Here is a 57,671-nt window from a genome sequence, read left to right as displayed (position 1 = left end):
AGCATACTCAACCACGATGACTTAATTTTGGAATAAACTCCCTTACCATCAGCAACATTCTGGGTATCAACCGTATATTGCCGCTCCATATCATTGACTTCCTGTTCCAACTTCCTACTAGTGGCAAGTTCATTGTGAGTAAGCTCATAACTCTCATCAATATGGCGCAATTTTGCTACTAGTTTTTTTGATTCAACTTGTTCGTGAGCAAGCAGACGCTGGATTTTATCTTGATTTTCTTCTACAAATGGTCTCGCTTTGTACTCTTTAGCTAAAATATCATAAAGAGCAGAAATTTCTTTTTGGATTTCCGCATTTTTTGCTTTGAGATCGGACACTTTAAGTTCTTTGAGCAAATTATTTGCATCGGCTACTTGTCCTCTGATTTTTTTAATCTCAGCTAAAACGTCTACCTGAGTTATGTAATATTTAGAAGACATCATCTTCTTGTAACTGTCGGACAATTCACTCAACTGATCTTGAAAAACTTTATTGAGTTGGTGACGAGCATTCCTAATTTCGGGTAGGATAGAACTAATGTTAGTCAAAGCAGCTTTAATTTTTGACAAAATACGTTTTGCTTCAACTTGATCTCCTTGAGCAGTCAAACTCTTGGCTTCTGAAAAGTCATTTTCAATATTTGTCAATTCGTTTTCAATCTGATCCAGAGCAGCACCATAATCATATGAATTTGCCAGAATGTCTTTACGCATTTCTTTAAAGCCATTGAACAAGTCATTATATTTTTTTTGATTCTCACGGTTTGATTCAAGTAATTCTGTGAATACTTCCTTAGTGTTCTTGGCATCTTTATAAGTTGGATCCATGATTTCACGGGCTTGTTTAATATTTTTATGAGCTTTAAATAAGTGATAGTGTGTATTTTGCTCAGCAGCCTGTTCAAGAAAGTTCTGCGCTGCAGGAATCTTTTTAGCCAATGCCTGCTCGTAGTTTTTACGCCAAGTAGTTAATGTTGTCAAACTTTCACCGGCTAAATCCATTTTATCCAGATTGACAATATCTGTTTCTAAATGCATTTTATCAATTTTGGTAATCAAATCGTCTAATTCAAGAATTTGCCTTAATTGGCGGCGATTGATTATTAACATAGCGGCTATAATTATAATGATGATTAAAATTGCAATGATTACAACTATGGATTGAGTTGGTGACATAATTTTCCTCCAAAACTACCCCAATTATACCAAACTTCTACATTATTGTGGTCAAGAGTTTTTTCAAGCCAATAAAATTCGTTATTTAAATAAAATCGTGCGATCAGATATTTATAAATATCTCTTTAATTAAAAGCAGTATACTAGTATTAACAAGTTGCTACCACCTTTTTATTTTTTCTAGTTAAATTATTAAATATTAAAGCAATTGCTATTTTCCTTGCTTTAATAAGGTAATACAACTATAATATAGAACGTGTAAAATATTTGCAGCTATAAGTGGCAAGAACGTCAACATCTTAATACGTTTTAGTGAACGAGTAACCGACGCTGCAATAGGCGAAAATGAAAATTAAGATGCACGAATGTTAAACTTATACGTAATTATTTTACTCCAAAAACTGTTATCAGATTTTATTGGAGGATTTTATGTCAAGATATACAGGTCCAAGTTGGAAACGTTCCAGAAGATTAGGAATTTCACTTTCAGGTACTGGCAAGGAGCTTAGTCGTAGAAACTACGCCCCTGGTCAACACGGCCCTAATTCACGTGGTCGTTTATCAGAATATGGCGAACAATTGCATGAAAAGCAAAAGTTACGTTGGATGTACGGTTTAAATGAGCGTCAATTTAGAACTTTGTTCAAACGTGCCGGTAAGATCCGTGAAGGTGAACACGGTACTAACTTTATGGTTCTGCTTGAATGCCGTTTAGACAGTATTGTTTACCGTTTAGGTTTGGCTACTACTAGAGAGCAAGCTAGACAATTAGTTAACCACGGTCACATCACTGTTGACGGCAAGCGTGTTGATATTCCTTCCTATGAAGTCAAGGTTGGTCAAACCATTGGTCTTAAGGAAAAGTCAAAGAACCTGCAACAAGTTAAGGATGCACTTGAAGCAGTTGTATCCCGCCCATCCTTTGTTTCATTCGATGACAACAAGGTAGAAGGTTCACTTGTTCGCCTTCCAGAACGTGATGAAATGGAACCAGAAATTAACGAAGCTCTAGTTGTTGAATACTACAACAAGTTACTTTAATTTCCATGTTTTTACAAACCCCTTTCCTTCTTGGAGAGGGGTTTTTGTTACCCGAAAGGAGTACCAATCAATGACGGAGGATTTAAATACCAGAGTTTCAAATGCTGCTCAAGGCATCACACCCCAAACAAAGCCGGATGAACGCAGAAGATTTTTAGGGTCTCTTCGCGAGCGGGTATTAGTTAGAATGACCAATGCTGAAGTGCAAGATCCTAAATTAACCAACCTATTTTTACGCCATTTTAAAGATTATATTGGTTACAATATCCTGATTAATGGCAATTTACACGATAAGTTTGTTGATCAAGTGGAAACTAGTTGTGGCAAATACGAAATTTCTTTTACTATCGTTAACAATGAAACGGCAAAAACGGGTCCGAATGACTCGGCAATCTTAGTAGTAGCTGCAAATGCAATTAACAAAATGCGCATTGAAATAAGTCAAGTGTATCCACCCGAAATGCCTCAAGAATTGCTTACTAGTGGCAAAACTAAAAAAGCTGGTTTCTGGCAGCGACTTTTTCATGGAGACAATTAAATGAAACCATTAGCTTACAGAATGAGACCAAAAACGTTAGATGAGGTAGTCGGTCAGGAGCATTTAATTGGCCCTGGAAAAATTATTCGCCGGATGGTTGAAGCCAAAATGTTGTCCTCGATGATTCTTTACGGTCCTCCGGGAATAGGTAAAACAAGTATTGCCAGTGCCATAGCTGGTTCCACCAAATACGCTTTTCGCCAGCTTAACGCTGCAACAGACAGTAAAAAACAGCTGGAGCAAGTAGCCGCGGAAGGAAAATTGAGTGGTACGGTGATATTGCTCCTAGACGAAATTCACCGCTTGGATAAAACCAAGCAGGACTTTTTATTACCTCTTTTAGAATCCGGACAAATTATTTTGATCGGTGCGACAACTGAAAATCCGTATATAGCAATTTCCCCCGCTATTCGTTCCCGCTGCCAGATTTTTGAATTAAAGCCTTTGGCAAAAAATGATGTCAATAAAGCAATTGACCGGGCGCTTAAAGATTGTGAACTTGGTTTGGGTAAGTACAACGTTAAATTGACTTCAAGCGCCAGAGAATTATTAGTGCAAAAAGGCAACGGTGACTTACGTTCGACACTGAACGGACTCGAACTTGCAGTCCGCTCAACGAAACAGGAAATGATAGCTGCCGGTAAAAATGATGAAACTGAATTAATCATTGATCAAGATGAAATGGCCAATTCTATCCAGCTGCGTAATCAAAACTTTGATGCTAAGGGCAATGGGCATTATGATCTGGTTTCTGCTTTTCAAAAATCAATTCGTGGTTCTGATACAGATGCAGCCTTGCATTATTTAGCTCGACTAATTGAGTCTGGTGATTTAATAGCAATTTGTAGGCGTTTAAGTGTAATTGCCTATGAAGACATCGGCCTTGCAAATCCCGCAGCCGTTCAGCATGCTCAAATAGCTATTCAGTCTGCTAAGAGTCTGGGTTTCCCTGAAGCGCGGATACCTTTAGCTAACGCGGTGATTGAACTGGCTTTATCACCTAAAAGTAACAGTGCTATCAGTGCTATTGATCAGGCTTTAGCTGATGTAAAAAATAAGGACTATGGCAATATCCCTTCTACTTTAAAAGATGCACACTATAGTGGTGCAGCAAAATTAGGTCACGGTAAAGGTTATATTTATCCTCATTCTTATGTGAATGATTGGGTACCACAGCAATATTTACCAGATAAACTCGTTGGCACGCGATATTTTCAGCCTAAAGGCAATTCTAAAATAGAAAAAGGGTTTAAAAAGCAATACGAAACTTTGCATGAATTGCAAAAACAGGGTCTAAAATAATTAGTTTTGCATAGAAGGAAAATATTTTAGTAGATGCTGGCCGAAGATTTATTTTGAAATCAGCCCTTTTATTTTGGTCATGCACAAAATAAGCCGGTATATTGATAACCTTAGTTCGTTCAGGAGCTTAAAAGCTATCCTAAAAAGTACCCTCTAATTTTTCTGCCTTGACAAAACTCGTGATGCTTAGTAGTATAATAGTTGATCTGAGTTGATCGACTAGCTCAATTGTATAAGGTTGACCGGTCAAACATAAGACATGCGAGATAGTAAATAACTTTCGAATCGGAAAACTATCTTCAAAGATAGGATCCATATTCGTTGCGATACATCTCATTTTTTGAACACTGCGGGTTCAACAAGCATTGTTTTGCTATGTTTCGACGACTCGGATTTCTTGAGAAATTTAGAAAGCGGTCTGCGGACCGTTTTTTGTTTGGAGAATTTATGGCTATTAAAATTGTTATTCTAATTTACCTGGCAGTATTGCTATTGACTGCCTTTTACTTATGGCATAATCGGCACCGTCATTTCCTAATATACAACAGTAAAAATATTTCTAATTTTAGTTCTCTAATGTCTTGGACAGCTATTATTTTAATTATAGAGACCATTTTGGGTTTATTTTTAGTTTTCCAGAAGAATAAATACTTAAATCTTATTACTTTAATTCTCAGCAGCATTACTATCCTAATTTTTAGTCTTTTACTTAATCAAAAGGATGATTAACTGGACTAAAATTTGGTAAAATAATGGTAAGAGAGGTGTTTTAAATGATGAAACAATATCACCGTATTCAAGTCGCAGTTGATGGCTCAAAAGAAGCTGATTTAGCTTTTAAAAAAGCTGTAGCTGCGGCTAAGCGAAATGAAGCTGCTTTGGAAATTTTACATGTCATTGACACCAGATCCTTCCAAAATGTTTCTAGCTTTGATTCAGAAATGGTTGAACAAGTATCAAACGATGCTAAAGAAAAATTGCAAAATTACTACCAACAGGCTACAGAAGCTGGAGTAAGTGAGGTTCACTATTCAATTGAATTTGGGGCTCCTAAAGCAATTATCGCCCACCAATTCCCTAAAAAGCACCAGATTGATTTAATCGTATTAGGAGCTACAGGTCTCAACGCTGTTGAACGCATATTAATCGGCAGTGTTACCGAATATGTTACTAGAACTGCAGATTGTGACGTGCTAGTTTGTCGTTCTAACGAAAATTTGAGTAATTAAAAAAGAGCATTTCAGTTGAAATGCTCTTTTTTATGTATAGATAAATTAGAAATCTCCTGCTTGACTGAACATATAATCTTTATTATGAAATTTCATGGACAAAATCATACCAATACCAATCATATTACCAATTAAGGCTGATCCACCTTGAGAAATAAAAGGCAACGGGATACCGGTCAGAGGTAGCAGATCAATACTCATACCAATATTTTCAAATACATGGAAGAGTATCATCATGATAACGCCAGTAGAAACGTAAGAATAAAATGCGTTTTTGGTATCAAAAGTGATCCGTACCATTTGCACTATCAAGTATAAGTAAAGCAAAATGATTGCTACACTTCCAATAAAGCCAAATGATTCTCCTATCACTGAATAAACCATGTCTGACCCTCGGACCGGCACATAAACACTTAGTTTACCAAAGCCGTTGCCGAATATTTGACCAGAACCAATCGCTTGCATACTTTGCCATAATTGATACGCAGCTTTTGACGTGTCATTAGATGGATTCAACCATGACATAATGCGTCTAAATTGATAAGGCTGAAAGAAATGACTTAGAAATGATTGACCACTTGGTGTGGTAACCATATAAATAACTACGACCCCTAGCACAAAGACAGCGACAAACATTGGCGCAATTATTTTCCACGAAATACCAGATACTAGCACTACGCCACCAACAATTGCAATGAAGACCAGCATCGTACCAAAGTCATTTTGCAGTTTTAAAAGCACAGCAATCGGTAGCAGCCAAGCCAGCATTTTACCAATTAAAATCCAGTCGTTTTTAATTGTGTGAGCAAATTTATTGTTATGCTCACGCACAACCCGGGCCAGCATCAATATAAAGGCTGGTTTCATGACTTCTGATGGCTGAAAAGAAATTGGCCCCAGCTTAAACCAGCTTTTAGCGCCAGTATCTACAGCTATACTGCGATTATAAAAGAACAAAACCGCAACTAAAAGCACTATCCCCAGACCATATACATAAGGTGCAATGCGGTAGAGCTGTTCAGCATCAAATTGGATTACAAAAGCAACTGCGGCAATCGAGATAACATACCATAATCCTTGCATTGCCACTGCCCTAACTGGACTTCCCATATGACTGGGATCATCAATTGCGGCAAAATAAATGGAATAAAGGCCCACAGCTGCCAATATGAGCACAGGGACAACAATATTCCAGGCAATTCGATCAAACAGATTGGTTTTATTTTGTACTTTGACCATTAATTAATCACAACCTATTATTTTTCATGCAAAGCGAAGTATGAAAGCAAATCATTAATACTGCTTTCCAAACTTTTTGCATACAAGACGCTGTTGGTTTTGCCGGTTGTAGCCCGATAACGGCCAGCAATTTTTTCAATCACGCCAATAGATTTTTTCTGGGGAATTACTACTTCCCAGGTTGGGTTTTGCTTACCCTTAATTTCATTAATTTCCACATTAATATTTTCTGGTTTTTTTGACATAAATACTCCTATTTCGTATTAGGATGGAATTTCTTTGCAATAATCTCATCTTCATATCGTTCTGGATGAGGATTACGAAAAATTGTAAATTTATCTGGTACCGGATCAACACCACCACGCACAAAAGGATTGCAGCGTAATATACGTGATATTCCCATAATAAGTCCTAAAAGAGGACCAAATTTGGTCAATGCGTCAACCATATAGGTCGAACATGTTGGATAATAACGGCATGATTTTGGTAAAGCAGGAGAAATAAACTTCTGGTAGATTTTAACCAAATAAATCAAAATTTTACGCAAATCTAGCCTCCCAAGATTAGTGACGCTGATGTTTTTCAATATTCTTAAGTAAAATTCCCGTCCCAAGTGCCACAGCTTCAAGTGGATGATCGGCCGTTAATACTGGTACCTTAAGGTAATAAGAAATTAGCTTATCAATATTCTTAAGCAATGCTCCACCACCTGTCAGCATAATTCCACGGTCAATAATATCCGCAGAAAGCTCCGGTGGCGTTTTTTCCAAAACCTCTTTAGTAGCAGCAATAATAGTCATCAAGCCATCATGAAGAGCTTCTTGAATTTCAGGCGCAGTAACAGTAGCCTGTTTTGGCAGACCGTCAACCACATCGCGACCGCGAACAGTGATAGTTTCGTTCTTATCAGGTTCAAAAGCACTACCAATTTCGATTTTAATCTGTTCCGCAGTGCGTGAACCAATTAGCAAGTTATGTTTATTCTTAATGTAAGAAACAACAGCTTGGTTCATATGATCCCCAGCATAACGCAATGATTGACTTGTAACAATTTCACCCATTGATAAAACGGCAATATCAGTAGTACCACCACCAATATCAATTACGATGTTGCCTTGAGGTTTGAAAATATCAAGCCCTGCACCTACAGCAGCAACTTTAGGCTCAAAATCAAGGTAAACTTTGCCTCCACCCGATTTTTCCGCAGCCTGAATAATTGCCTTCTGTTCAATTGATGTTACTCCTGTCGGAGCACAAATTAAAATATTTGGCTTGGACATAAAGCCCTTAACGTTTAATTTTTCAATAAAGTAAGACAGCATTGCTTCTGTGATATCAAAATCAGCGATAACACCATTTTTTAAAGGACGGATTACACGGATGTTCCCCGGAGTCCTTCCTACCATCTTGTAGGCTTCTGTACCAACTGCTACTACTTTATTTGTACTTGTATTGACAGCAACAACAGAAGGCTCATTTAAGACAATTCCTTTACCAGAAACATTAATGAGCACATTTGCTGTTCCTAAATCTATTCCTATATCTCGTGCCACGATAATCCTCCATCATATTCAATGTATATTTTACCATAAAGATTTTAAGTTTGTCGGCGACTTTATCCGCTTTACCAAGTCTTAAAAGAAATTACTTAACTGCAATGAAGTATCAATTAATGTAATAAAGAAATTACCCACTAGAAAGCCTAAAGCAATTGCAGCAAAGATAAGTAGCAGTTGTGCTTCAAATATCCTGTTTTTACGAATTATCTTTTCAATACGAACACTTTTCATAATCTGAAAGGACAAACCAATCGTAATTAAATAAATTACTATACTAATTAAAGCATGAACGCCAAGTTGAAACATATTCTTTTCCACTTTTCCTAAGTTACAATAAAAGCGGACACACAAAAGCAGTGCATCCGCTTAAAACTTTAAATCTATTTGACTGAATTGTAAACACTTATTCGGTTAACGGCTCTTCTAAGTGCAACCTGTGCCCGCTCAAGTGATCGTTGATCATGGGCAGCCTGAGCCTTTTTCAGTGCATTTTGAGCACGTTCTCTAGCTGCTTTAGCCCGGGAAACGTCAATATTATTTGCCCGCTCAGCGCTGTCAGCAATAATGGTAGCCACATTATTTGAAAATTCAAAATAGCCACCACTAACAGCAATATGGTTGACAATATTGTTCATTTCCCGACTTCTTTTAACTTTAATCTCACCTATTGCTAGCGGAGTCAAAATCGGTAAGTGATTATACATCACTGAACGTTGACCATCAATTGCACGCATTTCAACAATACTAGAATGATGAGAAAATATTAGACCATCCGGAGTTACAACATTTACCATAAAAAGTTTTTCTGGATCTGCCACTTGACATCACCTTACTTTTCTAATAATGCTTTAGCTTCAGGATCACTCGGAGTTACACCCATTTGCTTTGCTTTTTTCAAAACATCTTCAATTGGGCCGACACTACGGAATGCATCTTCTGGAAGATCATCTAAATGACCATCTAAAATCATCTTAAAGCCCTTAATAGTTTCTTTAATTGGAACATAAGAACCAGGCACACCAGTAAACTGTTCAGCCACAAAGAAGTTTTGCGATAAGAAGAATTGAACTTTACGAGCACGGCTAACTATCACCTTTTCCTCGTCAGATAATTCATCCATTCCCAAAACAGAAATGATGTCTTGCAATTCATGGTATCTTTGCAATATATGCTGGACGCCAGTAGCGACTTCATAGTGCTCTTGGCCCACAATTTCAGGATCCAAAGCACTTGAAGTAGATTGCAGCGGGTCAACAGCCGGGTATATACCTTGCTCAACTAAACTACGTTCCAAATTGGTAGTAGCATCAAGGTGAGCAAAAGTAGTAGCTGGAGCCGGGTCAGTATAGTCATCAGCCGGAACATAGACCGCTTGAATTGAGGTAATAGAACCCTTCTTGGTAGAAGTAATTCTTTCCTGCAATTGGCCCATTTCTGTTGCCAAGGTTGGCTGATAACCAACGGCACTGGGCATGCGTCCTAACAGAGCGGAAACTTCGGAACCAGCTTGAGTAAACCGGAAAATGTTGTCGATAAAGAGCAGAACGTCTTGGCCTTCAACATCTCTAAAGTACTCAGCTAAGGTCAGTCCAGTTAATGCCACACGCATTCTGGCACCAGGCGGCTCATTCATTTGACCAAAGACCATGGCAGTTTTGCTTAAAACTCCAGATGCTTTCATCTCAAAGTAAAGGTCATTACCTTCACGTGTTCTTTCACCAACACCAGTAAAGACTGAAATACCACCATGCTCTTGGGCGATATTATGGATAAGTTCCTGAATAATAGTGGTTTTACCAACACCGGCACCACCAAACAGGCCGACTTTTCCTCCACGGACATAAGGTTCAAGTAAATCAATTACTTTAATACCAGTTTCAAGAATCTCCTGACTCGTTGTTAATTCATCATATTTAGGAGCATTCTTATGAATACTGTCACGAGCATGATCTTTTGCAAATTTAGGGCCGTTGTCAATAGGCTCACCTAAAACATTAAAAACACGTCCTAAAGTATCATTACCAACCGGTACTGAAATAGGGCCACCTGTGTCTTCAACCTTCATTCCGCGTCTAAGACCATTGGTAGATTCCATCGCAATTGTTCTTAAAACACCATCGCCAAGCTCTAGTGTAACCTCGAGAACAACAGATTCATCGTCCGACTTAACGACGCGCAAAGCATTGTCAATATCAGGCAGATTTTTGTCAAGCGGGAATTTGACATCGACAACTGGGCCGATTACTTGAACAACTTCACCTTCACTCAAAACATCTACCTCCTTTTCTTAATTATTTCAAAGCGTTAGCACCACTGACAATTTCAGTAATTTCAGTAGTGATTTCTGCTTGTCTTGCACGGTTTAATTTAGTAGTTAAACTCGAAACCAAATCGTCAACGTTGTCCGTAGCACTCTGCATGGCAGTCATTGAACTGGCATGTTCAGCAGTTTTGGCATCCAGAATAGCACCGTAAATAGTAGAACGGGCATATTGGGGAATTAGTGTGGTTAAAACAGCATTAACATCAGGTTCGATATCGTATTCCAAATCTTGATGGGCTTCAGCTTCCTTGACACCTATATCAATGTCAACGATTGGCAACATTTTTTCAACCCGAAATGCAGATGAAAGTGAGTTGATGTGGTGAGTATAACATACATATAATTCATCATAAACTCCGTTCAAATACATTTTGATTGCAGTTGAAACAATTGGTAAAACTTCATCAAAAGTAGGTACGTCACTAATACTGTCATTTTCATAAACAACGTTCAGCTTGTTTTTCTTAAAGAAATCAGCACCGACTGAGCCAACAGCCAAAACCTTAATATCTTTGTGTTCAGCCTTCGAATCCTCAAACAATCCCATCATGTTTTTGATGACAGCACTATTATAAGAACCAACAAGACCACGGTCACCGGTAATAACCAAATAACCAGTGGAATTGACCTTTTTGCGTGCTTGAACCATATCGGAAACAACACCCAAACCAAAGACATTTTCATAATCGATTTTGCTAATGCTGTCTTCATCAATTGCAACATGTGCCTTACGCAAATGGCTGACGACTTCAGCACTCATCAAGCGCGATAAAGTTTGCCGTATGTGATCATTGTAGATCGTGTAACCCTTATCCCGCTTTTCAGTTTGGTTTAACTTTGATGCCGAAACCATTCTCATGGCCTCAGTAATTTTACCAGTTTGCTTAACTGAAGCTATTTTCTTCTTCAACGCAAGTAAAGATGCAGGCATCTAACTACCTCCTATTTATTACTTGGTGAAAAACTATCCGCAAATTTAGAAATTGCTTCTTGTAATTTCTTCTCATCCGGCAATTCACCAGTCTTACGAATGTGCTCTAGCAAATCTGCATGATTAGTATCGAAATTGTCATATAACTCTTTTTCAAATCTGGCAATATCATCAACTGGAACGGAATCAAGATAGCCGTGAGTTAAGGCGTAAAGAATGATAACCTGTTTTTCAACCGGAATTGGTGTATGAAGTGGCTGCTTTAACACTTCAACAACCCTGCGTCCACGATTTAACTTTGCTTGAGTTGCTTGATCCAGATCACTACCAAATTGAGCAAAACTTTCAAGTTCATGGTAAGCTGCCAGGTCGGTACGAAGCGTACCAGCAACTTTTTTCATTGCCTTAATCTGGGCACTACCACCAACACGGGAAACTGAGTTACCGGCATCAATGGCAGGACGGGTTCCTGCAAAGAACAAGTCGCTTTGCAAGAAAATTTGTCCATCAGTAATTGAAATCACGTTAGTTGGAATATAAGCTGAAATATCTCCCGCTTCAGTTTGAATAAATGGAATGGCCGTCATTGAACCGCCACCAAGTTTATCACTCAACTTCGCACTACGTTCAAGTAAACGTGAATGCAAATAGAAGACATCACCAGGATACGCTTCACGACCAGGCGGACGACGGAGAAGTAAAGAAAGTTCACGATAAGCAACAGCTTGCTTTGATAGATCATCAAAGACTACCAAAACATCTTTGCCGTTATACATGAATTCTTCACCCATTGCCGTTCCGGCATATGGTGCTATATATAGCATTGGTGCGGGTTCACTTGGCCCAGCTTCGACAACAATTGTATAGTCCATTGCGCCAAAACGCTTTAAAGTTTCTACTTGTGCTCTGACAGTTGATTCCTTCTGACCAATAAAGACATAAATGCAAATTACGTCCTGACCTTTTTGGCTCAAAATAGTATCAATTGCCAAACTAGTTTTTCCAGTCTTACGGTCACCAATAATTAACTCACGCTGACCGCGACCAATTGGCACTAAGGCATCAATAGCCTTGATACCTGTTTGCAGCGGTTGATTAACTGACTGGCGTTCCATAACACCCGGTGCCGAAGCCTCGATTGGACGAGTCTTTGACGTTTTTATTTCGCCAAGTCCATCAACTGGCTGCCCCAATGGGTTTACCACGCGACCAATTAGTGCATCACCAACCGGCACACGCATAATCTCACCGGTTCTTTTGACTTGGTCACCTTCACGAATATCATCAAAATTGCCTAGAATAATGATACCAACATCATTTGATTCAAGGTTTTGTGCAATACCATAAGAACCATTGTCAAATTCCAATAGTTCGTTGGCCAAAACATTGTTCAATCCGTGAGCCCGGGCGATACCATCACCTATGTATGTTACAACTCCAACTTCATTAATGTCGAGTTTATCATCATAGTGTTCAAGCTGCTGCTTGATTAAAGAGCTAATCTCTTCTGCTTTTATGCTCAATGGTTTCACCTCTTTTAATTTTTATTAATTAACTGCGCACGAATCTTATTCAGTTTGTTCTTGACTGACCCATCGATTACGCAATCACCAACTTTTAAAATCACGCCGCCAATTATACTTTGATCAACCTCATTAGTGAGAATGACTTTTCGCAAATTAAATTTTCGAGCGTAACTAGTACCTAATTCCTGCAATTGTCTTTGATCAAGCGCTACTGCTGAAACAGCAACTCCCGTTTCAATTTTTTGATTTTTATTATACAAATCATTGAAACAGTTTATAATGTCCGGCAATTCCATAAAATGGTCATAATCCAGTAATAGGTTCAAAAAATTCTGAACTTCTTCTGACAGACCTTGCTCAATCACAGAAAGCGATTTCGCTTTTTCGGCACTATTAAAAATTGGGTCGCTAAAAACTTGCAAAATTTGCGGATAATTGGAAATAGCCTCAGCTAGTTCCTGCATATCTGCATGAACAGTATCCAAAGCAGCCATATCTTCGGCATAATCAAATAGTGCAGTACCATAACGTGCAGCAATTTCCGCTTTACTTAAGGCCATTATTTATTCAGCCCCTTAATAAATTGATCAACCAAATCTTTTTGGTCATCAGCAGATAAGTTCTTCGCAATTACTTTTTCTGCAATCGTGACAGAAATATCTGCAACTTGTGCACGAGCTTCATCTAAGGCATCCGCTTTAGCCTGAGCAGCATCGGCCTTTGCCTTCTCATGAATCGAAGCCGCATTATCATTAGCTTCTGCAACAATCTGGGTGCTGGTTTTTTCAGCATTCGCTTTTGCATCAGTAAGAATTTGCGTTGCTTCTTGTCTTGAGTTCTTCAAGGCAGCTTCACGCTCATTAGCCAAAACTTCGGCTTTTTTGCGATTGTCTGCAGCTGAATCAAGATCATTGATTACCTTTTGGCGTCTTTTTTCCATCATGTCGGAAACAGGTCCCCATGCATAATGTTTAACCAAAATAAGTAAAATTGCGAAAACAATTAAATACCAGATAGTATTACCCAGATAAATATGACCTGCCGAGGCTGCAAATAAAATTTGAAATGTCATTTACTGCCCTTCTCTCTTTTATCTAAATTGTTTTAAATAAAAAAATTAAACGAAGAGAATCAGGAAAGCAACAACAATCGCCAAAATAGGAACGGCTTCAATCAGACCAACACCGATAAACATTGTTGATCTTAAGTTACCAGCACTTTCAGGTTGACGAGCCATGCTCTCAACTGTCTTAGTGATAACTTTACCATTACCCCAAGAAGCTGCCAATGCAGCAATACCAGCTACAATCGCTGCTGAGATATATTTAAAAGCTTGTGACATATTTAAACCTCCAATAAATTATTCTTTTGTAACTTTTTTCCCAACATAAACCATGGATAAAGTTACGAAAACATATGCCTGGATAGAGCCAATGAAGACAGAGAATCCTTGCCAGATCATAGCAAGCGGTGCTGCTAACACCAAAGTGATAACACCAAAGCTAGGAGCAAAGCTATTACCTATTAAAGTTAATAACACTTCGCCAGCGTAAATATTACCATATAAACGCAAAGATAATGTCAAAAAGTTAGTGATTTCTTCAATCATATTGATTGGAAAAAGAAAACTAACAGGTTCGGCATAATTACGCCAGTAGCCACCAGTACCGAATTTCTGCATACCGAATGTGAATGAAAGAAGCAAGGTCATCATTGCAAACGACATTGTCGTTACCGGATCTGCTGTGGGAGATTTTACAAAAATGTTGTCTCCCGCCTTAACCTCTAAGAAGAGGCCCAACTGGTTCATAAACCAAATGTAAATAAAAAGGACAAAAGCATAAAGCGAAAGGTGCTTTCGTGCATCAACATCACTGACATTGTCTTTAACAATTCCATCAGTAAAGTCAATCAAATATTCCATGATATTTTGCTTTTTATTTGGTTTCATCTCAACTTTTCTTGATAACCAGATGCAGACAAACAATACGACAGCTGCCATTAAAGTTGAACCAATGATCCCAGAAAGATCAAATGTCAAACCCAGAAATTTAAAAACAAATGATTGCTCCAATTCTTCGTGACCTCCCTTCTCGTGCCCAAATTATCGAACACTCATACAATATTAACACCATTCAATAATTTTGTGAAAAATGTAAGCGTATTTTGCAATTAATTTACATAAAAAAGATTATTTGGTACCAAATAATCTATCGCCGGCATCTCCTAAGCCAGGTGTAATATAGCCGTTTGGCAACAATTTTTCATCTTCGGCGGCAGCATAAATATCGACATCCGGATTCTCTTCTTGAATAGCTTTGACACCCTCAGGAGCGGCTACAAGAACAGCCAGCTTAATCACTTTAACGCCCCGCTTTTTAAGCGCACCAATTGCCATATTAGCGGAGCCGCCAGTGGCAAGCATTGGGTCAACCACAAGACATTCACGCTCTGCAACGTCTTTAGGCATTTTGCAGAAATATTCGTGAGGCATAAGAGTTTCTTCATCCCGATACATACCAATTACTCCTACCTTGGCTGACGGAATCATTTCCATAACACCATTAAGCATACCGATACCTGCACGTAAAATTGGCACAATAGTCAATTTCTTGCCGGCAATCTCTTTTTGGGTTGTCTTGCCAATTGGTGTTTCAATTTCAACATCTTTCAGCGGCAAATCTCTGGTAATCTCGTAAGTCATCAGTCCCCCGATTTCACCAACTATTCTCCGAAACTCGTTAGAACTTGTCTCCTTACGCCTGATAATTGTTAACTTGTGTTGAATTAACGGATGATTCAAAACCGTAAATTTGCCCATCTTTTTCCTCCTATAAACATAATTACGTTTACGTGTATTTTAATAAAAAAAGCAGAGGGTTTAAAGTCCCTTGCTACTAAAATTTTTACTCTTTGACATAATGATGACCAGCGGCAGCTTTATTTAGCCTGTTCATATATGCCAAAGTATTCTCGCTGCCACTAAATCCCTGCACAAAAATTTGTTTGATCTCTGGTTTATCATCGAAGTAACGTAAACCGCCAAATAAATTATGGTCGGCCTCTAACAAGTTTTTACCTAAATTAAATTTATTTGCGGCTGGCAGCTTAATTTTTTCAAGCACATCTGTTAATGCCATTACTCCTGTTGCATTGGTTAAATCAATGTTTGCAAAGTCTTCTGGATCATCAACCACGACTACGGGTGCACTCGGAGCATAATGACGATATTTCATTCCTGGAGCTTTCGGAACATCTTTATCAGCAACTTTACCACTGTTAATTAAAACTTTTTCACCCAAAACCTGACTTAACTCTGCGGGAGTAACTGCACCAGGACGTAAAACAATGGGCGTAGCTACAGACAAGTCTATAATCGTTGATTCCAATCCAACTTCTGTAGGTCCACCATCAATAATTCCCGCTATTTTTCCCTTTAAATCATGATAAACATGCGCAGCTGTCGTTGGACTAGGCTTAGTCGAAGTGTTGGCGGAAGGTCCAACAATTGGGTAACCCAATTTACTGATCAACTGATGAGTTAAGTCATCATTAGGACAGCGAAAAGCCACAGTATCAAGACCACCAGTTACAGCTTTAGGCAGACTGTGAGGTTTAACATAAAGCAAAAGGGTTAAAGGACCTGGCCAAAATTTTTTAATTAACTTTTGAGCACGCTCTGGCACCTCTTTGGCATAATGAGACATCATTTGAGCATCAGAAACTGTTACGATTAATGGATTGTCACTAGGACGTCCCTTAGCCTTATAAACATTTTTTACAGCTTTTTCATTTGTGGCAATGGCACCCAAGCCATAGACTGTTTCTGTCGGAAAAGCAACCAATTCTCCCTGAGCGAGTAATTTTACTGCATCATCTATTTGATCCTGTGAAAAAATTTTAGTTTCCATTATTTATTCCACTTTCCTTTAACCATGCGTGGCTTTCCAGCTAAATCATTTTTGAATTCAATGGTAAAATCCGGCAGCTCCCGTCCAAATAAATCAACCAGCTGCTCTTTCTCACTGAAGCCAAATTCCAAGAAAAACTCTCCTCTGCTGTTTAAGTGATCACGTACTTGTTTGACAAACTTCTGGTAAAATTCTATACCATTTTTTCCACCAAAAAGTGCCTCCTGGGGTTCATTTTGCAATACGTTTTGGTCCATCACATCTTTTTCCGTTTCCTTTATATAGGGAGGATTAGAAATGATTTTATCGAACTTTTCAAGACCAATTAAAATGTTTGCTTTTCGAACGGTAACATCAACTTTATGAATCAAAAAATTTTCTTCGCTAGTTCTTAGTGCAGCATCAGTGACGTCAGAAGCATATAAATCAAGATCGGTAATCTGCTTTTTAGCAGCTTCTTTAGCTAGAGCTACTGTAATGCAGCCGGAGCCTGTTCCTAAATCAAGCACTTTATCACCACTGGTCAGATTTGCTAAAGCCCATTCCACTAACTCTTCAGTTTCAAAACGGGGAATTAAAACTCCGCGCTGCACTAAAATTTTATAACCAAAAAACCAGGAGTAACCCAAAATATACTGAGGAGATATCCCTTTAGCCAGCTTGCGCACATCCTTTTGTGCTTGCTTAATTTGGTCTGGTGATAATTCCATGTCCTGTTTTAATTGAAACTCACTAGGACTCAGCTGCAGTCTTTCAGCTAGCAAAAAAGCGATATCTTTTGGTCTTTGTTCTGGTGCAGTTTCAGCAGCCCAGATTCTCAAGCTTTTTAAAGTGTCAATTTTAGACATTCTGTTCGGCCAGCTCCTCTAGTTGCTTTGTTTGATTATATAAAATCAAAGCATCAATAATTTCATCAAGTTCCCCATTCATTACCCGGTCAAGCTTATTAAGAGTCAAACCGATACGATGGTCAGTTACCCGGTTTTGCGGGTAATTATAAGTTCTGATGCGCTCAGACCTGTCACCTGTACCAACAGCATTTTTTCTCTTAGCATCATACTTATCACGGTTTTGACTTTCGTAGTAATCGTAAACACGGGATTTCAGAATCTGCATGGCTTTCTCCCGGTTTTGCTGTTGACTACGCTGATCCTGCATTGCCACTACAATACCAGTAGGTAAGTGCGTCATGCGCACAGCACTGGAGGTTTTGTTAATATGCTGGCCTCCGGCACCACTTGAGCGATAAACATCAACTCTAATGTCTTTGGGATCCAGATCAAGGTCAACTTGCTCATATTCAGGCATGACTGCCACTGTAGCAGTTGAGGTATGAACACGGCCTTGAGATTCAGTTACAGGAACGCGTTGCACGCGGTGCGCTCCGTTTTCATATTTTAATTTAGAATAGACTTTATTACCGGTAATCATGATGGCAACTCGTTTATAGCCACCAACTTCAGTTGGCTCACTGTCAACGATAGAAACCTGCCAGTTTTGTCTTTCAGCGTATTTTTCATACATTCTGAGCAAGTCTCCGGCAAACAAGGAAGCTTCATCACCACCAGCTGCTCCTCTAATTTCCATAATAATGTCTTTATCATCATTAGGGTCTTTGGGCAACATTAATATTTTGATTTCATCTTCAAGCTTAGCAATATCCTGCTCTAAATCGTTATTTTCATCTTTGGCCATCTCAACCAAATCTGAATCACTTTCGTTTGCAATAATATCCTTATTGTCTGAAATTTCTTTTTTATCAGCCTTATATTTGCGATATTTTTCAACTACATCGCGTAAATCTGCTTCTTCCTTAGAAACTTCCATGTACCTTTTGGTATCATTGATAACTTCCGGGTCAGCCATCATTTCCTGTAATTCGTCATAATGAGCAACAAGACTTTCAAGCTGTGCCATAATTTTATCCATGTTGTTCTAATCCCTTCCTATCTTGTTTGATGCGGATGAAAATAATGAAACCGACAAACCGGGTAATAACTTTCATCCCCACCTATTTGAACCTGTTCACCCTCGTAAACTGGTTTACCATTGTGTATCCGTTGATTCATTGTAGCCTTTCTACCGCAGTAGTGGCAAATTGTTTTGATCTCTTTTATTTTATCAGCAAAAATCAACAAATTCTTGGTTCCTTCAAATAAATTATTTTGAAAGTCGTTTTTTAAGCCGAAAGTCATTACGGGAATGCATAAATCATCAACAATTTTGGCACATTCTACCACATGATGACGTTCCAAAAACTGGGCTTCATCGACAAAAACGCAGGCGATTGCGCCGTCACCTTGTGCTTTTTCCTGTTCGTTCAACTTTTTTATATAAGCAAAAATATCAAAATCATGGTCGATCGGAACTGCCTTTCGGTGGAGCCCAATTCTTGAAGCCACAGTTCCTACACCACTACGATTATCAATTTTACTGGTTAACAAAGCAATCTTGCGCCCCTGAGCCTCATAGTTATGAGCATCCTTCAGTATTTCTAAAGTTTTGCCGCTGCTCATCGTGCCGTACTCAAAAAATAATTGTGCCATTTTTGCTCCTTTGTTTCATTTAAATTCATCTAACTTATCTAGTATAATGTAAAAATAAAATATGTGTAGTTAAATGGTTATAAAAACTCGTTTTCGGTTTATGGCTATGCTATAGTTGATAATGATTTTAAAGCGAGGGAAAAATATGAGTTTTAAATCTGTAATAGCAAAAAGCGCGGGTAAATCAAGCTACTGGTTTTTACATAACGTTTTAAAAGGTGGCACTAGTTTTCCCGGCAAACTGGCAATGAATCTTGATCCGGAGATTTTAAAGACACTGGCTGACGGCTATGAAACGGTCATTGTTACAGGAACAAACGGTAAAACCATGACTACCGCATTGATTGTGGCGGCATTAAGAGAAAAATACGGTGACGTCTTAACCAATCCATCAGGTTCCAATATGCAACAAGGAATCGTGACGGCTTTTTTAGCCCATAAAAAGAAAAAATCATCCAGACCGATTGCAGTGTTAGAGGTTGACGAAGCTAATGTCAAAATGGTGACGGAATTGCTTCACCCCAGCGTGTTTGTTCTTACCAACATCTTTCGCGACCAAATGGATCGCTACGGGGAAATCTACACCACTTACGAAAAAATTGTAGATGGTATTAAATTAGCACCTGAAGCTACTATTATAGCCAATGGTGACGCCAGTATCTTTTCTTCAGTCGACTTGCCTAATCCTAAAATTTTTTATGGCTTTAAACTGCCAAATGATAATCCGCAAAATGATACCAAGGCTCCAGTTAATACTGACGGCATCTTATGTCCTGATTGTGATCATATCTTACATTATCATGAAAGGATTTACGCCAATCTGGGAGATTTTTTCTGCCCCAACTGCAACTATCGCAGACCTGAATTAACTTATTTTGTTAACAAGATTACTGAGCAGACGCCGAATAACCTTGAGTTTCAAATGGGCAGTAAAAACTATACTATCAACATTGGCGGCACTTACAATATTTATAATGCTCTAGCTGCCTATTCAGTGGCGCGCTATTTTGACCTCAGTGAAGAAGAAATTGCTCAGGCTTTTGCTAAAAACAAGCGCATTTTTGGCAGACAAGAATTAATTAAATATGAAGGAAAAGAAATTGATTTGATTTTAGTTAAAAATCCGGTGGGATTAGATGAAGTGCTGCACATGCTTAACACGGAAAAAGATGATTATTCCTTAGTTACATTGCTTAACGCTAACCACGCTGACGGCATCGACACTTCCTGGATTTGGGATGGTCAATTTGAAGACTTAAATCACGATCAAATTAAAAAAATTTTGGTTGGCGGAGAGCGTTGGCACGACATGGGCTTTCGTCTGGAAGTTGCCGGTTTTGATCCGGGTAAAATGGTTACATGCACAGATAATGAGGAAGTAATCGCTAATATTGCCAATTTGCCGACGAAAAAGGTTTACATTTTGTCTACCTATACCGCTATGCTCTCTTTACGTAAGACTATGGCTGAAAAGAAGATAATTAAGGCAGGGATGTAAAGCAACAATAATATTAATGAAAAACCTGTAAAATGTGCAATGAAACATTTTGCGGGTTATTTTTATTTTGTATTTTGCGCTAAGTTAAAAATCTTAACGTTATTTTCTTGCGCAATTTTTTCATTATAATTGTGCGCCACTTCAATAACAATTGAAGGCAGTTGGTAAATTAAGCGGTGAACTTCATCCGCATTTTGATGATCCAGGCTAGATGTAATTTCATCAAGTAAAAAGATCTTCTTATGACGTAAAAGTCCTCTGGCAATAGCCAGTCTTTGTGCTTGTCCACCCGAAAGATTGCTGCCTTGCTCTTTAATTTCAAAATCCAATGCTTTGCTACCGAGCTCTTTGTCTAAACCTACCTTATTTAAAGCAGCAACTAATTCTTGGTCTGTGAAATTTTGCAACAGAGAAAGATTTTCGCGAACTGTTCCTGCAAATAGCCAAATATTCTGTGAAATAAATACAAAATCTGAATACTTCAATTTGTGTCCGCCAAATTCTACTTCACCTTTTTCAATTGGAATATATCCTGCTATGGCATTTAGCAAAGTTGATTTACCAACACCTGAAGGTCCTGTAATAATCATTTTTTCGTTTTCATCTAGGCTTAAAGACAGATTTTTAAAAATTTCTCGATCACCACGTTTAACTGACAAATTGTCAACAACTAATCTGTGGTTGTTTTCTGGTAGAACAGTCTCTTGATCCGTTTTTGTTTCAGTCCAAGAAATCTTTCTGATGCCTTCTGTACTTTGAATTTGAGTTTCAAAATTAGTCAGTTGCCGAAAGCCACCAACTACATGATCCGCAGTCAGAGTCAAAGTTAAAATTGTACTTACGGTAACACCTAAGATGTTATTTTTGGCCATCCATAACCCTATGAAAATTGGAGATAGAGTTATTACAATTGCAAATAACCAAGAAATAAACTGCAGAACATATTGGAAAGCATTTAATTGGTAATATTTCTGTTCCTCATTATGCAAAGAATGATCAAATTTCTGCATAAATAATTTTTTAACACCAAAATTCGTAATTTCAAAGCGCCCTGCAAATAAGTCACGTGTGATCGCTAAAAAGTTTGAATTCGAGTGACTCCAAACTTCGGTTTTAGTCTTCATTTTTTCTTTACCCATATAACTAGGAAGAAGTGACAGGAAAGAAAGAGCTAGATAAACAAGACCTAAAACTGGATTAGTCATTAATACTACGACTGTAGAAGATATGACTGTCATCAAACTTTGAAAAAGCAATAAAAGCGGTTCAAAATACTTTTCCTCTATCTGTTTGGAAATACTAGTCATGTTGTTCAAAACATCAGATGAATCTAAATTCGGATTGTTAAATGAACTGGCAAAATTTGCTCTGAAATATATAGCCTTTATCTTTTCATTTAAAATTTGAATTGCTTTTTGCATTAACAGGCAAAATAAGAAAAGAGAAATATAAACGGTTAGATATGATAAAACTGCGGCAATTCCAAATAGGATTAAACTGCGACCATCCTTGACATTAAGCCTGGGAATGTAGCCTAAAATATAACCATTTAAAACTCCTTCAAAAGAACTAGTAACACCAAAGATAAATAAACAAAATATCATCCATGGCTTGAGACTGGTCAAGACCCACCTTACTGTAACATTTACTTCTTTTTTATTCATGGTTTTACCTCACCCTTCAAATTATTCTTTGTTGTTGTGTATTATTAAAACAAAATTAAAATGAGTTAACAATATGTTTTGAGTAAGAGGTCGAAATTTGTAACTAAGTGGGCTAATAAATAGGTGTATGAGAAAAAATGAAATTCTCTAAGAGGAGGAAATAAGCTTATAAAGTAGAGGACTTTCTATTATCTCCAAACCAATTGACAATATTCGTAGAAGCCAAAAAATACACAACCCTATTTAAGTAATCGAGTTGTGTACCAGTTTTTTAGCAGTGAAAATTAGTCTTCAAGTTCTATTTAGATAGTGATTTCTTTTAAAATCAAATTGCATCTAAAATTTAATTCTACATACTAAACAGGACATCACATATTTGAAATCAAATAACATTCCAGAAATCATTTTTAAAAATTAGATTTTTTGACAAATTTATTTTTACCTACAATATAAAATTTCCGATTCTTCATTATAATTGGATTACCATATGTATTTATGGTAGAACCCTTTTTGAGAATTTTCTTACCCTTCCGCTCACCATATTGATTATAAACATAAGAATTATGTTTTAGTTTGAGTTGTGTGCCGTCAATATTACCGGCAGCTATAAACAACCCATCTTCAAGCTCATAGTAGTTTCTATTATTAATCACTCTTTGACCAGTAACACCAACAACAGAGCCTGCATTGACAATTAACCTATTAGCACGAGTACCATTTTCATCGTATAAATACGCGTTATGCATGACGGTTTTCTCTGTAACATCCGAATCTACAAGAACAGTAGATGTAACACTATTTAACAAGGTAAAATTTAGGGCTTTGACAAAGCGATTTTTAGCAATAATATAATACTTTTTACCCTTTATTGTGACGGGTGAACCATAGGTTTTGACAATTCTGCCTTTTTTAAAGGTACCATACTTTTTAATTCTATGACCATATTGATTATAAATATAACTATTATGATCTAGTTTTCTTTCAACAGGCTCAACGTTAGTAACAGCAACATAGTACTTTTTATTATCTTTTTTGTCGATTACAATATAAAAATTCCGTTTATTAATACTTAATTTACCATAAGTGGTTAATACTGAATCAATACCCAAAATAATACCGTTTGCACGGTTGCCTTTTTCATTATAAATATAAGCATTATGCATTAAAGTTACATCAGTACCAATTAAAGGATTCACATTATTTGAATTTTCATCATTAGGCTCAATGGGTAAACTTGGAAGACTAGGTTTAGTTCCTGAACCAGTCTGATCTGATACCACATTAATAGTTGCTATACGGCTAATTTTTAGACCATCTTGATCAACAAAACTATAGGTTACATTGTATTTACCTACTTTAGTGGGATCAACGCGACCTGTTACCTCAATTTGGTCAAAGTCTAACGGCGTACCATCTGTATTCGTTGCACTAACAAAATTGTCTTCAGCTGACCATTTGGCATTAGGACCAGCTACTAGAATGCTATCCTTAACTCTCAGGTCAGTTTTACTAGTTTTACTTACCAATACATTAATAGTTTTGGTTACTGTATTGCCATCACTGTCAGTGACCGAAAGAGTCACAGGAAACGTTCCTGTTTGATTGCTTGCTATTGCACTAGTCAATTCAGAATCATCCTTAACGGTGATCTTGCTTGTTATATTTCCATCCTCTAGGTCATTTGCAGTATCTTTTTCAAGCAACCAAGCATTTAAATCTGTTACTTTATTTTCAATTTTATAAATTTTGTCACTGGCAAATAATTTTGGTATAAAACCTTTATTGTTAGTATTTTGAAAAACACCCATAGCTGTGTTTAAAGAATGTTGGACGTTTGTCATGAAATCGGAATAGTATTTCCCACTTAATTCATACCGACCTTTAAGATCAGGAGTATACGGAACAACAGCCAATATTCCCCAGCCAAAAGAAATATCATCAGGAATATAAATTTTAACAGTTTGTGGGTTAATTGGTTCCACAACCCACCCTAACTGTGATAAAGTAACAAATTTCTTTGATTTATTGGGATAATTTCCGACTTGTTCAGTAATATAAATACCGTCTGGAGACAATTTTGCACCAGGGCCAGTAACTGTTAGTTCAATAACCCTTCCTTTATAATCTTTTTCTCTATTTGCATTATAACCGGGGTCAAGAATAACATTAAAAATCATTGAGCGATCATTTGGAATATAATATCCAATGCTATTCGAATCCTTTTTAATATAATTATTTTCAATACCAGGATAACGGTAAGGATAATTGTCCAGTATTAGTCTGTTATTGTCATACGGGATACCTCCACCGCTGCCACCATTATCAGTTCTTTTCTTTGTATTGAACTTTGAACCTCCATTAATAGTGAGCACTTTATTATCGAAAGTTGCTGCAATTTGGACATCGTTGTGATCAGTATTAGTAGTATGTAAATTAATAATAAAATGAATATCAGCATTTTTGTCAACATCAACGTCAAACGTAAATATAATAATATGAGAATCCTTATCAATAGACAACTTTCCATATTTTTCATTGGCATTTAGTTGAACGTTATCCCAATCTATGGCTTCTGGTTGCGAAATTTTAAAGACAAGCTTCGTTCCTTTACTTATAACTGCATCTTTATTCACAATGACATTTAATTCAATTGTCCCATCACCAACAAAAGTATATCCATTGCTGAAATCAGTTTTTATACTAACACCATCTTGATCAGAAATATTTTCTTTGTCACCAAGCAAATTTCCTTTACTATTTTTTTTAAACTGAATATTGCTGTATTCGGTAGTTTTGCTTGTTGATTTTAAGTTTGTTGTTTTATTTTTTTGAATATTACTTGCCGGTCTATCTTTGTAATTACTTGAAATACTGCTTGCTTGAACCTTATTGTGATTAAAAGTTAGCAACAATCCTAAAGCTCCCGCTGTAGTAATACTACCTTTTATAATTTTTCTAGCTGACTGAAAATCTTGTTTCTTCAATACTACTATCTCCTTTAAATTTTTTACTAAATTTACTTGGAATATTTGGAATATAAAGTAAGATTAACTTTTGAATTGAAAATGATGACATTTTATGTGAAACATATCCTTTAGTATATTTGTATGAGTAATAACAAATATACCGATAAACTATCCCACTTTTATAATTCTTTCAATATTTTCTCTAAACAATGAGTTTATGACTATTCTATTTTTAAAATTTATATTCACCGCCTTAGTTACTAATAATTATTTAACAAAACCTTGGAAATTAAAAACTGCTATAAGAAATATATTATAATCAATATTATCTTTATTCAAAATACTATATTGATATGTAGTTAATCAACTATACATACATATTTAATTATAACACAAATTTTAAAAAATAATTATTTTTATCCTTAACTCTGTTATTATAAACAAATATATTTAAAAGATCAAATCCCATATTATTGGCAAATTATCTTATTAAAATTATTATTATTCGATAATTTTTTGTTATTTAATTTTTATAGTTAAACTGGTTAATTTCAAAATTATAAGCTGGCTATTAGCTATAAACTTTAATTATATTAAAGTTTGAATTAACATTTAAGAATAACTCAAAAAGTACTTTAAGCCAAGTAATTAAGACCATAAAATTTAAGAGAGAACATAAGAAAAATATTAATAAATAAGTTAACGTAATATTTATTATTAAAAATCCCAATATTATATACTAGATAAATTGTCAAGAAAATTGTCCAAGAATAGTTTTAAAATTCGGAATTTAATTTATACACCTACAATAATAATGAAGAAGTCTCCCCTCTTTAAAATGTGATTTTGTATAAAAATAATCTGATGAATTATTAGTTTAGACTTATTTCTGATAGAAATTTGGAGATATTCTTGTATTTAACTTTTCACTAATCAGGATGCCAGAATGCCAGGATGTCAAATGTGTGCTGCAACTCTATATTTTTTGGACGAAATGATAACGTGAAATTACTCAAATATGTTAATAAATTCCGTATAACATTATTTCTAAAGAGAGTTTACATAATATAAAGCTGTTTTCCAATCAAGATTGTAAATAATTCAGTCAACAGAAAGGGAGCCTTAACGTGACCCACCTTATTTATATTTAGTAATTTAAAAATGCTCTAAAAAGTTTAATCACTTAAAAACTAGTTTTGGCTTTAAAATATTTAGCAATCATACTAATTTTTATGCCCGATCCACATTTGGTTTGGGTACAAAATAAGTTAAACAACCTACATTCTTTTTCAATTGTAATAACTAGTGTGAAAGCACTAGGACAATCCAACTTTGGTTTTTCCCTATTGATTATAAAAGGGATGCCCATTTTGTTCACCCCTCTGAATAACGCATAAAAAGTGTGCAGTGACAAAATACGCTATAAATCAGCATTTTTGACGGTTTTTGTTAAATAAATATCCTAGTAAATGCTAGGATTTGCTAGGATTAATTCTTTTTAACTAGTTGAAATAGACACATAATATTTTCGATTAAAGCCTGAAAAAACTTGAACATTTTTATTAAAGCTATTGTGAAAGACGATCACTATTTTATTAGCTTAACGAAAGGTTCTATACTTATCTACTTTTGATATGTAGCAAAGTTTTTCATAAATTCATTTATAGCTATCTGTTTCAGCTCCCAATACCTAGTTTTACCATAGCCCATTTTTTTCATGACTTCTTTATTAGTATGGTCAAATAAATAAACACCAGTAAGAATTTTCTTTGATTTAATAGAACATGCTTGAATAGCTTTGCCCACACACCAAGTCACGTTCTCGGCAAATGCTATTTCTTCTGTAACTATTGTCTTATCCATTGTAGTAAGGTTATCTACCTTATCAGCTGTTAAATCAGTTTTATATCTGGCTGAGTGCGCCACAAACATATCTAAATCTTGCTTAAGAAATACTTTTAGATATTCCGTCACTTCCATAGGGATGGTTCCCTCCTTACATGTCCTTTTCTACCTCAAAAGATCTAATTTATTTACGCTAATTGCAAAGACAATTACTTATTCTATAAAAAAAGAAAAATTTGTACCGATTTTGCAGTTTCAAACAAAAAAGAAAGTCCAAAATAAACTTTCTTAAGGTAAATAAACTATAAATTATTAAATCTCTGAACACTTGCTATTATAGCACTTTTCAGTATTTAACTATACCAATTTTAGGATATTTTGACTAATCCACCATTGCCAAAAATTTTGCACCGAATTTTGCACCTATTGGGCTAATTTCAGTTAATTTCAAAAAATGGCAAAAAATAAAAATGCCTTAGTACCAACACTTCAAGCGAATTGAAACTAAGACAAATTACAAAAATTGGGATATCCGGGCTCGAACCGAAACATGCAGGAACCAGAAACCTGTGCCTTACCATTTGGCTATATCCCAGTGTTAAATCACCCGCACGAGAATTGAACTCGTAACTCCACCTTGAGAGGGTGGCGTCTTAACCATTTGACCAGCGGGCAAAATCAACAGTAATTATTATGCTTGAAGATACACGTAATGTCAAGTAGTTTTCACGCTTTAGCGGTAAAAATTATCGAACTATTCTTTTGACAATCGCATCATCATTTTCAGTTGACTACCAGTAGCCACAATTTCTCAAAATTAATTTGAGAATTGTATATAATAGAGTAAGATACTTTTACTAAAGGATAGTTTTTATGATTGACTACTCAAACACCCAAAACTTAATCGAATCAATGGTCACGGAGCGCATTGTACCGGGTGTGAATTATGCTTTTATTAAAGATGAACAGGTTTTTACTTCAACCATTGGCTTTGCGAGTACTTACCCCAAGGTGACGCAACTGAGTCCGTTTGCCATTTATGATTTAGCCAGTTTAACCAAAGTGCTTATCACAGAAAATATTTTGCTTAAGCTATTTCAAGACGGACAACTCAATTTTACCGAGCCATTGCACGATTTTATTCCAGATTTCCAAGATGAGCGCGTACGTCTTTTTCATCTGCTGACTCACACCAGTGGAATAAGGGGCTGGATTAAAAATCGGGATCAATTATCTCGCGACGAGTTAATCGATGCTATCATCCATTTGCCTGTAACAGAAGAATTTGAACATAAAATGCGTTACGCAGATACCAATTTTATCCTTTTAGGTTTAGCTATCAAAAAAATATTGGGTAAACCAGTTCAAGAAGTTGGTCAAAAAATAATAATCGAGCCCGCTGGACTCAAAAATACGACTTTTAGACCTGAAAAAGACTTATGTGTTCCCACTGCAGTTTATCAAGGAAGAGTTTTACAAGGAATTCCTCATGATCCAAAAGCACGCCAATTAGGAAGTGATTGTGGCTCAGCCGGTCTGTTCTCTTCTATGAACGATTTGGTTAAGTTAAGTAAAGGATATTTGGGCCTGGATAAAAGTATATTGCCTTATAGTCAAAACTTAGTCGCAAAGCTATTCGACAATAAAAATCCCCAAGGCTTAAAGCCTCGTTCATGGGGTTGGGACCTACGCTTTGATCCAGAGTTGCACTACCCCTTAATTCTTCATACGGGATTTACTGGAGTTCTGATGCTTCTCGATAGAGTTAAAAAATCTGGCTTAATTCTTTTGACCAATCGCATACACCCTACTGGCCATAATCAAGTCTTCTTAACAATGAGAGAAAGAATCATTCAAAGTTTTTTAAAAGAAAATGACCAATAAAAAAGCAGCTTCCATAAGAAGCTGTTTTTTAACACTTTTTACGATTAGGCCAAAAATGATAGACTAGATCTACTACCGCTTGAGCAAGCATCCCGCCAGCCATCCAGTACATTCCCATCATCATATTGCCTGTAAAGGTAAAGTAAGCAGTAATAGCGTATACTACTACCCACAAAACTTTAAAAAATAAGTTATCACACATCATTTGTAAAAAACTCCCTTCAATTTACTTAGAATTATACCGTTTTTAACGTAAAAAAGGGGGTTATTTCAAGTTATTTAATCACATTAAAGCTCAAGTTTCATTATGATCTGCCATAATTGTTATTAATTCAAAATGTTTACATTCGTAAGCATTAACGAACTTTTTTTAAAAAATTTCTTTGATAAAAACTTTTCGATCATTTTTGTGAGTTATGTAATTTAATTGCTTTTTCAACTATCAAAAAGGACTTCAAAATCACTATTCTAAAGTCCTTTTATTTGTTATTCAAAATAATTAGAAACTGTAATAAATGCACACGATTGTGGCATTAGTTCCAAGTTAATCTTGCCATCTTGCATTTTTAGGCTTTCCGCTTTTAATTGTGAAGCAGCACGCAATTCTTTAACTTGCTCATTGTTAACATAGGTTGGTTCTCCCATCTCCTGCCACAATTTCTTCGGATTAGCATGGTTTTCATCAATTCTGTTAATTTCACAAGTACCACTAATTGTTTTGTCCAGATTTATTTCCAATTGTTCTGTTTTTATTGGCTCTTTTGGCACATTATGATTATATGCGACGATTTGCAAATCTTTACCTTTTTGAACAGCTAAAATTTCTGCAGTAGCATTATTATTATCTTCAACTTTTATTCTTTGATCACCGAGATTGTGGAATATTTCAAATAATCTAAAAACAGGTTTTTCTATACCATCAACTGTTTGCAGACCAAAGCCGCCGTGAAATACACCTGGCTTTTGGGATTCTTCTTCAAAAATGTCTGAGAATGCCCAATAATCATAACCTTCAACCAGGCCATCATTATCAGCCAAAGTTTTGGCAACCATTGCTGCTCCATAAGGAGTATCATGAGCGGAATCGCCGACCATCGCTGAAACGCTCCATTCTGTATAAAATAGTGGGTAGTTTTGAGCTTCTTCTCTTGTCTTCGAAGTCATAACTTTAAGTATTCCTCGAGGATAATCTTGTGGAACTCCATTACTCTTTTTAAAGAATTCGTCAATATCCATGCCACTTTCCCACAACGGATCATCTGTTGGATAATGATGTGTTGAAATAAAGTCCAGCGGTAAATTATTTTTCTGACAAAAGTCTATCATATCTGGTATCCAGGAATTGTAAGATGTGGCAGGACCACCAAAGCGAAGCTTTTCATCAATCTTCTTAGCAGTTCTTACTGTTATTTCATATAAGTGGAAGTAATCTTCTTTGGTACCTGAGAAAAAGCGCGATAAATTTGGTTCATTCCAAACTTCAAAGTACCATGATTCAACCTCATCCTTACCATAGCGCTCAAGAATATGCTCTATGAATCTAGTAATTAGTTCTTCCCAGGCCTTATCGGATTTAGGCATAGAATTATTGCCACCATAAGGAAAGATTTGATTCTGTTTTGAAGCTAAACAGCTGGGCATAAAGCTTAATTCTACAAATGGCTTCATGCCAATTTTTAGTAGAAAATCATAAATTTTATCGATATTAACAAAATTATAGGTGATGCCTTGTGATTTGCCCGTAAAATCAAAGTTCTCAATGCAAACACTCATTTCATCGTCGAACAAACCATGAAAACGGACAAATTTAATACCCATATCCTGATGTACTTTTGTTAATTGCTCTTGATAATCTGCTCTTAATGCGGTATAAGCGTGACTGCTGCCAACACACATTTCCCAATAGTGTGGAAATGGCGTCTTTGAATTTGAATTAATCTTAAAATCTAGCATTCTAATTTTTTCCTTCCATTTTTTCAAAATCACTGACTGCAGGCAGTTTAAGAGCAAAATTATTTTCTAACCACTTGGCACATAAATTGGTCCATTGATTAACAACAGGAGAAATTTGAGATTTAGAACCAGCAGCAGCTTGTGAAGCCAAGCTTAGACCATGAGTACCTCGATCAAAAACATGAATTTCATACGAAATATTATTTTGGGCTAAAATGGAAGCCAATTCCAGTGAGTGAAGCGGATTAACTAGAGGGTCAGTTGCAGTTGTCCATATGAAAAATGGTGGTGTTTCACTATCAACATGATCAACTGGGCTAAGTTTGGTTTCAAGCTCTTTATCTGGAATTTCTGTCCCACAGGTAACAATGTTTGAAGCTGTCATAAAGTGGTAGTCCGTAGGGTTATTTTTTCTCTTTTCAAGATCGGCATCTAAAAGATGATAGTCAGTGATGGGATAACCAAGAATACCAAAGGCTGGCCGTAAATCATTTTTGTCTACGCCTAAATAATCTGTAAGAACTGGCTCATTAAATTCTGTGGAATAAAGAGCGGCAACATGTCCACCAGCTGAAAAACCGCATACACCAATTCTTTCGGTATCAACGTGCCACTTTGAAGCATTTTTTCTGATCAACAACATGGCCTCACCGAGTTCTCTTATCTGCTTCGGATAAATCGTATTTTCCTTCTTGGGCAAAGTCTTTAACAAATCTGACATTTCTAATGTATCTGAGAAGTATGTAGTATATCTTAAAACAAAAGCGTGATAGCCAAGCGAGGCAAAATACATGGCAATTGGTTCAGCTTCGCGATCAGAGCAAGTGAAGAAGCCTCCACCAGGGCAAATTATGACTGCTGGTCTACTCTTGCCATTTAAAGTTTCTATTGAGTCGTCTAAAACATATGTTGTCAGCGATGCAGATTGATTTTCTTTACCTAAAAATATTTTTTTGATTTTCATTTTAATCTTCTCCTTTTTCATTACTTTGTTGTTTTTATACTCGACTACCGAATCTGGTAATAAACAATACACCTGCAGTCACAACTGATACAGCTATGCCAGCCATAAATGAATCGTGGCCTGGTGCAATCTTTACAGCTGCTAGTAACATTGGCACAATCATGCCAGCTACGGAACCAAGTAAAGTAGTGATTGAAACTGCTAATGGAAATTGCTTTTGATCAGTTAAAATTGACATTTCATAGGGGGCTGTGGCGTTAACAAGCACGCCCGAAAAGGCGTTGCCAATGATGTGCAAAACAACGTTAGATGAGAACACAATGCAGATAAAAGATAGAGCAAATTCATACTCAAGATGCCTATGGCCTTAGAAATTTGTTTTTTAGTCATAAAAGTCACATTCATTTTCTTAATCAAAATCCACATTAAGTTTAGGCAAAACACTTTCTTCGTGTTTTACAATCACAACTGCTTTACCAGAAAAAAGTTTAATTTTACTTAAAGAATATTCGCTGTTATCAGAAGGGTTGCCATTAGTCAATCCGATGATCTGACCATTATTTGCTTTAATTTGCAACGAACTATTATCATCGGGAACAAAGTAATTTTGTCCATCAATTGCCTTTAACTCAAATAAAGTACAGTTTTTGCCCCGGTACAAAATAGCAGTATTTACTTTACTAATTTTGTCACTGGTTTCCTTTTTATCTTCAAGCGCAAGCTTATCTTTCACGTATCCTTTAGCTAAAAGTTCTCCAGGTTCATATTTAATCTGCCAATTACATTCATAGTTTTTAACGGCTTTTTTGCCTAAACTTTTATGATTGACAAATAATTCCACCTCATCCAAGTTTGAAAAGACTCTGACTTCGGTTTGACCATTTTCAATTGTTAAATCAGTTTTATTCCAAGAAGGCATAAGATGAAGTACCGGCTGATCTTGCCACTGAGCCTGATAATAATAGAAATAATCCTTAGGCAAGCCACCTAAATCCATAATTCCAAATTGAGAACTAATACCCGGCCAACCAAAAGGTGACGGTTCACCATAATAATCAAAGGCGGTCCACAAAAATACACCACCCATATATTCATGTTTATGCAGGTAAGACATCACAGTTTCAGGACGTGCAGTCCCGCCTACTCCCGGATCTCCCGGCTTTCTTTTCCCTGGTAAAACCATTGAATATAAAGAGCCAAAATTATTAGTGTGACAGTTTTCAGCGTCGTCTTTGTAAATACCACGTGTTGAAAAGTACGATGCGTTTTCAGTACACATCATTGGTAAGTTCGGATGACTTTGATGAATAAGTTCAGCTCCTTCACCCATTACACCTGCTTCAGGATAATTGACTCCTAATATGTCAAAATACTTGATGTAATCATCATTTACTTTTCCCTCTGGATTTAACAATTCTGCAGAAATTAATAATGTATCAGGAGATAAATAACGAATAATCTCTGTGATCTTTTTTACTGAACGACAACCATATTCTGTATTGCCGATAATCTCTTCATTGGCAATTGACCAAAATGAGATGCATACATGGGATCGACTTTGCTTTACCATTCTAGTCAAATTTCTTAATCGCCAAGGTGTAGCCTCTAAAAGACGGTTTTCATCAATTAAAATTATTCCCAAGCGATCACATGCGTTTAATAACTCTTTTGAAGCAAAGTGGTGTGAACTCCTAAGCGCATTAACACCCATTTCCTTTAGCCTTTTGATTTTAAAATCAATAATATCTTGATTTAAAGCTATGCCAACCCCACCAAAATCCTGATGCTCACATACACCTTTCAACAGATAAAGTTTGCCATTCAAATGAAAACCATTGACATCATAGTTGACTGTTTTAATACCAAAAGTTTGTTTTAAAGAGTCATTTTCAATTTCCAATCTTGCTTGGTATAAATTAGGATGCTCAGGCGACCATAATTTTGGTTCTTTTATCTCAAATGCTTTGTTAAACCGTCTGACTGACTGAGATTGTATTGTCACAGTCGCAAAATCAATTTGAGTCGTTTGATTTATTGTGAGTTTTGGCGTGACAGAAATAGGGTGATTTAAATCATTTTTGACAACAAAGCTGACCAACATTTTTGCATTTTGATCATTTATTTTCGTTGTCCTAAAGTAAAACTCATCGCTTTCTAAATGGACTAAATCTCTGACTTCAAGCCAAACATTCTTATAGATTCCGGCTCCTTCATACCACCACCCTTCGGAACCGGTTGTTGTATCGGTACGCACGAGAATAACATTATTCCCATCGCTAGCGAATCTAATTATTTGTGAAACATCATAGTCTATCTCTACATAGCCACTGTCATTGTGTCCCAAATAACAGCCATTAAACCAAATATCACTTGACCCCATAATGCCATCAAAATGTAACAGATACTCCCTATCTTCTGATGAATCTGCTGCAAGTTTAAAAGTCTTGCGGTAATAGGCTATTCGATCAAGTTTAGAACCGGTCATCAACGTATTCGGATCATTTTGATATGGTTCACGTCTTTTCCAATCATCAGGTATATTAATTTCCTGCCACGTTTTATCCAAAGACTTAATAAAATCTGTACCAGCCAAATTCTGTAAACCTTTATCGGGATCACCATTAGAAATTAAGTTTAAGAAGTGATTACCTCCCGGACCAACTGGAATAATACTGCCAGTTTCATTTTCAAGTGGAGCCGTTAACCCACCAAAAGCATACGATTTTTTTGCTAATAATTTTGGTTTTTGGATTTCACCCAAATGAAATTTCCAGTTATAATTTAAAGAAATGGATTCGTTCATATTAGCCTCCTTTTTTACTTTTCAATATGATTATAAGCGCTTTCATAGACTAATCAGATATACTTTTTAGTCCTAAATTTAACAAAATTAGTGTTAGGAGAAAAAATGAACCGTAGAATTTATATGTCTTACAATGCTATTCAAAAATACTTATCTTTTTGCTTTTTTAAAAGACATCAAAAAATTTCTTTATTAGATGCAATTTTGCATTTATACCAAAAAGGTGATTTTTCATATGAAGTGCCTAAAACTCCAAATTCTTTAAACAAGTCTCATGATATTTTTTCACTTTATGAATGTTTAAAAAATTTAACTGTTGACGTAACTCCAATTATCCATAAGCCCCAACAGTTGTACAAAAACGTGTCAGAATCTTATTTCATATTTGCAGAAAAAGACGCTAAAATTTTACAACAATTTCAAAATGAACTGGTCCACTTCCATAAACATGATTATTTTGAAATAGATCTTGTTTTAAAAGGAAAAACAAATTTTTTTACTGATAATTCAGTCTTTACCTTGCACAAAGGTGACTTAGTAATAATTTCACCCGGTACTTCTCATAAAGTCGAAGTCATTGAGAGTAGTATTGTTATTTGCATTGTGATGAAGAAAAGTACTTTTGATAATTCATTTTTTAATTTAATAGAAGCTGATAACATACTAGCGGATTTTTTTAACAAATGTCTCTATAGTTCTACAGAAAACTATTTAACTTTTAACGTTCAAATCACAGAGAAAATTTTAGAAATAATCAAAAATATATTCATTGAATCTTATTCTTCCTTACCACAATCAAATGCGATTTGTTGTGATTATATTTCTATTTTATTATCATATGCTTTACGCGGGTTAAGCGAGTCAAATAATTTTAAAACTTATGATAATGATCTGACCAATAGATTTGCTAAAATCATTAATACCATTAAAGTTAATAGTGATACTGTCAAGCTAAAGGATTTAGCCCAACAATATAATTATGATAAAGCGTACTTAGGAAAGTTGATTTCTAAAAAAACAGGTCATTCTTTTAACTATTTACGCAACTATTACCGTATACAAAAAAGTTGTAACTTACTGAAATATACCGATGACAGTATCAATAGCATCAGCGAACAAGTTGGCTACAGTTCAGTCAACAGCTTTGAAAGAAGTTTTCAAACTATACTCCACCTCACACCCAGCGCATATCGGAGAAGTTTTTAGAAAGACTGCATTTTTATACTTAGAAAATCAAGTCATTTAATATTTATAAAGCAAAAATTAATTTAGTTGAATTTATTAGTTTAAATTTTGTAATAATAACTATACAACTAGAATAAAGTCAGTATTATTCTATCATAATATTGATACATAGTTATTATTAGCTAAAGCTATTCTTTTAAGCTTTGAAAAAAGACTGGGTAAGGCTTAACCAGTTTCAATTAAAAATAAGTATATGAATTCTGGATTTTTTTACTAGTAGTAACGACTATTAAATTTCAAATAGGATAAACCTTTAGTTAGGTTTTCTAACCTATAAATTAATTATATGTTGTATCTCTAATATGTATAAACAACTGTATTTTATTTTTTTGCATAAAAAAGTAAATAGTTTCTGACTATTTACTTACAAAAATATCTTAATTTTTTCCTTTAAAAATTCTAAACTTTGATTTTACTTCTTATTTTTTCCATCTGTTTCCTTTGCTTCTTCATCTAAAATAGTCTTGTCATATGCCTTAATGAATGGCATACAAATGAATATATCTAAAATAAATAATACTACTTCTAAAATTGCGAGTGAAAAACTGCCATTAATAATTCCCGTAAAGCCCAAAGGAACATTAGTTACTAGTATTCCAGCATAACGTGCAACTATTCCTGTTTTGATTACATAGTATCCAATAAAAGCGTTTAAAGCAGGTACAATAATATAAGGAACTGCTAAGACTGGATTAAATATAATTGGAAAGCCGAAATTCATTGGCTCTGAAATGCCAAAAAGTGCAGGTACAATAGCTATTTTACTTGCTGTTCTCATTCGCTTTGAACGGGCAAAAATTAAAACAGCTATAGCAAAAGCAGGATAAAATACTGCGACTGTAAGACTATAATTAAAGGTAAAACCAATAATGTTAGGAATTGATTTACCTGCAGCATAGGCAGCTTGATTAACAGCATCTAATTGAAACAAGATAGTACCTAAAATTGATTCCACAAATCCCGGGTGAATACCAAAAACCCAAAGCAATTGCACTACTATGTTAATTAAAACGATTGACCAAATATTATTTCCAATAATTGCGTTTAAAGGAGTTTGCAATAAGTAATAAATCAAATCAAATGCCGATTTAAATGGAGTAGCCAAAAAAATCATTCTGAGAACAAAGGCTACAAATGCAATTACGAAACCAGGAATTAAAGCGCTAAATGAATTTGAAACATATGGTGGCGTTCCTTTTGGCATTTTAATTGTCCAATTGTGATCATTAACAACAAATTTATATAACTTCACTACAATCCAGGAGCCAATTATAGCAGTGATCATTCCTGCTGGTCCTAAATAGTCGTAAGTAAGATAAGCAACTGCTCCTTTTTTCATTAAATATGTTGGTAGTAAAATTAAATAAAACATTATTGATAACAATCCAATATGTTTATACTTCACATCATACTCATCGGCAAAACTGGAAGCGCAAGTAAATGCAACTAATACTCCCAAAAAATTAGTTGTTGAATTAGTTATCATAGATAATGATGCAGCAACACCTGTACTTTGAATAAAACTCTGCCAAGCAGGAATTCGTAGTCCATTAAAAAGACTTGCAAAAGCGCCAACTACTATCAATGGGAAAGTTCCCATTACACCGTTTGATAGTCCTTGTATTACTTTATTTTTGCTTACTTTATCACTTAGTTTACCCAACTTAATAGATATTTCATTATTCATTTTACTCCTCCAAGTTTTCTCCATTAGTAGCAATCACCTTTTTATACCAATAAAAGGACTTCTTAGGTATTCTTCTTAAATCCCCTTCTCCTTCATCGTCCAAATTAACATAAATTAATCCGTATCTTTTTCTCATTTCTCCTGTTCCAGCACTAACTAAATCAATTGCACTCCACACTTCATAGCCAAAGACATCGACACCATCTTTATTAACAGCATCTTTCAATGCTTGAATATGAGCCTTCAAATAATTTATACGGTAATCGTCATTAATTTCACCGTTTTGAAAGTTATCTTCCGTACCTAAACCATTTTCAACAACGATTAACGGTTTTTGATACCTCATGTAAAGAAATCGTAGGGACATTCTTAAACCTATGGGGTCAATTTCCCAGCCCCATTTTGTGGCTTTTAAATATGGATTTTTAATTCCAAAAACAACATTTCCTGAAGATTTATCTGATGCTTTAGTAGAGTCTTCAGTTACTAAGGAAGAATAATAACTAAAGCTGACAAAATCTACAGTGCCCTTTTTTAAAGTTTCTAAATCATTTTCAGTAATGTCTAACATTAAATTCTCTTCATTGAATTTATTTATAACTTTCTGGGGATATTTTCCAAATACCTGTATATCCCCAGCTTCCAAAACAGAATCTTCCATGTCAAATGAAGCTTTGATATCCAATGGATCACAAGTTTTGGGATAAACGATTGGAAAAAGTATCATATTTCCTACTGAATTTTTAGGATTAATTTTATGACACTCGATTACAGCTCGTGCACTAGCTACTAGTTGGTAATGTAAAGCCTGATAGATCACTTGATCACGATTTTCATCATTTTTTATTACTATTCCTGCAGGATTCCAAGGATTTCCGGAAATAGCATTTATTTCATTAAATGTCAGCCAGTAATGAACGTCATTTTTATATTCTTGAAAAACCGTTTTTGCATAATTAACAAAAAATTTTATAAGTTTCCTATTTCTCCAAGAATGGTATTTTTTAACTAAATTTAATGGCATTTCATAGTGAGATAACGTCACTATGGGTTCTATATTATATTTATGCAACTCATTAAAAACATCATGATAAAACTTCAGTCCTTCTTCATTAGCCTTATTTTCATCACCATTGGGAAAAATTCGTGACCAAGCAATAGACATCCTATAAGACTTGAATCCCATTTCGGCAAATAACTCGATGTCTTCCTTATAATGATGATAAAAGTCAATCCCTAAGTGACTAGGATATTTCTCCCCGTTTTCAACTGTATCAGTAACTATTCTTTTCTTATGCAGTGAACCTTGAGTCAAAACATCAGCCGTACTCAATCCTTTACCATCTAAATCAAAAGCACCTTCAATTTGATTAGCAGCAGTTGAGCCACCCCATAAAAAATTTTTCTTCAACATTGTTATACTCACATTCATTTTTTAATTTTGTCTTATTACTATTAATCTGAGATTAGTTATTGCAATTATCGTCAGAAATTTTTATTAGCACAGTTTAGAAAACATCTTCTAGTATTTATTTTGCAAATATCATCATAAACTCTTTTATTAACTGAATAGATATACTTATTAGTGTCAAATTTAACAAAATTAGTAGTTTGTGAAAAATTAATTGTTCGTAGATTTAAAATTAAAATTTTCAATAACACCCAAATATTTAATTATTCGATACTAATTCTATTTCACATCACAAAAGTTTTTATATGAATGAATATATTCTTCTATGTGAGCTTTTCAATTTATCATTCACATCACTCTTCTTTCTTTATTAAAATTAAAGCGCTTTAATTTTAATAAAGTATATGATTGTTATAGTAGGCAAACAATATGCAAAAGCTAGACAAATTATGTTGATTTCACAGATTTTATTAAAAAAGAAGACATAAAAAAATACCATTATCTGGTATTAGAACGGTATTTTGCTGGAGAAATGCCAAAATATTGTTTGAAAATTTTATAAAAATAGGATGCATTTTCATATCCCACTCTCGTGGCAATCTTTTCAATCGAAACCTTAGTGTATGTCAGATATTTTGCTGCTACATTCACTCTTTGCAGCTGGACTAACTTAATAAATGACAAACCAGTTTCATTTTTTAAATAATCTGATAAATAATTAGGATTAAAGCCAAAATGCTGCGCCATCTGATCCAATGTGATCTTAGAATAATTTTTTTCAATATACAGTAGCAAAGAAAGTAAATTATTGTTTTTCTTTTTTGAGTCAGTGACCGATGCTTCTCGATAATATGTTTTTCGTATTAGCAAGGAAAACATAGTCAGCATTTCCAATTTGATAATCTGATCTGATTGTATTCGAGCACCATAATATTCATCAATGATATCGTATATGACAGCAGTAATTTTAGGATCATGATCAATCTCGAATAAACTGTATCGTCCTTCACCATGATCTTCATCTGACAATAAAGAAAAAAGTAAACTTGAAATTGAAATGCCTTTTCCTTTTGATTGCAAAAAATCCAGTTCGTTCAAAGAAAAAGCAGATGTACGCAATTCAATATTTAAAACTACACCATTTTTGCTAATCGGTTCCACTTTGTGAGGTGTTTTGACACCTACAAAAATCATATTATCCTGCTTAACTTTAATACGTTCATGTTCAGTTACTAAGACACAGTTACCCACCAAGGGAACGTTAATTTCTACATAATCATGTATATGAAATGGAATATATGATTCTACGGGTTGAACTGATATTGTAATTGAACTACTGTTTAGCACTAAGTTATCAGAATAAGTATTGAAGAATTCGTAAACAGGTTCACTATTAATATGACCAGCAACTTTTAATTTGAAATCACCATTTTTAAAATCTTGCAACATTGTATTCCAATCTCGAAAGCTATTATTCTGACGTAACATTTGAATTATTTTTTCGTGCATTTTGATACCTTTAAGCTTATGAAAAAGATTCTGTGAAATAAACAGTTTTATTATGTAATTTAACAATAGTTTACCTTTTTACATTAAGTTAAAATGAAGAACAAAGCAAGACATTTCAGAATTTGGGAGGAAAATAATGACAGATCTAACAAAAAAGCCTTATAACTTATCGAGCGCAGAAATTGATTTTATCAAAAACAAAGTGGCAAATATGCCACTTTCTGCTAAAATAGGACAACTTTTCTTTGTAATTGGTGAGGATGAAGACAACACTGACTTAACAGAGTTTGTTAAAAAATATCAACCAGGTGGCATCATGTACCGGCCTGATAAAGCCCAAAAATTGCAACATGAAATAGCAGTATCTCAAAAAGCAAGTGCAACTCCCCTGTTCATTGCTGCTAATTTGGAAGCTGGCGGCAATGGTTTATTAACTGAAGGCACATGGTTTGGCAGACCCTTACAGGTTGCCGCTACGGATGACGAACAGAATGCATATAATTTGGGTGATGTATCAGGCTATGAAGCAAAACAAGTTGGCGGCAACATGTCTTTTGCACCAATTGTTGATTTAGACCAAAACTTCCGCAACCCGATCATGAATGTGCGCACATATGGTAGTAGCGAAGAGCGTGTTATCAGAATGTCTGATTCACAAATCAAAGGTCTTAAGGCTAATCATGTTATTCCTGTAGCTAAACACTTTCCTGGGGATGGCGTTGATGAACGCGACCAACACCTCTTGAGCTCAATTAACTCCCTACCCGCTGACAAATGGATGGAATCTTACGGGCAAATCTATCATCATTTAATTCAAAATGGTCTGCCTGCTGTCATGATTGCCCACATTATGCAACCAGCTTGGGAACGTCGCTTACAACCTGGTATTGAAGATAAGGATTTACGTCCTGCATCTACTTCCAAATTGCTAATTGATGGCCTTTTGCGCACTGTTTTGCATTTTAATGGTCTCACAATAACTGATGCCACACCAATGATCGGATACAATGCAATTTTGCCACGTTCAGAAGCCTTACCTGCAACCATTAATGCGGGTATCGACATGATCTTATTCAACAAGGATATCGATGAAGACTATCAATTTGTGACTGACGCAGTCAAAAGTGGCAAGATTTCTATGGCAAGAGTAGACGAAGCTGTTACCAGAATAATTGCAACTAAAATTGCACAAGGCGTAATGAATAAAGAAAATAACCTTTGCGAACCCGCATCGCAAGAAATTAATTTAAAGTTAGCTGAACACGAAAAACTGGCCGCCAAAGTAGCACAAGAATCTGTTACTTTAGTTAAAGATCGTGACAAACTGCTACCGATTACACCAGAAAAATATCCTCGTGTTCGTTTAGTCGTTTTAGGTGATACAGACGATGGTGGTTTTAAGGAAGGCGGTAAAGTAACCGCAAAATTTAAAGAGAAACTGACAGAAAAGGGATTCAAAGTTACAGTTTTTGATCGGAAAAATCTTAATTTTAAAGAGGTTTTCGAAGGCGGAGTGCAATATGAAAAAGATCAATTTGACCTGGCATTTTATGTTGCTAACGTTGAAACGGCAAGTAATCAAACGACAACAAGACTTGATTGGATTCATCTAATGGCAGCAGACGCTCCGTGGTTTATGAAGGACATTCCTACTGTTTTTGTTTCCACTTGTAATCCCTATCACCTATTCGATATTCCAATGGTTTCAACTTATATTAATGCTTATACAGGCAATGATGTCACAATTGATGCTCTTCTGGAAAAAATGATGGGAAATGATAAATTTAGTGGACATAGTCCTGTTGATCCTTTCTGTGGCCGCTTTGAGACTCACTTATAAGGAGGCAGATCAATGTTAAAAATTAAAGATATTTTAGTCAATCATTATGCTGAGCCTCTTGGTTATGATTTAGACAACCATTTGAGAATTGAATTCAGCGCTGAAGCGAGTCAGATTTCAAGCAATATTCAAAAAAGAATAACAATTGATGCAAATGAACCAATTTTTGACAGTCAGTGGCAACAATATGATAACAATTACTTTGACTTTAAATTGGAGCTTAAACCGCGCACGAGATATGACGTTACTGTTTGGTTAAAAAGCGCTGATACCCAGACAAGTGCAAAAAGCTTCTTTGAAACTGGTAAGATGAATGAGCCTTTCACTGCCGAATGGATCGGTAATCAAGATAAAAACATTCAAAATACTCTTTTAAAGAAAGAATTTGCTGTACCTAAGGAAGTTGTTAATGCACGTCTTTATATTAGCGGTTTAGGGGTTTACGAAGCTTATTTGAACAAGCAAAAAATTGGTGATGAGTTTCTTACCCCCGGCGTCACTGCATATGACAAGCTAGTACAAATTCAAACTTATGATGTTACCGCAATGCTGGCGGAAAAATCGCAGCAAGAACTTTTGCTTTCACTTGGTGATGGTTGGTACAAAGGCAACTTTGGTTTTGATGGTGGTAAAGATTGCATTTATGGCGACCGGCAAATGGCTATTGCTGAATTGCATATCGCATATGATGATGGCAGCAGTCAAGTGATAAACACAGACACTTCTTGGAAAACTACTGCTGGAAAAATTACCAAATCAGCCATTTATTATGGTGAAGACTTTGACGCTACCAAGAAAATAACTAATTGGCAACCGGCAATCGTATTACACCATTCTAAGGAAACATTGCACGACCGTTTAAGCCTACCATTAAAAATAAAAGAATATTTGCCTGTTAAAGAAATTATTCATACTCCTAAAGGTGAAACAGTTCTTGATTTTGGGCAAAATCAGGCTGGTTGGCCAGAATTCAAAAATCAAGAACCTTCAGGCAGCGAAATTGATTTACAAGTGGGGGAAATTCTGCAAGATGGTAATTTTTACCGGGATAATCTTCGAGAAGCTCGTGCTGCCTTTCATTATATTTCGAATGGTGAAAAAGAATGGATTAGACCACACTTCACCTACTACGGTTACCGCTATGTTAAAGTTTCTGGCAATTCACAACCCTTAAGAAAGGATGATTTTAGGGCAGCGGTAATTTATTCCGATCTTGAAATTACTGGTGGTATAGAAACTACTAATGCCAAAGTTAATCGCCTGATCCAGAATGTTTTGTGGAGTCAAAAAAGCAACTTCTTTGATGTTCCAACAGACTGTCCGCAACGAGACGAGCGTTTAGGCTGGTCCGGTGATGCCGACATCTTTGCCAGCACTGCCATTTTAAACATGAATGCTTACGCTTTTTTCAAAAAATATGCTAAAGATATGAAAATTGAACAGGCTGCACACAATGGAATGCTAACAATGTATGCTCCTGCAATGGGCAATAATAGTGGTGGTGCAGCAATTTGGGGAGATGCCGCAACCGTTATTCCCTGGACAGCATACCAAGCAACAGCTGATCCGGCTATTTTAAGACAAAATTACTCCAGTATGAAGTCCTGGGTAGATTGGATTGGTCAAGCAACCACTACCAAGAATCTTTGGACTGGTTGCTTTCAATTCGGTGATTGGCTGTCTTTAGATGGTGAAAACCCAGCGATGCCTAGTGGAAAGACTGACGAAGATTATATTGCTTCAATTTATTACGCCTATTCCAGTTGGATTGTTGCTCAAACAGCTAAAATTTTAGGTAATACCACTGATGCTAAGAAATATGAACAACAAGCTCAAGCTATTAAAATAGCCATCAAAGACGAATTTATTACTAAAAATGGCCGGCTGGCAATTGACACCCAAACTGCATACGCCCTAGCCCTTCATTTCGATTTAGTACCAGAAAAACAGAAAAAACGTGTAGTTAAAGATTTAGTTCAAAGGTTAAATAAGGATCACAACCATTTGCAAACTGGCTTTATTGGAACGCCTTTTATTTGTCAGGTTTTATCTGAAAATGGCGAACATAAGTTAGCGACACAAATTTTTCTAAATGAAGATTTTCCAAGCTGGCTTTATGAAGTAAATTTAGGAGCTACTACTATTTGGGAACGTTGGAACTCCGTGCTGCCTGATGGCTCAATGAATCCTGAAGGAATGAATTCTCTTAACCACTATTCAATCGGAGCAATCATGCAATGGGTTTATCAACAAGTTTTGGGATTAAGAAAGCAAACCAAGGGCTACCAAAATGTGCTCTTTGCGCCTCAATTTGATTATCGGTTTAAAAAGATTTCCGGTCACTACCACAGTTCATACGGTGACCTAAAAATGGCATACCAACTTGAAACTGATGCTCGGCACACTATTAAAGTCACGCTCAATATTCCGTTTGGTCAAAAAGTAACCGTAAAACTACCTAGAGTGAAAAATAAAGTAGATCTTAATGGTCAACCAGCATCTTTGCCATTGGAATTAACTAATGGTGACTTTACAATTTCCTATGTGCCTGAAAGAAATTATATTGAGTACTATAATATCAACATGCCTGCTAAACAACTAATGGATGATTCAGAACTTGTTAAACAGTTAAGGCCAATTAATCCAGTCTTTGATTTTTTGCAAGATTCAGATAACATCGAAAAATTTGGCGAAAATTCCCTGGTAAAGTTAAACGGTTTGTTGCCTTTTATTGATATCGCAGACGAAGATTTTACCCAAATTAATAAAATACTTGACACAACACCTGTAGCAAGTGAAAGGAAGTTTTTAAATGAAAGGCGTTCTCTTTGATTTAGATGGAGTCATCGCAGATACATCTGTCTATCATTTCCAGGCATGGCGCAAATTAATTAAAAATCATTTCAATCTCGAGTTGCCGGATGAACTGGAAAAGCAAACTAAAGGTGTTAATCGCAGCGATTCTTTAAAAGCAATTTTAAACTTTTTAGATATCTCCGTTTCAAAAGAACAGTTTAATGAAATGACTAATGAGAAGAATAATATTTTTCGCAATTTGCTGGCCAATTTAACACCTGCAAATATCTTGCCCGGAATTAATGAATTGATTTCTGCCTTTAAGAAAAATAATGTTAGACTTTGCTTGGCTTCAGCGAGTCTGAATGGCCCCTTTATTTTAGAAAAATTACAATTAACAGATGCATTCGATGCTATTGCCGATCCTAGTAAAGTAGCTGCTGGTAAACCTGCTCCAGATATCTTTATTGCTGCAGCCGCAGCCATAAGTCTCAAGCCACAAGACTGCGTTGGTATTGAAGACTCAATTGCTGGCATCACTGCTATTAATAAGTCAGGGGCATTATCCATTGGTGTTGGCTCTAAGAAAGACCTCAAAGATGCTAAAGTCCTTTTCCCTAAAACAGCAGCTTTAAACTATAAGCAAATCGAAACTGCCTGGAAAAAATTTAGCTTAGAAAAATAATTAGAAAATAAAAGCTCGTGAATAAAATAATATTTTTTCACGAGTTTTTTGATGTTTAAAATAAATTGATGTAAGTAAGGATTGGGGGGGGTTAATGACAGAAATAATTATTCGCCTAAATAGGCAAAGGCAACTTTTTCATCATAAAGATGAAATACTTTTTCAAAAAGGAAGCGACAAATCATTGCTACTACAACCGGAAATACTATCCAGACAATTAGCGCCATTACAATATTAATGCTTGCTTTACCAGCGTCTAATGAGGCAAGAGGTCCAACTAAACCGACGAGGCCAAAGCCAGCAGAAGCTGGTGTGCCACTAACATGGAATAAGGCTACTGGAATAGCGGAAAGAGCTGCAGTAATTAAGGTTGGCAAAACGATAATTGGATATCTAAAAAGATTAGGCATCATCATTTTCATAGCTCCTAGTGCTATGGCGATGGTAACTCCTGATTTATTAGTGCGCCAGGAATGAACTACTAATACCAAAGTGGTTGCGGCCACCCCCATCGCGGCTGCTCCTGCGGAGATACCATTTAACTGAATTGCCATACCAATAGCAACAGTTGATATTGGCGAAATGATTAAGACTGCAAACATACAGGAAATTAAAATACACATTAATATTGGTTGTAGGTTAGTAAAGGAGTTAGTTACAGTGCCCAGCCAAGTGGTAATTTTACTGACATAAGGCAAAATCAACATGCCAATTAGGCCTGTTCCACCACCCACAAAAATCGGTGCGGCAACAATTTTGACAGAGCCAAAATGTTGTCCAACTAATAGCAAAAGTCCCACAGCCAGACCAGCGGTAATCATCGTATTAATCAGATCGCCTGTTCCTGCAGATACAAAAACTCCCTGAGCTTTAGTAGCTGGGTTAACAATCTGTGGGACAAACTTGGTTACCCCAGAACCAACATATGCGGCAGCTCCTACAATAGCAACATCGAGTGGCTCCATTTTAAATTGAATCGCAATTAACGCTCCAATCAATAGTGGCGTAGCACATTGAAAGATCAAAAGCGCTTGATTAATAGTTGCAGTCACCGGATTTTGTCCAAATAACTTTAAAATTGCGCTGACAACTGCATTGGGAATCAGCCCCACAATAATTCCAGTTGCGGTTCCGGCTAAAATCTTATTAAGAAAAGTTTTTACTGTTAGTTTATTGGTGTTGGTTGTATCAGCCATATTTATACTCCTTTAATTAAATAGTTCTTAAGTATGCTTTGTCAGCAAAATAATTTGTGACAAAATCGAAATATGCTGATTGCTAATTCGTCTCATTGCTTTTTCCTCCCTTAAAATTAATTATTAAGTATTTTATCATTTTATTTAAAAATGTACACTAAAATGTTAATTTATTTTAATGTTAATTATCTGGCAAAAAAATAACTTCATTTATTGCAAATGAAGTTACAGCAATTAACGAAACTATTTAATTATTTATCTCATTTTTTGCTCAAGTCTAAACAAGTTTAAATAACTTAGTAAAATTATGACACTGACAAACGTCAAAAATAGAAAGGCTTCTTGACTTCCTTGAGCAGTGAGTGCAGCATAATTGCCCGGTCTTTTTTGCCAAGAAGAAATAATGGCAGCCATTACGGTAGTCCCCATTGAGCCAGCATATTGCTGGCCAGTTTGAAAGACTGCAGTAGCATCAGTATGCAATTCTTCTGGTTGCAGTTTTGAGGCCTCTGCCATTGTGTTGTTAAACGCCATTTGGCGACCAATAATCATAATTCCGTAAAAGACTCCGACCATCACTGTACTAATTTTTAAGCTAAAAATCGCAAAAAGCAGACATGCTGTTAAACAAAATACTGTTCCAGTCAACAAAGGTAACGGTGCACCCTTTTTATCATAAATACGTCCAAACCACGGATTTAAGATACCACTAATAATACATCCCGGAAGTAAAACTAAACCACCAACAAGAGAACTAGCGTGATTAACAATCTGCACGTAGTTAGGAACGGCAAAACTGGTGCCAATATTAATAAACTGAAGTAACAGATAGGAAATCATGGCAAAAATAAAGGGCTTATTTTTGAAAATACTCAAGTTTATTAATTTCTTCTTACTTGAGCGTGAAAGTTTAATAAATACATATACTAAAATCGCCACTACTACCATGCTGAGCCAAAAGCCGACATCTGTTAAACCATTACTAATGCGATTAAAGCCTAAGTTAAAAATAATCATTGCACTGGCAATAACGATATAGCTTAACCAGTCAAAGCTGGGATGCTTTTTTTCATGGTATTGCTCTACCACAAATAGACCCAAGATCATGATGATTATTGCAATTATAGCTACAATTTCAAAAATTAGTGGCCAGCCAAAATAGTAAACCACAGTGCCACCAAAGGTTGGCCCCAAAGATGGTGCAAGTATAATAACTAAGCCTGTTAGTCCCATGTAAAAGCCCCATTTTTCTTGCGGCATCAGTTCAACAACCATGTTGAACATTAATGGAATTGAAAGACCGGCACCGATTGACGAAATTAAGCGACCTGCCAGTAAGACCCCAAAATTAGTCGCAAAGCCCGCTACAACCGATCCGGCAATAAAAGCAATTGCAGCAGTTAAAAATAATTGTCTCGCGGAAAAACGATCATTCAAATATGAACTGGCAACCATAATTACAGAAATTGTCAGTAAGTACCCAGTTGTAGTCCACTGAACTAATCCCAAACCGATATGAAATTGTTTCATTAAAGTGGGAAAAGTAACATTTAAGCTAGTTTCAGTTAGTATTGAAACAAAAGCCATTAAAGCACAACTGATAATCGCCAAAACCCGTTTTGGTGTCTCTCTTTTTTCTTCCATATATTTCTCCTTAATAAAAAAGGGTTAAAAGTCATAAACTTTTACCCTTTCCATTATGATTACATATCACTATATATGATGTACAGGTTAATCTCTATATATTTATGTTAGTCTTATTTAAAAGAAGTTGCAATAAATAAAAATTAGTTTTCCTGTTTAAATCTATTAGCTAGGTCATCGTGTAATTCTTCATAACCTGGTTTGTTAAGCAAACCAAACATATTACGCTTATATTCTTCAACGCCTGGCTGGTTGAATGGATTAATGCCATTGACATAACCAGAAACAGCAATAGCCAACTCAAAGAAGTAAATTAAGTAGCCTAAAGTATGTTCAGTTTGATCTGGAATGTTAACTGTCATTACCGGTACTCCACCATCTGTGTGAGCCAGAACAACACCCTCATAAGCACGTTCATTAACAAAATTTAAACTCTTACCGGATAAGAAATTCAGCTGGTCTAAATTGCGATCATCAGAAGGAATTTCGACATCATTTGTGGGGTTTTCAACTCTAATAACAGTTTCAAAGAGGTTTCTTCTGCCTTCTTGAATATATTGTCCTAATGAATGAAGGTCGGTAGTGAAATTGGCGCTTGCTGGCCAAATACCTTTATTATCCTTACCTTCAGATTCACCCATTAATTGTTTGCACCATTCACTAAACATTCTTAAAGTTGGTTCGTAATTTTCAACTATTTCAGTAGTGTAACCCTTGCGATACAAAATATTACGCAATGCAGCATATTGATAAGGGGTTGCTTTACTCAAGTCTGTATCGGTGTAATCGGCTCTGGCATCAGCAGCACCTTTCATCAACTGATCAATATCAGCTCCAGAAACAGCTATTGGTAAAAGACCCACAGCCGACAAAACGCTGTAACGACCACCAATATCGTCCGGCACAACAAATTCTTCGTAGCCTTCAGCGTCTGCCTCAGTCTTCAATGCTCCCTTAGCCTTATCGGTGGTAGCAAAAATTCTGGTCTTAGCCTCTTCTTCACCATACTTTTTAATTAATTTATCTTTAAAAATGCGGAAAGCAACAGCTGGTTCAGTAGTTGTACCAGATTTAGAAATAATATTTACGCTAAAGTCCTTATCGCCAACCCACTCGATTAAGTCATGTAAGTATGAGCCGGACAATGAATTGCCGCAAAAAACAATAGTAGGATATTTTTCTTTACCCTTACCGTAAAACGCACCATTCAAAAATTCAACGGCAGCTTGAGCACCTAAGTAAGAACCACCTATTCCGATACATACCAATACTTCAGAATCACTTTGAATCTTTTTAGCGGCTTTTTTAATTCTGGCAAACTCATCTTGGTCATAATTAACTGGCAGATCAATCCAGCCTAGAAAATCATTACCTGCACCTGTGCCATCTTTAAGCTCTTTAGCAGAAGCATCAACAATAGCCTGCATTTCACTTAGTTCATTTTCATGAACAAATGGGGTTAATTTGGTGCTATCAAATTTAATTAAACTCATATTTACGCTCTCCTTACTGAATTAAATACTTCTTTCACAAGAACATTTTAGCAATCTTATTTTATAAATGCCAGACCTTTTAGTTAGTTTTACGAGACTTTCTCCTGATTAACATAACCAATAAGTAACCAAAATAGCCAGCCGCCGTGCCGCAACTATTAAAGAACACATCATCAATATCGGTCACTCCAGTTTCAAGCAAAAATTGCATCCCTTCAATGAAAACCGAAAAAATAATTCCGGCTAATAAAACCCGCCAGAACGTTTGCTTTTTGGGAAAAACAAATGGTGACAAAAAACCAAAAGGTACAAAACAAAGAATGTTACCCAAAGAATTATAAAAAAAATCAAGCCTACTTTGAGCGTGATACATTTTCCACGTTTCCCTGAGAAAGACAAAATTAATTTCATTAAGAGGCCTGTGAAGGTTTAAGGTTAGATTCCAAGGAAAATACGTATTGCGAAAAGTCGTCAACATTAAAACTAATATCAAATAAAAAGCAAATAGCCATACTGCTGCTTCTGACTTTACTGTACGTCTGCTTCTAATAGTCATCAGCCAAATTAAACGCATTACCATAAAAAATAAAAAGTAAAAAAGAGTTTTATCAAGTGCCAACATGATTAGCTTAATCAAAGCAAAATGATTTATTTTGGTCGCATAAAGTTGTGAAAGCTGGTTATATATTGGTCCTAAAAATATCATACTGGTTCAGTTCCTAAAATAGAGTTCATTTAAATTATACTCAAATTTCCTGTTTAATTATTAAAAAAGGTCTAACTATTTGGAAAAGATTGTCTAAAAGTCCAGAAACTTTTAAAATAGTCTGATAAGGGAGAGTTCATTTTGAATAAAAAAAATCTGACCAATTTCATTCAGACTCGTATAGGCTTTTTTTGCCTTCTAGTTGTTTTATATACACTGAAATACATTTTTGCTGCCTATCATGATTTCAACTTGGGTATTTCCGACCCCTATCAACATTTTATAATGTGGCTGAGTCCGGTTGGCAGTGCTATTTTACTTATTAGCATTGGACTTTATTTTTCTAAGCCGCTTGTTTCTTATTGTGCCATGCTGCTGCTTGATTTTGCAAATTCAGGATTGTTATTTGCAAATATTCTTTATTACCGTCAATTCTCTGATTTTATCACAGTCAAGACCATAACTAATGCTGGAAAAGTCGCTCCTGGTTTAGGAAAAAGCGCTGTCGCACTACTTCAGCCTTCCGATCTATTATTGTGGCTTGATCTTATCGTTGTAGTTACACTATTAATCACTCACAAAATAAAAATTGATCAAAAATCTTTTGGCCTTCTTACCCCTTTTGCTGTTACTTCTGTCGGTAGTTTGGTTTTGGTTCTAAATATTTTTCTGGCCGAATCATCCAGACCAAGGTTATTAGGGACAACTTTTGATCGTTCATACATTGTCAAGTACCTCGGTATTAATACTTATACTGTCTATGATGGTATTAAGAATGAACAAACGGAACAGGTAAATAGAAATGCCAATACTGCCGATTTAAACAAAATTTTGACTTATAACCAAAGAAATAAATTGCCCGCAAATCCTGAGTATTTCGGTAAAGAAAAGGGCAATAATGTTATTATTATTCATCTTGAGAGCTTTCAACAATTTTTGATTGATCTGAAAATTAACGGAAAAGAGGTCACACCTTACCTCAATTCAATTTATCACGACAAACACACTTTGAGTTTTGCCAATTTTTACCATCAAGTCGGTATTGGTCGTACCAGTGATGCGGAGAACATGCTGGAAACTGGCACATACGGTATTTCTGATGGCTCTTTATTTACAGCGATGGGCAGTTCAAACACCTTTCAGGCTGCACCACAGATTTTACGTCAACACGGCAACTATACGTCAGCGGTATTTCATGGTAATGTAGGTACTTTTTGGAATCGCGATGATGTTTATAAAAATCTTGGTTATAATTATTTCTTTGACCAAAATTACTTTAGCCATGATAAAAACGACCACATTGGCTACGGTATTAAAGACAAAATATTGTTTGCTGAAAGTATTAAATATTTAGAAAGAATGCAGCAACCTTTTTATACTAAATTCATCACCGTAACTAATCACACGCCATTTGATATGGATGAAGAAGATCTGGATCCAACGTTTAAAACCAGTGATACTTCGGACAAGTCAATTAACAACTACTTTGAAACAGCCCATTATCTGGATCAATCTATTCGCGAATTTTTCGATTACTTAAAGAAATCCGGTTTAATCAAAAACACTATGGTAGTGATCTACGGTGATCATTACGGCTTAACTAATTCGGAGAATGAAACTTTAGCACCGATTGTTGGTGAGAGCTCTGATACCTGGAATGCTTTCAATAACGTACAAATGCAACGCGTGCCTTTTATGATCCACGCACCCAATCTCAAAGGAAGAATTAAACACGAAGTCGCTGGTGAAATTGATGTTTTGCCAACAATACTCCATCTCTTAGGCATTTCCAACCGTAATTATATTCAATTTGGTCATGATCTGTTAGCTCCTAAATATCGCCCGTGGGTTGTTTTTAGAAACGGCACTATTGTCAGTCAAAAGTACGTCATTATCGGTGGTAAGGGCCTTAAGGGAGTTGTCTATGACCGTAAAAGCGGCAAGCAAATTATCAATTTTACTGAACAAGAAAAATATGAAATAAACAAGTTATCAAAAGAAGGTAAAAAATCATTAAAATATTCAGATTTATTAAATAATCATAATTTATTGCGGTTTTACACTCCCAGCGGTTTTAAACCAGTTGACCCAAATGAGTTTGACTACTTAACTAATTTTAAACAAATGGAAGATATTAGACAGCAGTTAAAAAATAAATCAACCGCGCTGATAAGTAAACACCGCAAATCTACTACCGGTTTGTATAAGACAGATGCCATCGAATTAAAGGGACGTGAAGAAGAAATTACTGCCATTCCAGAATCTGTTTCTGGTAATCACTTAACTGAAAAGCAGACCAAGCATAGAAAAAAATCGAAAAAAGTCATATAATTAAGAATAATCATAATTTTTTAATTTTGGAGGTTAAAATGAGATTTTTAATAATTGTTGTGCTGATTTTGTTTTTATTACTCTCTATGTGTCGTGTCGTCCCCCAAAACAATGAAGGTTTAATAGAAACATTAGGAAAATATTCCAGAACGGTAAAAGCTGGTTTAGTGCTAATCATCCCCGTAATACAGAGGTTGCGCAAAGTTTCCTTGGCAATGTTTCCGGCAGAAATTTCGAAATATTCGATTATTACCAAAGACAATGCAGAAATTACTACTAGCTTAACTTTAAATTACCTAGTAACTGATTCCTATAAATATTTTTACAATAATACTGATTCGGTCAAATCAATGGTTGAACTAATCCGAGGACACTTGCGTGACATCATCGGAAGAATGGACTTAAACGACGCCTTAGGCTCAACTAGCAGCATTAACACTCAACTTTCAGAAGCTATTGGCGATTTAACAGACATTTATGGCATTCGAGTAGTTCGGGTCAATATTGATGAACTTTTGCCTAGTACTGAAATTCAAAAAGCTATGGACAAACAGCTAACTGCCGACCGTGAAAAAATAGCTGCTATTGAAAAGGCTGAAGGTGAAGCTAAAAATATTGAATTAACCACTAAAGCTAAAAATGATGCTTTAATTGCTACTGCTAAGGCTAAAGCAGAAGCTGTTAAAACAGAAGCAGACGCAGAAGCGTATCGCATTAACCAGTTACAATTGACCTTAGCAAAAGCCAGTGATGGCTATTTTAAGAATCAAAGCTTAGACAGTTTCAATAATTTAGCTAAAGGTCCCAATAATCTAATTGTGGTAGGAAAAGATGAAATGACTAATCTTGATTCAATTCCTGTAACTGCAAAAGTTTGGCACGAAACAACTAAAAATAACAAATAAGTCATACAATAAAAAATCATTTCCTTTTGTGGAAATGATTTTTTTAATCTTCAAGATATTGTTCATAACCCTGGTCAAAAAGTATGATTGTAAATTCCGCTCCTTGATTGATTGCAGATTGGACACTAATTTTGCCGCCATGCTGTTTGATCAAAGAGGAAACAATAGATAATCCTAAACCATATTCTCCTTTACCAGAGCGGCTGCGTGAAGGATCAGCCTTAAAGTATCTTTCAAAAGCGTATTTAATTTGTTGCTGATTCATTCCGATACCATTATCTTTAATCATAATTACCGTGGCGTGTGCAATTCTATAACCGCTAATTTCAATTTTACCGTTAGCAGTAAACTGAATTGCATTCTGTACCAAATTAACCATTATTTGGGTAAAACGATCTTTATCTGCACAAACAGGTAGATTTTTTGGGGCAGTGATAAAGATTGTATCATCAGCTTTAGCAGCATTTTGCTTAAGTTGCATTGTTACATCATCAAATGTCTTTCTGGCATTAAAGCGCGTTTTAACTAAATTTATTTGGTTATTGCGAATTTTTTCATAATCCAAATTTTCATTAACTAAACGAATTAACCGCTTAGTTTCTCTACTCATCAAGGCAATAGACTTGGGCTTAGCTTTATCAGGAATTGCATCATATTGTAAGCCTTCTAAAATACCATTTATCGTAGTCAAAGGTGTGCGCATTTCATGAGCAGCATCAGCCATAAACTGGTCTCGCCTTTTTTCTTGTTCCTTCACTTCTTGATTTGATTTTTTTAAAGTCCGAACCATCTGGTTGAAGTTATCTGTCAGCTGAGATATTTCATCATGACCACAGTAATGTGTCTGCACATCAAAGTCACCTGCTGTAACTTTTTTGGTAGCGATAGATAACTTTTTAATTCTATTGGTTGCATAAAAAGAAAGGACCAAGCTGAGTACTAAACCTACAATAATGGCAGAAACTAATGCGTTGAAGAGATTTTGCTTGGCAATTCTTACCGGCCGCTCTACTTGGGCAATTCTGACTCCTAACCACATTGCTCCAATAAATTTTCCTTTATCCTTCCATGGTATAAGTACACCAGTACAAGCATCTTTTTTATAGCCTAAGCTGGAGAGAGCTTCGTTATTATTTTTGATACGTAGCTTCTTACCACTTTTCAATTGCCTTAGACGGTGAGAAGTAAGTTTAATTTTGTCATTTCTTTGAGGATAAACTTGTGAACCATGTGCATCAAAAACGCTAAGATACACCCTATCGCTATGAAGGACAAATTCCAGCTTTTTTAAAAATTTAGGATTCAGCATTGCTGCTCCGTCCTTTTTATCATTTGTAGCCAAAGTCCCTAATGCTGCGGCAAAATCTTCCATTCGCCGATAATTATATTCGTACGATTGTTGAGTAGTATTATTAATTTCAGAAAAACCGATTATTGATACCGTAGTAAGAATGATTAGTAAAAAACTAAGCATATGCTGATAAATCAACTTCATAATAAAGCCTACGAATCATCAAATTTATAGCCAACACCCCAAACGGTTTGGATGACATTTGCACCTACTTTTTCCAATTTTTGGCGTAGCTTTTTAATATGTGCATCCACGGTGCGATCTTCACCATAATAATTATAACCCCAAACAGATTCTAATAATTGTTCACGAGAAAAGACCTGCTTTGGCTTCTGGGCCATGGTATATAACAAATCAAATTCTTTGGGGGTAATATTTTGAACATGCTTATTATCATATAATACTTCACGTCTACTTGTGGAAATTTTTATATGATTAGTAACCACATCAAATTTTTCTCCGGATTCTGCTGTTTTGGTTTGTTCCTGCTTATCATCAATTCTGATTCTGCGTTGCAAAGCTTTAATACGTGCTATTAGCGCCAAAGGACTAAATGGCTTAGATACATAATCGTCGGCACCAGCATTAAATCCTTGAATTTGTTCTTCTTCACTGCTGCGCGCAGTAAGCATGATGATTGGAATTGATGGTGAGATTGCACAAACTTCTTTAGCAACTTCTATGCCATCTTTTTTAGGTAAATTAAGGTCTAGAGTGATCAAATCATATTGATCAGGATTCTCAGCAAACATTTTAACGGCTTGTTCCCCATCAGTGGCAACATCCATGGACCATCCTTCTTTTTCGAAAAACATCCCCATCATTTCTGCAACCGACTGATCATCCTCGACCATTAAAATTTTCAGTTTCATTTTCTGTCCCTAAATCCTTTTGTTCTCTCCTTTTTTACTTTGTCAGGGTCTATATAATCTGCTGGCAGTTCATGACGATTTATCAAAAATTTTTTTAGACTTTTTTCAGTAGCCATGATTGGAAAGATAATGAAAAGATAAAATGTCAGCAGCCAAAGTAAAAAGTAACGATCCCATTTAAGTAAATGGATACCAACTCCTAATAATAATTGAATTAAACCAAATATAATAAAATAACCTCCTGCTTTATGCTGAGCAAATTTAAAACTTGCTTTATTCACTGTGGCCAAGTACGAATAATATCCGTAAAACGGCCAAGGTCTTTTCGAAGGTGAAATGAGCCATAATAGCCCAACTACTACCATAATTGAGCCACAAGCTATATAGATCATATTTTATTATTCCCCTTAATTGTTCGGCGCAGAAATAACCAATTTCATATTACCTGCGAATGTAAATTTTTTAATATTATTAGGAATTATCAGATTTGTTCCAATTGATAGGTCATATGATTTATTTTCAATTTGAAGTGTACCTGTCCCCTTTATGATTGTTACTAATAAGTAGGGGTGACTATTTAAGCCGGTGTGCCATTTCCCAGCTAAATCGATTTGCCACAAATAAAAATGAGGTGAAACGGGTGGTGCAACCAAAGTTTTAATAGTAGCATCCTGCACGTGATCTATTGTAATATCCAGTTTAGGATCAACATGTGGGACTTGAGTAACAGCGATTGATTTTTGGGTATGCAGTTCGCGTTTCTTACCAGTTTTTTGGTCAACACGATCATAGTCATACAACCTGTATGTTACATCACTAGATTGTTGGGTTTCAATAACCAATATTCCCTTAGTAAGGGCGTGGATTGTTCCTGAAGGGACATAAAAGAAATCACCAGTTTTTACTGGTACTTTGCGTAAAAGTTTATCCCATTCTCCCTTTTCTATCATTTCAGCCAGTTCCGCGCGAGTTTTGGCAGTATGCCCGTAAATTAGATATGATCCAGGATCAGCCTGCAAAACATACCAGCTTTCAGTTTTGCCACTATCGTTTTCTACTTTGCGAGCATATTCATCATTGGGATGAACCTGAACAGACAAATT

The 57,671-nt window shown here is 35.7% G+C and carries 51 protein-coding genes and 2 tRNA genes (2 of these 53 running past the window's edge); 13 read left to right on the top strand and 40 right to left on the bottom strand.

Annotated elements, in window-relative coordinates; genetic code table 11:
• Positions 1-1,175 carry the 5' portion of a septation ring formation regulator EzrA gene (gene ezrA / locus F5ESL0259_RS03635; protein WP_122037502.1) on the bottom strand. 541 nt of this gene lie to the left of the window's left edge, so the window shows 1,175 of its 1,716 coding nt (coding positions 1-1,175); the start codon lies at positions 1,173-1,175; the stop codon falls past the left edge of the window.
• A 429-nt stretch (positions 1,176-1,604) separates the two neighbouring features.
• Between ezrA and rpsD the strand changes: the two genes are divergently transcribed.
• From rpsD to F5ESL0259_RS03610, 5 genes are all read left to right on the top strand, one after another.
• Positions 1,605-2,216, top strand: a complete 612-nt coding sequence (gene rpsD, locus F5ESL0259_RS03630; RefSeq protein WP_046324725.1) for a 30S ribosomal protein S4 — start codon at positions 1,605-1,607, stop codon at positions 2,214-2,216.
• Between the two features lie 70 nt (positions 2,217-2,286).
• On the top strand, positions 2,287-2,754 hold the full coding sequence (locus F5ESL0259_RS03625; protein WP_122025966.1) for a YueI family protein: 468 nt from the start codon (positions 2,287-2,289) through the stop codon (positions 2,752-2,754).
• Complete coding sequence (locus F5ESL0259_RS03620; protein ID WP_122037501.1) at positions 2,755-4,056, top strand: replication-associated recombination protein A; 1,302 nt, start codon at positions 2,755-2,757, stop codon at positions 4,054-4,056.
• Between the two features lie 447 nt (positions 4,057-4,503).
• A complete protein-coding gene (locus F5ESL0259_RS03615) occupies positions 4,504-4,785 on the top strand; it encodes a hypothetical protein (RefSeq protein WP_046324722.1) in 282 nt (93 codons plus the stop codon).
• A gap of 44 nt (positions 4,786-4,829) precedes the next feature.
• A complete protein-coding gene (locus F5ESL0259_RS03610) occupies positions 4,830-5,285 on the top strand; it encodes a universal stress protein (protein WP_046324721.1) in 456 nt (151 codons plus the stop codon).
• A 45-nt stretch (positions 5,286-5,330) separates the two neighbouring features.
• Here F5ESL0259_RS03610 and F5ESL0259_RS03605 read toward each other — a convergent pair whose 3' ends face one another.
• The 18 genes from F5ESL0259_RS03605 to F5ESL0259_RS03520 all read right to left on the bottom strand — a co-directional run bounded on the left by F5ESL0259_RS03605 (position 5,331) and on the right by F5ESL0259_RS03520 (position 19,320).
• Entirely contained in the window at positions 5,331-6,524 is a 1,194-nt protein-coding gene (locus tag F5ESL0259_RS03605; RefSeq protein WP_122037500.1) for an FtsW/RodA/SpoVE family cell cycle protein, read from the bottom strand.
• A 17-nt stretch (positions 6,525-6,541) separates the two neighbouring features.
• Positions 6,542-6,769, bottom strand: a complete 228-nt coding sequence (locus F5ESL0259_RS03600) for a DUF2969 domain-containing protein (protein WP_110445998.1) — start codon at positions 6,767-6,769, stop codon at positions 6,542-6,544.
• Positions 6,770-6,777: 8 nt separating this feature from the next.
• Positions 6,778-7,071 (bottom strand): membrane protein insertion efficiency factor YidD, encoded by a 294-nt coding sequence (gene yidD, locus F5ESL0259_RS03595; RefSeq protein ID WP_046324717.1) that lies wholly within the window; start codon positions 7,069-7,071, stop codon positions 6,778-6,780.
• Positions 7,072-7,087: 16 nt separating this feature from the next.
• Positions 7,088-8,077 (bottom strand): rod shape-determining protein, encoded by a 990-nt coding sequence (locus tag F5ESL0259_RS03590; protein ID WP_046324716.1) that lies wholly within the window; start codon positions 8,075-8,077, stop codon positions 7,088-7,090.
• A gap of 81 nt (positions 8,078-8,158) precedes the next feature.
• Positions 8,159-8,389: a DUF1146 family protein gene (locus F5ESL0259_RS03585; protein ID WP_034981184.1), complete on the bottom strand. Its 231-nt coding sequence runs from the start codon at positions 8,387-8,389 to the stop codon at positions 8,159-8,161.
• A 74-nt stretch (positions 8,390-8,463) separates the two neighbouring features.
• On the bottom strand, positions 8,464-8,901 hold the full coding sequence (locus tag F5ESL0259_RS03580; protein ID WP_046324715.1) for a F0F1 ATP synthase subunit epsilon: 438 nt from the start codon (positions 8,899-8,901) through the stop codon (positions 8,464-8,466).
• Between the two features lie 11 nt (positions 8,902-8,912).
• Complete coding sequence (gene atpD / locus F5ESL0259_RS03575; protein WP_046324714.1) at positions 8,913-10,352, bottom strand: F0F1 ATP synthase subunit beta; 1,440 nt, start codon at positions 10,350-10,352, stop codon at positions 8,913-8,915.
• A 22-nt stretch (positions 10,353-10,374) separates the two neighbouring features.
• Positions 10,375-11,337: a F0F1 ATP synthase subunit gamma gene (locus F5ESL0259_RS03570; RefSeq protein WP_122037499.1), complete on the bottom strand. Its 963-nt coding sequence runs from the start codon at positions 11,335-11,337 to the stop codon at positions 10,375-10,377.
• 11 nt (positions 11,338-11,348) lie between these two features.
• Complete coding sequence (gene atpA / locus F5ESL0259_RS03565; RefSeq protein WP_046324712.1) at positions 11,349-12,860, bottom strand: F0F1 ATP synthase subunit alpha; 1,512 nt, start codon at positions 12,858-12,860, stop codon at positions 11,349-11,351.
• Positions 12,861-12,874: 14 nt separating this feature from the next.
• Positions 12,875-13,423, bottom strand: a complete 549-nt coding sequence (gene atpH / locus F5ESL0259_RS03560; RefSeq protein ID WP_046324711.1) for an ATP synthase F1 subunit delta — start codon at positions 13,421-13,423, stop codon at positions 12,875-12,877.
• Positions 13,423-13,935: a F0F1 ATP synthase subunit B gene (gene atpF / locus F5ESL0259_RS03555; RefSeq protein WP_046324710.1), complete on the bottom strand. Its 513-nt coding sequence runs from the start codon at positions 13,933-13,935 to the stop codon at positions 13,423-13,425. The genes atpH and atpF overlap by 1 nt, the downstream gene beginning before the upstream one ends.
• A gap of 45 nt (positions 13,936-13,980) precedes the next feature.
• Entirely contained in the window at positions 13,981-14,205 is a 225-nt protein-coding gene (gene atpE / locus F5ESL0259_RS03550) for a F0F1 ATP synthase subunit C (RefSeq protein ID WP_034981200.1), read from the bottom strand.
• A gap of 18 nt (positions 14,206-14,223) precedes the next feature.
• On the bottom strand, positions 14,224-14,937 hold the full coding sequence (gene atpB / locus F5ESL0259_RS03545; protein WP_046324709.1) for a F0F1 ATP synthase subunit A: 714 nt from the start codon (positions 14,935-14,937) through the stop codon (positions 14,224-14,226).
• A gap of 117 nt (positions 14,938-15,054) precedes the next feature.
• Positions 15,055-15,684, bottom strand: coding sequence for a uracil phosphoribosyltransferase (gene upp / locus F5ESL0259_RS03540; RefSeq protein WP_046324708.1), 630 nt, complete (start codon positions 15,682-15,684; stop codon positions 15,055-15,057).
• A gap of 85 nt (positions 15,685-15,769) precedes the next feature.
• The gene (locus F5ESL0259_RS03535) at positions 15,770-16,774 is read right to left on the bottom strand and encodes an L-threonylcarbamoyladenylate synthase (protein WP_122037498.1); all 1,005 of its coding nucleotides are present in this window, start codon (positions 16,772-16,774) and stop codon (positions 15,770-15,772) included.
• A complete protein-coding gene (gene prmC, locus F5ESL0259_RS03530; protein WP_122037497.1) occupies positions 16,774-17,622 on the bottom strand; it encodes a peptide chain release factor N(5)-glutamine methyltransferase in 849 nt (282 codons plus the stop codon). The genes F5ESL0259_RS03535 and prmC overlap by 1 nt, the downstream gene beginning before the upstream one ends.
• A complete protein-coding gene (gene prfA, locus F5ESL0259_RS03525) occupies positions 17,615-18,703 on the bottom strand; it encodes a peptide chain release factor 1 (protein WP_046324705.1) in 1,089 nt (362 codons plus the stop codon). The genes prmC and prfA overlap by 8 nt, the downstream gene beginning before the upstream one ends.
• Before the next feature lie 17 nt (positions 18,704-18,720).
• The gene (locus F5ESL0259_RS03520) at positions 18,721-19,320 is read right to left on the bottom strand and encodes a thymidine kinase (RefSeq protein ID WP_046324704.1); all 600 of its coding nucleotides are present in this window, start codon (positions 19,318-19,320) and stop codon (positions 18,721-18,723) included.
• A gap of 145 nt (positions 19,321-19,465) precedes the next feature.
• Between F5ESL0259_RS03520 and F5ESL0259_RS03515 the strand changes: the two genes are divergently transcribed.
• Entirely contained in the window at positions 19,466-20,818 is a 1,353-nt protein-coding gene (locus F5ESL0259_RS03515) for a Mur ligase family protein (RefSeq protein WP_122037496.1), read from the top strand.
• Positions 20,819-20,880: 62 nt separating this feature from the next.
• Here F5ESL0259_RS03515 and F5ESL0259_RS03510 read toward each other — a convergent pair whose 3' ends face one another.
• The 5 genes from F5ESL0259_RS03510 to F5ESL0259_RS03485 all read right to left on the bottom strand — a co-directional run bounded on the left by F5ESL0259_RS03510 (position 20,881) and on the right by F5ESL0259_RS03485 (position 27,968).
• Entirely contained in the window at positions 20,881-22,482 is a 1,602-nt protein-coding gene (locus tag F5ESL0259_RS03510; RefSeq protein ID WP_122037495.1) for an ABC transporter ATP-binding protein, read from the bottom strand.
• A gap of 407 nt (positions 22,483-22,889) precedes the next feature.
• Positions 22,890-25,466 (bottom strand): SLAP domain-containing protein, encoded by a 2,577-nt coding sequence (locus F5ESL0259_RS03505; protein WP_122037494.1) that lies wholly within the window; start codon positions 25,464-25,466, stop codon positions 22,890-22,892.
• A 1,605-nt stretch (positions 25,467-27,071) separates the two neighbouring features.
• Complete coding sequence (locus F5ESL0259_RS03495) at positions 27,072-27,428, bottom strand: hypothetical protein (RefSeq protein ID WP_122037492.1); 357 nt, start codon at positions 27,426-27,428, stop codon at positions 27,072-27,074.
• 388 nt (positions 27,429-27,816) lie between these two features.
• Positions 27,817-27,888, bottom strand: a tRNA-Gln gene (locus F5ESL0259_RS03490).
• Positions 27,889-27,896: 8 nt separating this feature from the next.
• A tRNA-Glu gene (locus tag F5ESL0259_RS03485) sits at positions 27,897-27,968 on the bottom strand.
• Between the two features lie 198 nt (positions 27,969-28,166).
• Between F5ESL0259_RS03485 and F5ESL0259_RS03480 the strand changes: the two genes are divergently transcribed.
• A complete protein-coding gene (locus F5ESL0259_RS03480; RefSeq protein WP_122037491.1) occupies positions 28,167-29,177 on the top strand; it encodes a serine hydrolase in 1,011 nt (336 codons plus the stop codon).
• Positions 29,178-29,205: 28 nt separating this feature from the next.
• Here the strand turns inward: F5ESL0259_RS03480 and F5ESL0259_RS08990 are convergent, their stop codons facing one another.
• The 5 genes from F5ESL0259_RS08990 to F5ESL0259_RS03460 form a co-directional block, all read right to left on the bottom strand.
• Positions 29,206-29,382 (bottom strand): hypothetical protein, encoded by a 177-nt coding sequence (locus tag F5ESL0259_RS08990; RefSeq protein WP_167334237.1) that lies wholly within the window; start codon positions 29,380-29,382, stop codon positions 29,206-29,208.
• 281 nt (positions 29,383-29,663) lie between these two features.
• Positions 29,664-31,130, bottom strand: coding sequence for a beta-xylosidase (locus tag F5ESL0259_RS03475; RefSeq protein ID WP_122037490.1), 1,467 nt, complete (start codon positions 31,128-31,130; stop codon positions 29,664-29,666).
• A gap of 1 nt (position 31,131) precedes the next feature.
• On the bottom strand, positions 31,132-32,094 hold the full coding sequence (locus tag F5ESL0259_RS03470; protein ID WP_158595992.1) for an alpha/beta hydrolase: 963 nt from the start codon (positions 32,092-32,094) through the stop codon (positions 31,132-31,134).
• 34 nt (positions 32,095-32,128) lie between these two features.
• A complete protein-coding gene (locus tag F5ESL0259_RS03465) occupies positions 32,129-32,413 on the bottom strand; it encodes a hypothetical protein (protein WP_122037488.1) in 285 nt (94 codons plus the stop codon).
• A 90-nt stretch (positions 32,414-32,503) separates the two neighbouring features.
• Positions 32,504-34,897 (bottom strand): DUF4982 domain-containing protein, encoded by a 2,394-nt coding sequence (locus F5ESL0259_RS03460; RefSeq protein WP_122037487.1) that lies wholly within the window; start codon positions 34,895-34,897, stop codon positions 32,504-32,506.
• 105 nt (positions 34,898-35,002) lie between these two features.
• On the opposite strand from F5ESL0259_RS03460, the gene F5ESL0259_RS03455 reads away from it, so the two are divergent.
• Positions 35,003-36,103 carry a helix-turn-helix domain-containing protein gene (locus F5ESL0259_RS03455; RefSeq protein WP_122037486.1) on the top strand — a complete coding sequence of 367 codons (1,101 nt, stop codon included), beginning with the start codon at positions 35,003-35,005 and terminating at the stop codon, positions 36,101-36,103.
• A 451-nt stretch (positions 36,104-36,554) separates the two neighbouring features.
• Here F5ESL0259_RS03455 and F5ESL0259_RS03450 read toward each other — a convergent pair whose 3' ends face one another.
• The 3 genes from F5ESL0259_RS03450 to F5ESL0259_RS03440 form a co-directional block, all read right to left on the bottom strand.
• Positions 36,555-37,829, bottom strand: a complete 1,275-nt coding sequence (locus tag F5ESL0259_RS03450; protein ID WP_158595990.1) for a PTS sugar transporter subunit IIC — start codon at positions 37,827-37,829, stop codon at positions 36,555-36,557.
• Position 37,830: 1 nt separating this feature from the next.
• Entirely contained in the window at positions 37,831-39,243 is a 1,413-nt protein-coding gene (locus F5ESL0259_RS03445; RefSeq protein ID WP_122037484.1) for a glycoside hydrolase family 1 protein, read from the bottom strand.
• Positions 39,244-39,738: 495 nt separating this feature from the next.
• Positions 39,739-40,749 carry a helix-turn-helix domain-containing protein gene (locus F5ESL0259_RS03440; RefSeq protein WP_122037483.1) on the bottom strand — a complete coding sequence of 337 codons (1,011 nt, stop codon included), beginning with the start codon at positions 40,747-40,749 and terminating at the stop codon, positions 39,739-39,741.
• Positions 40,750-40,885: 136 nt separating this feature from the next.
• On the opposite strand from F5ESL0259_RS03440, the gene F5ESL0259_RS03435 reads away from it, so the two are divergent.
• Genes F5ESL0259_RS03435 through pgmB form a run of 3 tightly spaced genes read left to right on the top strand, consistent with a single transcriptional unit; the run spans position 40,886 to position 46,070 of the window.
• Complete coding sequence (locus F5ESL0259_RS03435) at positions 40,886-42,589, top strand: glycoside hydrolase family 3 protein (RefSeq protein WP_122037482.1); 1,704 nt, start codon at positions 40,886-40,888, stop codon at positions 42,587-42,589.
• 12 nt (positions 42,590-42,601) lie between these two features.
• Positions 42,602-45,421, top strand: a complete 2,820-nt coding sequence (locus tag F5ESL0259_RS03430) for an alpha-L-rhamnosidase (protein ID WP_122037481.1) — start codon at positions 42,602-42,604, stop codon at positions 45,419-45,421.
• Positions 45,402-46,070 (top strand): beta-phosphoglucomutase, encoded by a 669-nt coding sequence (pgmB, locus tag F5ESL0259_RS03425; RefSeq protein ID WP_122037480.1) that lies wholly within the window; start codon positions 45,402-45,404, stop codon positions 46,068-46,070. Before F5ESL0259_RS03430 ends, pgmB begins: the two co-directional genes overlap by 20 nt.
• Positions 46,071-46,177: 107 nt before the next feature.
• Here pgmB and F5ESL0259_RS03420 read toward each other — a convergent pair whose 3' ends face one another.
• The 4 genes from F5ESL0259_RS03420 to F5ESL0259_RS03405 form a co-directional block, all read right to left on the bottom strand.
• Positions 46,178-47,266, bottom strand: coding sequence for a PTS sugar transporter subunit IIC (locus tag F5ESL0259_RS03420; protein ID WP_122037479.1), 1,089 nt, complete (start codon positions 47,264-47,266; stop codon positions 46,178-46,180).
• 255 nt (positions 47,267-47,521) lie between these two features.
• Entirely contained in the window at positions 47,522-48,910 is a 1,389-nt protein-coding gene (locus tag F5ESL0259_RS03415) for an MFS transporter (protein WP_122037478.1), read from the bottom strand.
• A 143-nt stretch (positions 48,911-49,053) separates the two neighbouring features.
• A complete protein-coding gene (locus tag F5ESL0259_RS03410; protein WP_122037477.1) occupies positions 49,054-50,403 on the bottom strand; it encodes a glucose-6-phosphate isomerase in 1,350 nt (449 codons plus the stop codon).
• A gap of 79 nt (positions 50,404-50,482) precedes the next feature.
• The gene (locus F5ESL0259_RS03405; RefSeq protein ID WP_122037476.1) at positions 50,483-51,109 is read right to left on the bottom strand and encodes a VanZ family protein; all 627 of its coding nucleotides are present in this window, start codon (positions 51,107-51,109) and stop codon (positions 50,483-50,485) included.
• 138 nt (positions 51,110-51,247) lie between these two features.
• Between F5ESL0259_RS03405 and F5ESL0259_RS03400 the strand changes: the two genes are divergently transcribed.
• Both F5ESL0259_RS03400 and F5ESL0259_RS03395 read left to right on the top strand, forming a co-directional pair.
• Entirely contained in the window at positions 51,248-53,440 is a 2,193-nt protein-coding gene (locus tag F5ESL0259_RS03400; protein ID WP_370448798.1) for an LTA synthase family protein, read from the top strand.
• 38 nt (positions 53,441-53,478) lie between these two features.
• Complete coding sequence (locus tag F5ESL0259_RS03395; protein ID WP_122037474.1) at positions 53,479-54,345, top strand: SPFH domain-containing protein; 867 nt, start codon at positions 53,479-53,481, stop codon at positions 54,343-54,345.
• Between the two features lie 43 nt (positions 54,346-54,388).
• Here the strand turns inward: F5ESL0259_RS03395 and F5ESL0259_RS03390 are convergent, their stop codons facing one another.
• The 4 genes in view from F5ESL0259_RS03390 to manA are tightly spaced (at most 15 nt apart) and all read right to left on the bottom strand, a layout consistent with a single transcriptional unit that may run on beyond the window.
• Complete coding sequence (locus F5ESL0259_RS03390; RefSeq protein WP_122037473.1) at positions 54,389-55,840, bottom strand: cell wall metabolism sensor histidine kinase WalK; 1,452 nt, start codon at positions 55,838-55,840, stop codon at positions 54,389-54,391.
• A gap of 8 nt (positions 55,841-55,848) precedes the next feature.
• Entirely contained in the window at positions 55,849-56,568 is a 720-nt protein-coding gene (locus F5ESL0259_RS03385) for a response regulator transcription factor (protein ID WP_046324679.1), read from the bottom strand.
• Positions 56,565-56,960, bottom strand: coding sequence for an SdpI family protein (locus F5ESL0259_RS03380; protein ID WP_046324678.1), 396 nt, complete (start codon positions 56,958-56,960; stop codon positions 56,565-56,567). Before F5ESL0259_RS03380 ends, F5ESL0259_RS03385 begins: the two co-directional genes overlap by 4 nt.
• 15 nt (positions 56,961-56,975) lie before the next feature.
• Positions 56,976-57,671: the 3' portion of a mannose-6-phosphate isomerase, class I gene (gene manA / locus F5ESL0259_RS03375; RefSeq protein ID WP_046324677.1), read on the bottom strand. The gene runs 267 nt beyond the window's last position; only the last 696 of its 963 coding nucleotides appear in the window; its start codon lies off the right edge, out of view — the gene reads right to left on this strand; the stop codon is at positions 56,976-56,978.

Origin of the sequence: Lactobacillus sp. ESL0259 (assembly GCF_003693045.1) — a bacterium.
In the GTDB taxonomy this organism is placed as follows: domain Bacteria; phylum Bacillota; class Bacilli; order Lactobacillales; family Lactobacillaceae; genus Lactobacillus; species Lactobacillus melliventris.
This window is presented reverse-complemented; position numbering and strand designations above follow the sequence as displayed.

Coding starts and splice junctions, on each gene's coding strand:
- F5ESL0259_RS03610 (WP_046324721.1), top strand. CDS start 4,830: ATGATGAAACAATATCACCGTATTCAAGTCGCAGTTGATGGCTCAAAA.
- F5ESL0259_RS03495 (WP_122037492.1), bottom strand. CDS start 27,428: ATGGAAGTGACGGAATATCTAAAAGTATTTCTTAAGCAAGATTTAGAT.
- F5ESL0259_RS03515 (WP_122037496.1), top strand. CDS start 19,466: ATGAGTTTTAAATCTGTAATAGCAAAAAGCGCGGGTAAATCAAGCTAC.
- pgmB (WP_122037480.1), top strand. CDS start 45,402: ATGAAAGGCGTTCTCTTTGATTTAGATGGAGTCATCGCAGATACATCT.
- atpF (WP_046324710.1), bottom strand. CDS start 13,935: ATGACATTTCAAATTTTATTTGCAGCCTCGGCAGGTCATATTTATCTG.
- F5ESL0259_RS03475 (WP_122037490.1), bottom strand. CDS start 31,130: ATGCTAGATTTTAAGATTAATTCAAATTCAAAGACGCCATTTCCACAC.
- F5ESL0259_RS03600 (WP_110445998.1), bottom strand. CDS start 6,769: ATGTCAAAAAAACCAGAAAATATTAATGTGGAAATTAATGAAATTAAG.
- F5ESL0259_RS03430 (WP_122037481.1), top strand. CDS start 42,602: ATGTTAAAAATTAAAGATATTTTAGTCAATCATTATGCTGAGCCTCTT.
- F5ESL0259_RS03440 (WP_122037483.1), bottom strand. CDS start 40,749: ATGCACGAAAAAATAATTCAAATGTTACGTCAGAATAATAGCTTTCGA.
- F5ESL0259_RS03380 (WP_046324678.1), bottom strand. CDS start 56,960: ATGATCTATATAGCTTGTGGCTCAATTATGGTAGTAGTTGGGCTATTA.
- F5ESL0259_RS03395 (WP_122037474.1), top strand. CDS start 53,479: ATGAGATTTTTAATAATTGTTGTGCTGATTTTGTTTTTATTACTCTCT.
- F5ESL0259_RS03615 (WP_046324722.1), top strand. CDS start 4,504: ATGGCTATTAAAATTGTTATTCTAATTTACCTGGCAGTATTGCTATTG.
- F5ESL0259_RS03535 (WP_122037498.1), bottom strand. CDS start 16,774: ATGGAAACTAAAATTTTTTCACAGGATCAAATAGATGATGCAGTAAAA.
- F5ESL0259_RS03625 (WP_122025966.1), top strand. CDS start 2,287: ATGACGGAGGATTTAAATACCAGAGTTTCAAATGCTGCTCAAGGCATC.
- F5ESL0259_RS03460 (WP_122037487.1), bottom strand. CDS start 34,897: ATGAACGAATCCATTTCTTTAAATTATAACTGGAAATTTCATTTGGGT.
- atpH (WP_046324711.1), bottom strand. CDS start 13,423: ATGGCCTTAAGTAAAGCGGAAATTGCTGCACGTTATGGTACTGCACTA.
- prfA (WP_046324705.1), bottom strand. CDS start 18,703: ATGGATAAAATTATGGCACAGCTTGAAAGTCTTGTTGCTCATTATGAC.
- F5ESL0259_RS03520 (WP_046324704.1), bottom strand. CDS start 19,320: ATGGCACAATTATTTTTTGAGTACGGCACGATGAGCAGCGGCAAAACT.
- F5ESL0259_RS03620 (WP_122037501.1), top strand. CDS start 2,755: ATGAAACCATTAGCTTACAGAATGAGACCAAAAACGTTAGATGAGGTA.
- F5ESL0259_RS03405 (WP_122037476.1), bottom strand. CDS start 51,109: ATGATATTTTTAGGACCAATATATAACCAGCTTTCACAACTTTATGCG.
- F5ESL0259_RS03455 (WP_122037486.1), top strand. CDS start 35,003: ATGAACCGTAGAATTTATATGTCTTACAATGCTATTCAAAAATACTTA.
- F5ESL0259_RS03510 (WP_122037495.1), bottom strand. CDS start 22,482: ATGAATAAAAAAGAAGTAAATGTTACAGTAAGGTGGGTCTTGACCAGT.
- F5ESL0259_RS08990 (WP_167334237.1), bottom strand. CDS start 29,382: ATGATGTGTGATAACTTATTTTTTAAAGTTTTGTGGGTAGTAGTATAC.
- F5ESL0259_RS03470 (WP_158595992.1), bottom strand. CDS start 32,094: ATGAAAATCAAAAAAATATTTTTAGGTAAAGAAAATCAATCTGCATCG.
- F5ESL0259_RS03435 (WP_122037482.1), top strand. CDS start 40,886: ATGACAGATCTAACAAAAAAGCCTTATAACTTATCGAGCGCAGAAATT.
- upp (WP_046324708.1), bottom strand. CDS start 15,684: ATGGGCAAATTTACGGTTTTGAATCATCCGTTAATTCAACACAAGTTA.
- F5ESL0259_RS03480 (WP_122037491.1), top strand. CDS start 28,167: ATGATTGACTACTCAAACACCCAAAACTTAATCGAATCAATGGTCACG.
- prmC (WP_122037497.1), bottom strand. CDS start 17,622: ATGTCTAAAATTGACACTTTAAAAAGCTTGAGAATCTGGGCTGCTGAA.
- F5ESL0259_RS03585 (WP_034981184.1), bottom strand. CDS start 8,389: ATGTTTCAACTTGGCGTTCATGCTTTAATTAGTATAGTAATTTATTTA.
- atpE (WP_034981200.1), bottom strand. CDS start 14,205: ATGTCACAAGCTTTTAAATATATCTCAGCAGCGATTGTAGCTGGTATT.
- F5ESL0259_RS03605 (WP_122037500.1), bottom strand. CDS start 6,524: ATGGTCAAAGTACAAAATAAAACCAATCTGTTTGATCGAATTGCCTGG.
- F5ESL0259_RS03390 (WP_122037473.1), bottom strand. CDS start 55,840: ATGAAGTTGATTTATCAGCATATGCTTAGTTTTTTACTAATCATTCTT.
- F5ESL0259_RS03445 (WP_122037484.1), bottom strand. CDS start 39,243: ATGTTGAAGAAAAATTTTTTATGGGGTGGCTCAACTGCTGCTAATCAA.
- F5ESL0259_RS03570 (WP_122037499.1), bottom strand. CDS start 11,337: ATGCCTGCATCTTTACTTGCGTTGAAGAAGAAAATAGCTTCAGTTAAG.
- rpsD (WP_046324725.1), top strand. CDS start 1,605: ATGTCAAGATATACAGGTCCAAGTTGGAAACGTTCCAGAAGATTAGGA.
- F5ESL0259_RS03410 (WP_122037477.1), bottom strand. CDS start 50,403: ATGAGTTTAATTAAATTTGATAGCACCAAATTAACCCCATTTGTTCAT.
- F5ESL0259_RS03450 (WP_158595990.1), bottom strand. CDS start 37,829: ATGAATAATGAAATATCTATTAAGTTGGGTAAACTAAGTGATAAAGTA.
- F5ESL0259_RS03420 (WP_122037479.1), bottom strand. CDS start 47,266: ATGGCTGATACAACCAACACCAATAAACTAACAGTAAAAACTTTTCTT.
- F5ESL0259_RS03415 (WP_122037478.1), bottom strand. CDS start 48,910: ATGGAAGAAAAAAGAGAGACACCAAAACGGGTTTTGGCGATTATCAGT.
- F5ESL0259_RS03385 (WP_046324679.1), bottom strand. CDS start 56,568: ATGAAACTGAAAATTTTAATGGTCGAGGATGATCAGTCGGTTGCAGAA.